The organism is Polaromonas sp. (genome assembly GCF_013817205.1).
Taxonomy (GTDB): Bacteria; Pseudomonadota; Gammaproteobacteria; order Burkholderiales; family Burkholderiaceae_C; genus Polaromonas.
On the sequence record NZ_JACDDD010000009.1, the window covers coordinates 1 to 54,939 of the forward strand.

The 54,939-nt window shown below is 63.6% G+C and carries 56 protein-coding genes and 1 tRNA gene (1 of these 57 only partly in view); 25 read left to right on the top strand and 32 right to left on the bottom strand.

Features of this window, described 5'->3' with window-relative positions; genetic code table 11:
- Nucleotides 1–176 precede the first annotated feature (176 nt).
- Nucleotides 177–252: transfer RNA gene (locus H0W47_RS03560), tRNA-Asn, on the bottom strand.
- Nucleotides 253–415: 163 nt separating this feature from the next.
- On the opposite strand from H0W47_RS03560, the gene thiD reads away from it, so the two are divergent.
- The gene (gene thiD, locus H0W47_RS03565; RefSeq protein WP_296920833.1) at nt 416–1,261 is read left to right on the top strand and encodes a bifunctional hydroxymethylpyrimidine kinase/phosphomethylpyrimidine kinase; all 846 of its coding nucleotides are present in this window, start codon (nt 416–418) and stop codon (nt 1,259–1,261) included.
- An 11-nt stretch (nt 1,262–1,272) separates the two neighbouring features.
- Here the strand turns inward: thiD and H0W47_RS03570 are convergent, their stop codons facing one another.
- The 8 genes from H0W47_RS03570 to H0W47_RS03605 form a co-directional block, all read right to left on the bottom strand.
- Nucleotides 1,273–2,322, bottom strand: a complete 1,050-nt coding sequence (locus H0W47_RS03570; protein ID WP_296920836.1) for an NAD(P)/FAD-dependent oxidoreductase — start codon at nt 2,320–2,322, stop codon at nt 1,273–1,275.
- Between the two features lie 106 nt (nt 2,323–2,428).
- Nucleotides 2,429–2,758, bottom strand: coding sequence for a ferredoxin FdxA (fdxA, locus tag H0W47_RS03575; protein ID WP_296920839.1), 330 nt, complete (start codon nt 2,756–2,758; stop codon nt 2,429–2,431).
- Between the two features lie 90 nt (nt 2,759–2,848).
- Nucleotides 2,849–4,162: a GTP-binding protein gene (locus H0W47_RS03580; protein ID WP_296920842.1), complete on the bottom strand. Its 1,314-nt coding sequence runs from the start codon at nt 4,160–4,162 to the stop codon at nt 2,849–2,851.
- Nucleotides 4,162–5,118 (bottom strand): sulfate adenylyltransferase subunit CysD, encoded by a 957-nt coding sequence (cysD, locus tag H0W47_RS03585; RefSeq protein WP_296920844.1) that lies wholly within the window; start codon nt 5,116–5,118, stop codon nt 4,162–4,164. Before cysD ends, H0W47_RS03580 begins: the two co-directional genes overlap by 1 nt.
- 3 nt (nt 5,119–5,121) lie before the next feature.
- Nucleotides 5,122–5,742, bottom strand: a complete 621-nt coding sequence (locus tag H0W47_RS03590) for a phosphoadenosine phosphosulfate reductase family protein (RefSeq protein WP_296920847.1) — start codon at nt 5,740–5,742, stop codon at nt 5,122–5,124.
- A gap of 5 nt (nt 5,743–5,747) precedes the next feature.
- Nucleotides 5,748–6,143, bottom strand: coding sequence for a DUF934 domain-containing protein (locus tag H0W47_RS03595; RefSeq protein ID WP_296920850.1), 396 nt, complete (start codon nt 6,141–6,143; stop codon nt 5,748–5,750).
- Nucleotides 6,144–6,152: 9 nt separating this feature from the next.
- Nucleotides 6,153–7,964, bottom strand: coding sequence for a nitrite/sulfite reductase (locus tag H0W47_RS03600; RefSeq protein WP_296920852.1), 1,812 nt, complete (start codon nt 7,962–7,964; stop codon nt 6,153–6,155).
- 37 nt (nt 7,965–8,001) lie between these two features.
- Nucleotides 8,002–8,793, bottom strand: coding sequence for a sulfite exporter TauE/SafE family protein (locus H0W47_RS03605; RefSeq protein ID WP_296920855.1), 792 nt, complete (start codon nt 8,791–8,793; stop codon nt 8,002–8,004).
- Nucleotides 8,794–8,967: 174 nt separating this feature from the next.
- On the opposite strand from H0W47_RS03605, the gene H0W47_RS03610 reads away from it, so the two are divergent.
- Entirely contained in the window at nt 8,968–9,753 is a 786-nt protein-coding gene (locus H0W47_RS03610; protein WP_296920858.1) for a response regulator, read from the top strand.
- A gap of 43 nt (nt 9,754–9,796) precedes the next feature.
- Here H0W47_RS03610 and mnmC read toward each other — a convergent pair whose 3' ends face one another.
- The 3 genes from mnmC to H0W47_RS03625 form a co-directional block, all read right to left on the bottom strand.
- Nucleotides 9,797–11,668, bottom strand: a complete 1,872-nt coding sequence (gene mnmC, locus H0W47_RS03615) for an FAD-dependent 5-carboxymethylaminomethyl-2-thiouridine(34) oxidoreductase MnmC (protein WP_296920862.1) — start codon at nt 11,666–11,668, stop codon at nt 9,797–9,799.
- Nucleotides 11,669–11,676: 8 nt separating this feature from the next.
- Nucleotides 11,677–11,949, bottom strand: a complete 273-nt coding sequence (locus H0W47_RS03620; RefSeq protein ID WP_188708427.1) for an oxidative damage protection protein — start codon at nt 11,947–11,949, stop codon at nt 11,677–11,679.
- A 265-nt stretch (nt 11,950–12,214) separates the two neighbouring features.
- Complete coding sequence (locus H0W47_RS03625) at nt 12,215–13,357, bottom strand: YihY/virulence factor BrkB family protein (RefSeq protein WP_296920867.1); 1,143 nt, start codon at nt 13,355–13,357, stop codon at nt 12,215–12,217.
- 316 nt (nt 13,358–13,673) lie between these two features.
- On the opposite strand from H0W47_RS03625, the gene H0W47_RS03630 reads away from it, so the two are divergent.
- The 5 genes from H0W47_RS03630 (at nt 13,674) to alkB (ending at nt 16,344) form a co-directional block, all read left to right on the top strand.
- On the top strand, nt 13,674–14,027 hold the full coding sequence (locus H0W47_RS03630; protein WP_296920870.1) for a hypothetical protein: 354 nt from the start codon (nt 13,674–13,676) through the stop codon (nt 14,025–14,027).
- Nucleotides 14,014–14,247, top strand: coding sequence for a hypothetical protein (locus H0W47_RS03635; protein WP_096665230.1), 234 nt, complete (start codon nt 14,014–14,016; stop codon nt 14,245–14,247). Before H0W47_RS03630 ends, H0W47_RS03635 begins: the two co-directional genes overlap by 14 nt.
- A gap of 32 nt (nt 14,248–14,279) precedes the next feature.
- Nucleotides 14,280–14,717: a thioredoxin TrxC gene (gene trxC, locus H0W47_RS03640; protein WP_296920876.1), complete on the top strand. Its 438-nt coding sequence runs from the start codon at nt 14,280–14,282 to the stop codon at nt 14,715–14,717.
- Between the two features lie 239 nt (nt 14,718–14,956).
- Nucleotides 14,957–15,655: a 2OG-Fe(II) oxygenase gene (locus H0W47_RS03645; protein ID WP_296920879.1), complete on the top strand. Its 699-nt coding sequence runs from the start codon at nt 14,957–14,959 to the stop codon at nt 15,653–15,655.
- 26 nt (nt 15,656–15,681) lie between these two features.
- Nucleotides 15,682–16,344 carry a DNA oxidative demethylase AlkB gene (gene alkB, locus H0W47_RS03650; RefSeq protein ID WP_296920881.1) on the top strand — a complete coding sequence of 221 codons (663 nt, stop codon included), beginning with the start codon at nt 15,682–15,684 and terminating at the stop codon, nt 16,342–16,344.
- A 65-nt stretch (nt 16,345–16,409) separates the two neighbouring features.
- On the opposite strand, the gene H0W47_RS03655 is transcribed toward alkB, so the two are convergent.
- The 6 genes from H0W47_RS03655 to H0W47_RS03680 all read right to left on the bottom strand — a co-directional run bounded on the left by H0W47_RS03655 (nt 16,410) and on the right by H0W47_RS03680 (nt 19,452).
- Nucleotides 16,410–16,919, bottom strand: coding sequence for an extensin family protein (locus tag H0W47_RS03655; protein WP_296921014.1), 510 nt, complete (start codon nt 16,917–16,919; stop codon nt 16,410–16,412).
- 6 nt (nt 16,920–16,925) lie between these two features.
- Nucleotides 16,926–17,204, bottom strand: coding sequence for a hypothetical protein (locus H0W47_RS03660; RefSeq protein WP_296920884.1), 279 nt, complete (start codon nt 17,202–17,204; stop codon nt 16,926–16,928).
- Nucleotides 17,205–17,211: 7 nt separating this feature from the next.
- A complete protein-coding gene (locus tag H0W47_RS03665) occupies nt 17,212–17,865 on the bottom strand; it encodes a DUF1697 domain-containing protein (RefSeq protein WP_296920887.1) in 654 nt (217 codons plus the stop codon).
- Nucleotides 17,825–18,202 carry a PH domain-containing protein gene (locus H0W47_RS03670; RefSeq protein ID WP_296920890.1) on the bottom strand — a complete coding sequence of 126 codons (378 nt, stop codon included), beginning with the start codon at nt 18,200–18,202 and terminating at the stop codon, nt 17,825–17,827. Before H0W47_RS03670 ends, H0W47_RS03665 begins: the two co-directional genes overlap by 41 nt.
- 87 nt (nt 18,203–18,289) lie before the next feature.
- Entirely contained in the window at nt 18,290–18,907 is a 618-nt protein-coding gene (locus tag H0W47_RS03675) for an HAD-IA family hydrolase (RefSeq protein ID WP_296920893.1), read from the bottom strand.
- Entirely contained in the window at nt 18,904–19,452 is a 549-nt protein-coding gene (locus H0W47_RS03680) for a DUF1003 domain-containing protein (protein ID WP_296920896.1), read from the bottom strand. The genes H0W47_RS03675 and H0W47_RS03680 overlap by 4 nt, the downstream gene beginning before the upstream one ends.
- A gap of 237 nt (nt 19,453–19,689) precedes the next feature.
- Here H0W47_RS03680 and H0W47_RS03685 point away from each other — a divergent pair, with 237 nt between their 5' ends.
- Nucleotides 19,690–20,244: an NADPH-dependent FMN reductase gene (locus H0W47_RS03685; RefSeq protein WP_296920899.1), complete on the top strand. Its 555-nt coding sequence runs from the start codon at nt 19,690–19,692 to the stop codon at nt 20,242–20,244.
- A gap of 3 nt (nt 20,245–20,247) precedes the next feature.
- Entirely contained in the window at nt 20,248–21,648 is a 1,401-nt protein-coding gene (locus tag H0W47_RS03690) for an APC family permease (protein WP_296920901.1), read from the top strand.
- Here the strand turns inward: H0W47_RS03690 and H0W47_RS03695 are convergent.
- Nucleotides 21,645–22,295, bottom strand: coding sequence for an NAD(P)H-dependent oxidoreductase (locus H0W47_RS03695; protein ID WP_296920904.1), 651 nt, complete (start codon nt 22,293–22,295; stop codon nt 21,645–21,647). The genes H0W47_RS03690 and H0W47_RS03695 overlap by 4 nt on opposite strands.
- Nucleotides 22,296–22,438: 143 nt before the next feature.
- On the opposite strand from H0W47_RS03695, the gene H0W47_RS03700 reads away from it, so the two are divergent.
- The 6 genes from H0W47_RS03700 to H0W47_RS03725 all read left to right on the top strand — a co-directional run bounded on the left by H0W47_RS03700 (nt 22,439) and on the right by H0W47_RS03725 (nt 30,441).
- On the top strand, nt 22,439–23,344 hold the full coding sequence (locus tag H0W47_RS03700) for a LysR substrate-binding domain-containing protein (protein WP_296920907.1): 906 nt from the start codon (nt 22,439–22,441) through the stop codon (nt 23,342–23,344).
- A gap of 298 nt (nt 23,345–23,642) precedes the next feature.
- Nucleotides 23,643–23,915: a hypothetical protein gene (locus H0W47_RS03705; RefSeq protein ID WP_296920912.1), complete on the top strand. Its 273-nt coding sequence runs from the start codon at nt 23,643–23,645 to the stop codon at nt 23,913–23,915.
- A 176-nt stretch (nt 23,916–24,091) separates the two neighbouring features.
- On the top strand, nt 24,092–24,613 hold the full coding sequence (locus tag H0W47_RS03710) for a disulfide bond formation protein B (protein WP_296920915.1): 522 nt from the start codon (nt 24,092–24,094) through the stop codon (nt 24,611–24,613).
- Between the two features lie 158 nt (nt 24,614–24,771).
- A complete protein-coding gene (imuA, locus tag H0W47_RS03715) occupies nt 24,772–25,557 on the top strand; it encodes a translesion DNA synthesis-associated protein ImuA (protein WP_296920918.1) in 786 nt (261 codons plus the stop codon).
- Entirely contained in the window at nt 25,517–27,127 is a 1,611-nt protein-coding gene (locus tag H0W47_RS03720) for a DNA polymerase Y family protein (protein ID WP_296920920.1), read from the top strand. Before imuA ends, H0W47_RS03720 begins: the two co-directional genes overlap by 41 nt.
- Nucleotides 27,128–27,135: 8 nt before the next feature.
- Complete coding sequence (locus H0W47_RS03725; protein WP_296920923.1) at nt 27,136–30,441, top strand: error-prone DNA polymerase; 3,306 nt, start codon at nt 27,136–27,138, stop codon at nt 30,439–30,441.
- A gap of 80 nt (nt 30,442–30,521) precedes the next feature.
- Here the strand turns inward: H0W47_RS03725 and H0W47_RS03730 are convergent, their stop codons facing one another.
- Nucleotides 30,522–32,678, bottom strand: a complete 2,157-nt coding sequence (locus H0W47_RS03730; RefSeq protein ID WP_296920925.1) for a protein kinase — start codon at nt 32,676–32,678, stop codon at nt 30,522–30,524.
- Nucleotides 32,679–32,691: 13 nt separating this feature from the next.
- Nucleotides 32,692–33,573: a DUF3365 domain-containing protein gene (locus H0W47_RS03735; protein ID WP_296920927.1), complete on the bottom strand. Its 882-nt coding sequence runs from the start codon at nt 33,571–33,573 to the stop codon at nt 32,692–32,694.
- 108 nt (nt 33,574–33,681) lie between these two features.
- On the opposite strand from H0W47_RS03735, the gene rlmB reads away from it, so the two are divergent.
- Nucleotides 33,682–34,434, top strand: a complete 753-nt coding sequence (rlmB, locus tag H0W47_RS03740; RefSeq protein WP_296920929.1) for a 23S rRNA (guanosine(2251)-2'-O)-methyltransferase RlmB — start codon at nt 33,682–33,684, stop codon at nt 34,432–34,434.
- 94 nt (nt 34,435–34,528) lie between these two features.
- Here the strand turns inward: rlmB and H0W47_RS03745 are convergent, their stop codons facing one another.
- The 6 genes from H0W47_RS03745 to H0W47_RS03770 form a co-directional block, all read right to left on the bottom strand.
- Nucleotides 34,529–34,996, bottom strand: a complete 468-nt coding sequence (locus tag H0W47_RS03745; protein ID WP_296920931.1) for a DUF3237 domain-containing protein — start codon at nt 34,994–34,996, stop codon at nt 34,529–34,531.
- Between the two features lie 5 nt (nt 34,997–35,001).
- The gene (locus H0W47_RS03750) at nt 35,002–37,146 is read right to left on the bottom strand and encodes a hypothetical protein (RefSeq protein ID WP_296920933.1); all 2,145 of its coding nucleotides are present in this window, start codon (nt 37,144–37,146) and stop codon (nt 35,002–35,004) included.
- Between the two features lie 121 nt (nt 37,147–37,267).
- Nucleotides 37,268–37,840 (bottom strand): chromate transporter, encoded by a 573-nt coding sequence (locus tag H0W47_RS03755; protein ID WP_296920935.1) that lies wholly within the window; start codon nt 37,838–37,840, stop codon nt 37,268–37,270.
- Between the two features lie 11 nt (nt 37,841–37,851).
- Nucleotides 37,852–38,436 carry a chromate transporter gene (locus H0W47_RS03760; RefSeq protein WP_296920938.1) on the bottom strand — a complete coding sequence of 195 codons (585 nt, stop codon included), beginning with the start codon at nt 38,434–38,436 and terminating at the stop codon, nt 37,852–37,854.
- Between the two features lie 148 nt (nt 38,437–38,584).
- Entirely contained in the window at nt 38,585–39,535 is a 951-nt protein-coding gene (locus H0W47_RS03765; protein WP_296921017.1) for a bifunctional helix-turn-helix transcriptional regulator/GNAT family N-acetyltransferase, read from the bottom strand.
- Between the two features lie 23 nt (nt 39,536–39,558).
- Nucleotides 39,559–40,047, bottom strand: coding sequence for a MarR family winged helix-turn-helix transcriptional regulator (locus tag H0W47_RS03770; RefSeq protein ID WP_296920941.1), 489 nt, complete (start codon nt 40,045–40,047; stop codon nt 39,559–39,561).
- Nucleotides 40,048–40,110: 63 nt separating this feature from the next.
- On the opposite strand from H0W47_RS03770, the gene H0W47_RS03775 reads away from it, so the two are divergent.
- From H0W47_RS03775 to H0W47_RS03795, 5 genes are read left to right on the top strand one after another with little or no spacing between them, the layout of a single operon-like run.
- Entirely contained in the window at nt 40,111–40,629 is a 519-nt protein-coding gene (locus tag H0W47_RS03775) for a flavin reductase family protein (RefSeq protein ID WP_296920945.1), read from the top strand.
- 11 nt (nt 40,630–40,640) lie between these two features.
- Complete coding sequence (locus H0W47_RS03780; protein ID WP_296920948.1) at nt 40,641–41,687, top strand: peptidase M29; 1,047 nt, start codon at nt 40,641–40,643, stop codon at nt 41,685–41,687.
- Nucleotides 41,688–41,690: 3 nt separating this feature from the next.
- The gene (locus H0W47_RS03785) at nt 41,691–42,473 is read left to right on the top strand and encodes an alpha/beta fold hydrolase (protein ID WP_296920951.1); all 783 of its coding nucleotides are present in this window, start codon (nt 41,691–41,693) and stop codon (nt 42,471–42,473) included.
- Nucleotides 42,474–42,488: 15 nt separating this feature from the next.
- Nucleotides 42,489–43,775, top strand: a complete 1,287-nt coding sequence (locus tag H0W47_RS03790; protein ID WP_296920954.1) for an acyl-CoA dehydrogenase family protein — start codon at nt 42,489–42,491, stop codon at nt 43,773–43,775.
- Nucleotides 43,776–43,787: 12 nt separating this feature from the next.
- Nucleotides 43,788–45,266 carry a class I adenylate-forming enzyme family protein gene (locus tag H0W47_RS03795; RefSeq protein WP_296920957.1) on the top strand — a complete coding sequence of 493 codons (1,479 nt, stop codon included), beginning with the start codon at nt 43,788–43,790 and terminating at the stop codon, nt 45,264–45,266.
- On the opposite strand, the gene H0W47_RS03800 is transcribed toward H0W47_RS03795, so the two are convergent.
- Nucleotides 45,260–47,419, bottom strand: a complete 2,160-nt coding sequence (locus tag H0W47_RS03800; protein ID WP_296920960.1) for a 3-hydroxyacyl-CoA dehydrogenase NAD-binding domain-containing protein — start codon at nt 47,417–47,419, stop codon at nt 45,260–45,262. The two genes, H0W47_RS03795 and H0W47_RS03800, sit on opposite strands and share 7 nt — an antisense overlap.
- Nucleotides 47,419–48,624: an acetyl-CoA C-acetyltransferase gene (locus tag H0W47_RS03805; protein ID WP_296920962.1), complete on the bottom strand. Its 1,206-nt coding sequence runs from the start codon at nt 48,622–48,624 to the stop codon at nt 47,419–47,421. The genes H0W47_RS03800 and H0W47_RS03805 overlap by 1 nt, the downstream gene beginning before the upstream one ends.
- A gap of 105 nt (nt 48,625–48,729) precedes the next feature.
- On the opposite strand from H0W47_RS03805, the gene H0W47_RS03810 reads away from it, so the two are divergent.
- On the top strand, nt 48,730–49,893 hold the full coding sequence (locus H0W47_RS03810; RefSeq protein WP_296920964.1) for an acyl-CoA dehydrogenase family protein: 1,164 nt from the start codon (nt 48,730–48,732) through the stop codon (nt 49,891–49,893).
- Between the two features lie 90 nt (nt 49,894–49,983).
- Here H0W47_RS03810 and H0W47_RS03815 read toward each other — a convergent pair whose 3' ends face one another.
- Nucleotides 49,984–50,190 carry a hypothetical protein gene (locus H0W47_RS03815; protein ID WP_296921020.1) on the bottom strand — a complete coding sequence of 69 codons (207 nt, stop codon included), beginning with the start codon at nt 50,188–50,190 and terminating at the stop codon, nt 49,984–49,986.
- A gap of 323 nt (nt 50,191–50,513) precedes the next feature.
- Between H0W47_RS03815 and H0W47_RS03820 the strand changes: the two genes are divergently transcribed.
- From H0W47_RS03820 to H0W47_RS03830, 3 genes are all read left to right on the top strand, one after another.
- Nucleotides 50,514–50,849 (top strand): hypothetical protein, encoded by a 336-nt coding sequence (locus H0W47_RS03820; protein ID WP_296920967.1) that lies wholly within the window; start codon nt 50,514–50,516, stop codon nt 50,847–50,849.
- Between the two features lie 144 nt (nt 50,850–50,993).
- Nucleotides 50,994–52,169, top strand: a complete 1,176-nt coding sequence (locus H0W47_RS03825; RefSeq protein ID WP_296920970.1) for a class I SAM-dependent methyltransferase — start codon at nt 50,994–50,996, stop codon at nt 52,167–52,169.
- A 332-nt stretch (nt 52,170–52,501) separates the two neighbouring features.
- Entirely contained in the window at nt 52,502–53,461 is a 960-nt protein-coding gene (locus tag H0W47_RS03830) for a PA2169 family four-helix-bundle protein (RefSeq protein ID WP_296920973.1), read from the top strand.
- Nucleotides 53,462–53,599: 138 nt separating this feature from the next.
- Here the strand turns inward: H0W47_RS03830 and H0W47_RS03835 are convergent, their stop codons facing one another.
- Together H0W47_RS03835 and ligD are read right to left on the bottom strand one after the other, a co-directional pair.
- A complete protein-coding gene (locus H0W47_RS03835; protein WP_296920976.1) occupies nt 53,600–53,929 on the bottom strand; it encodes a hypothetical protein in 330 nt (109 codons plus the stop codon).
- A gap of 290 nt (nt 53,930–54,219) precedes the next feature.
- Nucleotides 54,220–54,939 carry the 3' end of a DNA ligase D gene (gene ligD / locus H0W47_RS03840; RefSeq protein WP_296920978.1) on the bottom strand. 1,914 nt of this gene lie beyond the right edge of the window, so only the last 720 of its 2,634 coding nucleotides appear in the window; its start codon lies off the right edge, out of view — the gene reads right to left on this strand; its stop codon occupies nt 54,220–54,222.

Consider the following 54,939-nt stretch of genomic DNA (forward strand, 5'->3'; position numbering starts at 1 on the left):
ATCCACAGGTGGAAACGCCTCGTCGGCAGCGAGCCAGGGAGGGGAGTGGGGAGGCTTATGCATGCAGTGAGTAGGGCGGTGGGCTCTCGCCCTGAGCGCGGGACCACGGCCTGCGTAAATGGTAACGCGTCCAACGAAAAAAGCCCGGACGCAACACGCGACCGGGCTTTGAAATTTGGCTCCTCAACCTGGGCTCGAACCAGGGACCTACGGATTAACAGTCCGGCGCTCTACCAACTGAGCTATTGAGGAATACAGCCAAAGATTATAGCCTGAATTTTCTGCGGGTCTGCTGCTGAGGCGGCCCCCGTGGCGGGCATTCGGGTGCAGATTGCCGGCTCGCGAGGCGCGCGTTGCTTCCCCGATAATCTGGCATCGCCTCCCGCAGGCTGCGGCCCCTCTGGTATTTTTCTTCATGAACAACATCTCTCTTGAATTCGAGTACCCGCGCGTGTTGTCGATTGCCGGGTCCGACAGCGGCGGCGGCGCGGGCATTCAGGCCGACCTGAAGACGATTGCCGCGCTGGGTTGTTACGGCATGACGGCCATCACCGCCCTGACCGCGCAGAACACGCTCGGTGTTCGCGCCATTCACGGGGTGCCACCGGAGATGCTGAGCCATCAGATTGACGCGGTGGTCGAGGACATCGGCGTTCATGCCGTAAAGATAGGCATGCTGCATGCGCCAGAGATCGTGATGGCGGTGGCGGGGGCGATAGACCGCCATGCGCTGCGCAATGTGGTGCTTGATCCGGTCATGGTGGCCACCAGCGGTGCTGTGTTGATTGCCAACCCCGCGATTGAGGTGCTGGTGCGCGAGTTGTTCCCGCGCGCTGCGCTGGTCACGCCGAATCTTGACGAGGCAGCTCTGCTGGTGGGGCGACCTTTGCACAATGCACAGGACATGGAGCTCGCAGCGGCCGAATTGCTGGAGCGGGGCGCGCATGCGGTGTTGCTCAAAGGGGGGCACTTGCCGGGCGATACCGTGATCGACCTGCTGCTGACCTCAGGTGGCGCCAAACACTGGATGCAGGCTCCCCGGATCCCGAGTGCCAACACGCATGGCACCGGTTGCACCTTGTCATCGGCGATTGCCGCCGGTCTGGCGTTGGGAATGCCTCTGCTGGATGCGGTTGAAATGGCGCGGGCCTATGTGCGTGCGGCCATGGTCGCCGGGGCAGCGGTCAAGACCGGCGCCGGCGGCGGCCCGCTCAATCATGGCCATGCGCCTGTGCCGATGCGGCTCAAAGCGCTGGTGTAGAAGCTCTGGGGTCAGTCCGCCCGCGGCAATTCCACGCCCAGCAGTTTGTGCAGCTTTGGGCTGGTGGTGGTGTATTGAAACGGAATCTTCTGACCGGGGAAGATGATTTCGGCCGCAGCATAAGCCGCCAGCGTGCATTCATGAAAGCCGCAGAGGATCAGCTTTTTCTTGCCGGGGTAGGTGTTGATGTCGCCGACTGCAAAGATGCCGGGGATGCTGGTGGAAAATTTTTCGGTATCCACCTGAAGCTGCTTGCGCTCCATCGCCAGGCCCCATTGGCTCAGCGGTCCCAGCCGGGGTGACAAGCCGAGCAGGACCAGCATGCAATCCACCGGCAATGCAGTGGTGTTGCCGTCCACGTCGGTGATGCGCGCCGCTGTCAGTTTGCCATCTTCAGTGGTGATATCAGTGACCTGGCCGACCTGGAAAGAGGCGGCGCCACTTTCGCGCAAGGCTCCGAAATGTGCCAGGACTTCCGCAGAGGCTTGCAGCACATCACGCCGGTGCAGCAAGGTCACACTTTTTGACTGCTGCGGCCCGGGCCCGGCCAGACGGATCGCCGAGTCCACCGCCGCTTCATCGCCACCCACCACCAGAACGTTTTTACCAGCGAACCGTGCGGATTCGTCGGCATGGTGAAAGAGCTGGGATCCTTCAAAGCTGTCCAGCCCGGCGATCTTCAGGCGTTTGGGCTGGAAGGATCCCACGCCCGCGGCGATAAAAATGGTTTTGGCCAGAAAGGACGTGCGCGATGTTTCGACCAGAAAACGTCCGTCGTCTTGCTGCGCCAGCGTGCTGACTTCCTGACAAAGATGAAAGCTTGCGCCGAAAGGCTTGATTTGCTGGAGAAGGCTGGCGACCAGCTCGCGGCCGGTGGTGCGGGGCGTGCCGGGGATGTCGTAAATTGGCTTGTCGGCATACAACTCGGCGCACTGGCCGCCGGGATGCGGCAGCGAATCGACCACATGAGCCTTGATGTCGAGCAAGCCAAGCTGAAACACCTGAAACAAGCCGACCGGCCCGGCACCGATCACGAGCGCGTCGGTCTGAATCACTGGCACACCCCTGCCGGACGCTCACTTCGTGTAGCACCACCTCCCCTTGCAGGGGACGACGCGTGCGGTCTGGCAAAGCCAGTTCCGCGGCGTCCGTTTGCTGAATACATGATCAGCGGATCAGCTCTGTCAATTTGCCGGTTTTGTCTTTCCAATCTTCGGCATCGGGCAGCGCTTCCTTGCGCTTGGTGATGCTTTTCCAGCCTGGGGCATTGCTCAGTTCGACATTGAGCTTGATGAAGGCGATCTGGTCGGCGGGTACGTCTTCCTCGGCATAAATCGCATTCACCGGGCACTCGGGGATGCAGACCGCGCAATCGATACATTCGTCCGGATCGATCACCAGCATGTTCGGGCCTTCGCGGAAGCAGTCGACCGGGCAGACATCCACGCAGTCGGTGTACTTGCAGCGGATGCAGGATTCGGAAACGATGTGAGTCATGTTGTTCTGGCGGGGATCGGTGGAAACCCTAGATTTTAAGAGGATTCCGCAAACAGGGTGAATGCAGGCGGCGGCGGGGCTGATGCCCCGTCAAAGAATCAGTGCGGCACCCGAGGTCTTGTTGGAGGCGGTGTCCACCAGCACCAGCGAGCCGAGCACGCGCGAGCGCGCGTAAGGCAGGGTGGCCAGCGCTTCCTGCAGGCTCAATTCGATATGGCCGATGGCGTTGGGCGGCAGCTCGCTGGCATCTTCCTCGGCAAGCGTGTTGACATCAAGCCTGTGCACGATGCGTTTGACCCTGGCCTTGACCCAGCGATGGCCGTGCAGCGCCCAGTAAACACGCCCGGCGACCAGCGGCTCGTCGTCCATCCAGGCGATGGTGACTGACAGTTCGCGCGTCGGCTCGAAGGTGTCCGTTGCCAGCAGCCAGTCGCCGCGCGACACGTCGACTTCGCGGTCCAGCACGATGCCGGCACTGTGGCCGGCTAGCACGGCGGCCGGCTGGCGCGTGTGGTCCAGCACCTGGGCCACCACGGCGCTTTGCCCGCCCGGCAGTACCGTGACAGTCTGGCCGGGCTGTATGCCGCCGGTGGCTACGCGGCCCCAGAAGACGCGGCGGCCTTGTGAGGTGTCCGAGGAAGAGGAGAATTTTTCGACCCACTGCACCGGGAAGGCAAACGCTTCGCTTGCTTCCGCCGGTGTCGCCGGCAATTGTTCGAGCAACTGCAGCAGCGACAGGCCTTCATAGCCGCACCAGCCGGGACTGGCGTCCACCACGTTGTGTCCCTTCAGCGCCGACACCGGCACGATGGCCTGGACCGAAATCCGCGCTGCCGCCGCGAAGGCCTTGAGCGCACTCTGGATATTGGCGAAGGCCAGCGTGGCATCTTCGACGGCGTCGAGCTTGTTGACCGCAAACACGATGGACGGCACGCGCAGCAGGTTGACCAGCAGCGAGTGGCGGCGGGTCTGCAGCAGCAGTTCCATAGACGGGTTTTTCCAGTCCAGCTTGGTCGCATCAACCAGCACTACGGCGGCGTCGGCGCTCGATGCGGCAGTGACCATGTTGCGGGTGTACTGCTCGTGGCCAGGCGCGTCACCGATGATGAATTTGCGGTTTTCGGTGTTGAAGTAGCGGTAGGCCACGTCGATGGTGATGCCCTGTTCGCGTTCGGCCGACAGCCCGTCGGTCAGCAGGGCTAGATCGGTCTCGCCGCCACGCTGCACGCCGGCCAGATGGTCTTGCAGCACGGCCTTGCTGTCCACCAGCAGGCGGCCGATCAGCGTGCTTTTGCCATCATCGACCGAGCCGCAGGTGATGAACTTCAGCGCGGACTTCAGGTCATTTTGGCCTGTAGCCCCCGCCGGTATTTCGTCATCAGCTATCAAATCAGTAGTGCTCATCAGAAATACCCGTCTTTCTTGCGCTTTTCCATGGAAGCGTCAGATGTCTTGTCGTCCATGCGTGTGGCGCCGCGCTCGCTGACATCGGCGGCCAGGGTTTCGATCACGATCTCGGCGGCGGTGGCAGCCGCGCTGTCCACCGGGCAGGTGCAGGTGATGTCGCCCACGGTGCGGAAACGCACGGTTTTTTCGACCACTTGCTCGCCGTCGCGCGCGGGGGTGAGGTCCGTCACCGGCACCAGCAGGCCTTTGCGTTCGACCACCTTGCGCTGGTGCGCGTAGTACAGCGAAGGCAGGGCGATGTTTTCGCGCTCAATGTACTGCCAGACGTCCAGCTCGGTCCAGTTGGAGATCGGGAACACGCGGAAATGTTCGCCGGGCTGCAGCCGGGTATTGAACAGCGTCCACAGTTCCGGCCGCTGGGCCTTGGGCTGCCACTGGCCGAAGCTGTCGCGGTGCGAGAAGATGCGCTCCTTGGCTCTTGCCTTTTCCTCGTCGCGGCGCGCGCCGCCGATGAGGGCGTCGAAGCGGAACTCGTCAATCGCTTCGAGCAGCGTCACCGACTGATGCACATTGCGCGACTCGCCCGGATACGCCAAGCGCACGGTGCCGCGTTTCATCGAGTCTTCCACATTGCGCACGATCAGCTCGGCGCCCAGTTCCCTGGCGCGCAGGTCGCGGAAGTCGGTGACTTCATGGAAGTTGTGGCCGGTGTCAATCATCAGCAGCGGGTAGGGAATGCGGCCCACGCCGAAGGCCTTTTCAGCGCACTTGAGCATGACCAGCGAGTCCTTGCCGCCCGAAAACAGCAGGGCCGGGCGCTCAAAGGCGGCCGCGACTTCGCGCAGGATGAAAATCGTTTCCTCCTCGAGCGCGTCGAGGTGGGCGTTGGACAGGCGCGCGACGGAGATCACCGGGTCGGCTGTCAGCAGGCTGGGGGGTGTTCTGGCGTTCATAGGTCAGTGTGCGAGGTGCAGGCCGCATTCGCGGTTGTCCTCGCCCTTTGTAGGGTCCACGTAGTCAAAGTTATTGGGCAGGCCATGGGTCTCACAGTACTGGTAAAGGTCTTTGGACGACCAGTGCAGCAGAGGCGCAACCTTGACCAGGCCGTCGGGGTTGACACTGACCGGGTCCATTTGCGCACGCACGGCGGTGTCGGTGGCGCGCAAGGCGGTGAACCAGACCTGGGGCGCCGTCTCGCGCAGGGCGCGGGCAAAGGGCTCCAGCTTGACCTCTTCGGTGAAGGCCGCATGGCGGGGATCGTCCAGCGGCGGGGTCGATCCCTCTACGGCCTCGCGGTGCGCACGCGAGCGGCGCGGCAGGTAAATGTGCAGGTTCAGCTTGAGCAGCTTTGTCACTTCGTCGGCAAACCGGTAGGTGGCCGCTGTGTTGTAGCCGTTGTCCATCCAGATCACCGGAACTTTCGGGTTGGCGCGCGACACCATATGCAGGATGACGGCCTCGAAGGGTCGGAAATTGGTGGTGACGATGCTGGGCTTGCCCAGTCCCACGGCCCAGTCCACCATGCCCTGCGCGTTGTGGCTCAGTTCTGCGTTGATTTTTTCGAGGTCGTAGCTCATGGTGGTCAGGCGGTAGCCGCTTCCTTGTAGTGGGGTTGCGGGTCCACGGCGTCGCCCTGGTATTTGCCCACGCCATAACCGGGGTAAGACGCCAGCACGCGCTGGGCGGTGGGCATGTCCTGGTCGGCGCGCAGCACCGCGACGTCAAAGCCGCTGCGCTCCATCTGTGCCAGCTGGTCGGCAAGCACATCACCAGTGGCGCGTATCTCGCCCTTGAACTCTCGGCGGCGGCGCAGCAAAAACGCCTGGCTGAAGGCGCGGCCGTCGGTGAACTTCGGGAAGTACAGATCGATACGTGTCACGCCGGCCAGAGAGGGCAACAGCGGATCGGCGTCGTTGGGAAGCACCAGGGTGCTGCTGTCTTCGGCGGCGGCGTGATCGGTAAAGGGCAAAAGTTTCATGACGGATCCTCAGGCGGCCACAGCGGCGGCGGCAAAACGTGCGCCATTGGCGGCGGTTTTGAACGGGTCAATGCCGACGCGGCGCAGGGTGGAGACAAAGGTTTCACCGGCCTCGCGCTCCCGGCGGTAGGTGTCGAGCACGGCTTCGATCACTTCAGGCACTTCAGCGGCAGAGAAAGACGGGCCGACCACCTTGCCGGGCACAGGCGCGCCGCTCAGGGTCGAGCCGTCGGAACCGCCCAGCGTCACCTGGTACCACTCCTTGCCGTCCTTGTCGACGCCGAGGATGCCGATGTGGCCGCTGTGGTGGTGGCCGCAGGAGTTGATGCAACCGCTGATGTGCAGGTCGATCTCACCCAGGTCATGCAACTCGTCCATGTCCTGGTAGCGCTCGGTGATGGCTTCGGCAATCGGGATCGAGCGCGCATTGGCCAGTGAGCAGAAATCGCCGCCGGGGCAGGCAATCATGTCGGTCAACAGGCGGATGTTGGGGCGCGCAAAACCGGCCTTGCGCGCGGCGCGCCACAGCTCGGGCAACTCGTCGCAGCGCACCCACGGCAGAAGCAGGTTCTGGTCGTGCGTGACACGCACCTCGCCAGCGCTGAACTGGTCGGCAAGGTCGGCAGCCACATCGAGCTGGTCGGCGGTCGCGTCGCCGGGCGCCTGGCCCAGGCGCTTGAAAGACAGCGTCACCGCGCGCAAGTCGGGGTTGTTGTGCGGCGCCACGTTTTGCTTGAGCCAGCGGCCGAACTCGATGTCGTCCTCGGCAGCCGCGCGCAGGATGCCGGCGATTTTGGCGTCGGCGCTTTTGCGGTCGCACTTGAGCGTGGGGGGCACAAAAGACGCCGTCACGCGGTCCAGCTCGGCCTGGGTGATGGTATGCGGGCCGCCGTCGTGTTCCATGATCTGCTGGTACTCGGCTTCAACGTCGTCGATGTACTTCTGGCCCTCAGCCTTGACCAGGATCTTGATACGCGCCTTGTACATGTTGTCGCGGCGGCCGTAGCGGTTGTACACGCGCACGATGGCCTCAATGAAGTTCATGATCTGGTGCCAGGGCAAAAACTCGCGGATCACGGTGCCAATAATGGGCGTGCGGCCCATGCCCCCGCCCACCAGCACCTTGAAACCCAGCTCGCCTTCGGCATTGCGGATCAGGTGCAGGCCGACGTCATGCCAGGCGGTAGCGGCGCGGTCTTCCTTTGCGCCGCTGATGGCGATCTTGAACTTGCGCGGCAAAAAGGCGAATTCGGGGTGCAGCGTGCTCCACTGGCGCAGGATCTCGCCAAAAGGCCGCGGGTCGGCGATTTCGTCGACCGCGATGCCGGCACGTTCGTCGCTGGTGATGTTGCGTATGCAGTTGCCGCTGGTCTGGATACCGTGCATGTTGACACTGGCCAGCAGGTCCATCACGTCGGCCGACTTGTCCAGCGGGATCCAGTTGTACTGGATGTTCTGGCGCGTCGTGAAGTGGGCGTAGCCGGCGGTCAGCCTGGAGGCCACCGACAGTCCGTTTTTCAGATTGACCGGGCCGAGCTTGTCCTGGGCCGCCTGGGCGTCGGCGAACATCGCGGCGTTGGGCTGGTCGTACTCGCGGGCAATTTTCGCCAGCACACGCACCTGGGCGCTCGACAGCTCGCCATAAGGCACGGCCACACGCAGCATGGGCGCGTAACGCTGCACATACCAGCCGTTTTGCAGGCGCAGCGGGCGGAATTCGTCTTCCGGCAACTGGCCAGCCTGCCAGCGGCCCAGTTGGTCACGGTACTGGTCGGCGCGGGCTTTCACGAACTGGCGGTCAAAGTCTGTGTATTGGTACATAACTGTCAGGAGTAGCTGTCAGGGATCAAAAAAAGATTCAGATGGCGATGAGCTTGACGCCGGCATAGGCCAGCAGCACGGAAAGCAGGGAACGTATCCAGCGGTCAGGGGTGCGTGTCACCAGGCGCGCGCCCAGCCAAATACCGGGCAACGAGCCGGCCAGCAACTTGGCCAGCAGCACCCAGTCCACCGAGCCGATGGACGCGTGGCCCAGGCCGGCCACCAGCGTCAGCGGCACGGCATGGGCAATGTCGGCGGCGACGATGCGCGGCAAGGGCAGGGTGGGGTAAAGCAGCATCAGCACGATCACGCCAATGGCTCCAGCGCCGACCGAGGTGATGGTGACCATGGCGCCTATCACCGCGCCAAACAGGATGGGCAGGGCCCAATGCCGGGCCTGCGTCGCGGCGTGCAGTGCCGACGCTTCGATATGGCGCGGAGCGGCCTTGCCATAAACCGCCTTGTACAGCATGGCGATGGCCGTCAGCAGCAAGGCGACGCCCAGCGTGGTGGTCATCACCGCATGGGCGGCCGGGCTGGCCGGTCCGAGCAGGTGCAAGGCATACAAGGTGGCCAGCGAAGCCGGGATGCTGCCCGCTGCGGTCTGGCCGACAATTTTCCAGTCGACGATGCGCGCGCGCGCGAGGCTGACCGTGCCCCCCATCTTGGTGAAGGCCGCAAACAGCAGGTCGGTGCCAATCGCCAAGTGCGGTTTGACGCCGAAAAAGAAGATCAACAGGGGCGTCATCAGCGAGCCGCCACCGACCCCGGTCAGGCCAACCACCAGACCCACCGCAAAACCAGCGAAGACGAATACGAAATCATGCATAAGCCGGGTACTTTAGGGGGGCGGCTTATGAAAACAAACGACATATTTGTAGTTCACTTATGCGCATAAGCTTATTCACCTGCTTTTATGCGGCCTGCGGGTTGTCGGCAACGCCGCTGGGGAGCGTCTGAAACCCGCATAATCCAGAGCAAACAATGACGGAGCGGCGGGACTGTGAAGCAGATTTTTGTCAAGTACTTCGGCTTTAGCGAGCCCGAGCGCCACGCGCTGGACACGGTGTTCCGCCTGTCCGAATCTGGCGCAATGGCCTATTCGCCGTGGACGCCGACATCACGCGAACCCCCTGTGGTGATGCTGGTGGATGGCGACAGCTGGGAAGCCGTGCTGGAACTGGCCAACCCGGCGAATGATGGCATCCGGCTGGTCTGGGTGGGACACGGCGCCCCGGCCGACGCTTGGCGGGTGTTCGCAGCGCCGGTCAGGTGGTCGGCGGTAATTGAGGCGCTGGACGCGGAATTTGCGCCGGTGCGCACCAAGGCTCTTTCGCTGGACCTCGAACTGGAGCACACTCAAGACATGGACGTGCAACTCGACGCCGAAGAAGACACTGCGCCCATGGCGCTTGAAGGTGCGCCAGCCAGCACCCGGCGGGTATTGGTGGTGGACGCCGGGCGCGATGCGCGCCTGTACCTGCGCGCCAAACTGGCCAGCGCCAGCCTGCATGATGTTGATGAGGCTGCCAGTGGCGCTGATGCGCTGGCCTTGCTGCAAAGCCATACCTACCACCTGGTGATTGTGGATCTGGGCCTGACCGACATGAACAGCTGGCAAGTGGTCAAGGCCGTGGACAGGACCCGGCCGGTGATTCCCCACATGTTTGTCACCGACGCTGAATCGGCCTGGTGGCGCGGGGTGCAAGCCCGGTATTCCGGCGCGCAGGTCTATCTGCCCAAGCCGCTGGATCCTGAAAAACTCAAAACTCTGCTACAAACTTTGTAGCTGCTCACGCCCGCTCGACAAGGGTCAGAGCCTTGAATGCTTGTTAAGCAGGGGCCCGGCGCAAGAAGCGGCTGGCCGACAGCGCCTGCGCCAGGCGTTGCTCCACCGGCAGCGGCTCGCCATGCAGGCGTGCTGCCAGCAGTTCACCGCACAGGATCGCAAAACTGAGCCCGCGTGAGCCCATGGCCGTGCTGAGCCAGAGGCCGGGTTGCTGCGCCTCATCAACCGCGCCCACCAGCGGCAGCCGGTCGGGCGAGGCGCAGCGCGCACCGGCCCAGGCGCGCACCGACCCGCTTTTAAAATCGGGCGCCAGCGTCAGCGCCGTGGCCGGCAGCAGGGTTTGCAGGCGCTGCAGATTGGCAGCCTGATCGCCGGATCGCGTTTCGGTGCTTTCCTCATCGCGCTGGAAGCTGGCACCCGCAAGCCAGGCCATGCCGCCATCGGTGGGCACGGCCGGGATGAAACTGCCGCTGCCATTGACCACAAAAGGTGGAAAAGCCGCTGCGCCCGCCGTATCGGCGTGTAGGGCCCAGGACATCTGGCCGCGAATCGCCTGCAGCGGCAAGTCGCCCCCGACCAGCAGGCGGCTGGCATGGCCTGCGGCCAGCACCACCATGGCGGCCTGCGCCAGCCCCTTGCCCTGCGCATCAAGCACCTGCCAGTGTCCGGTTTCCGGATTCCGCTGCAATCGGCTGGCCGCGATGCCACCGCGCCAGCGAAGGCCAGACTGCGCCAGCAGGGCCTGCACCAGCCGGGCCGGCTTGATCCAGCCGCCACGCGTGTGCCAGCAAGCCGGGCCGTCGGTCGCGACCAGTCCCGCCAGGGCCAGTTTCGATGGGTCGGCGATGTCACTCCAGTCGCGCCCGGCCTCCGGCCAGTCAGCCGCCAGACCCGCACTACCATCCAGCCGCCGCTCCAGCACACCGCAGGCCTGCCAGTCCTCGCCGGCTTGCAGCAGGGCTTCGGCCTGCTGCAAGGTGGCGCGCACGCCGCAGCGCGTCAGGCGCGACAGCAGGCTGTCGTCGGGCGAGACATGCGGCACCAGCACCCCGGCCGGCAGCCCCGAAGCGCCGCCGGCGGGCGCTGCGTGGCTGTCCAGCACCTCGACCTGCCAGCCACGCCGAGCCAGGCTGGCCGCCGCCGCCGCGCCAGCCAGACCGCCGCCTATCACCACGCAACTCGTCGGGTTCACGGTGGTGAAGGTTTGGGCCTTGCGCGGCTCCCAGCGCGGGCCGAACACGCCCTGCAGGTTGTCGCGCTTGGGCGGCAGGCCGGGTGTTTTGTGCACCACAAAACCGCATTGGGTGAGGTTGTCGAGTACCGCCCGCGCAATTGTCCAGCTCGCGATCCGGGTGCCGCGGCGGCAGCAGCGCGCCACCGCCTTGAGGGTGTGCAGGGCCCACATGTCCGGGTTTTTTGCGGGGCTGAAGCCGTCGAGATAAACCGCATCGGCTTGGAAGTGTTGTTCGCGCAGCATCGCTTTGGTGTCACCGATGCACAGGCTCAGCAGGACCCGGCCTTCTTCAAACACCAGCCGATGCACGCCCGGCAACAGCCCCCAGAACTGCGCCTGCAGTTGCTGCGCCAGGGGTATCAGTTCCGGATGCGCGGCGGCGGCACGCAGGATGTCATCGGCGCTGGCTGGAAAGGCCTCGGTCGAAACCAAATGCAGCAGGCGCGGCCGCGCGGGATCGGCCTTCCAGGCCTGCCAGGTCACCAGAAAGTTCAGGCCCAGGCCGAAACCGGTTTCCAGAATGCGCCACTGCGGCTGGTGCGCCCAGGCTCCGGGCAACCCGCAACCCCGCAGAAACACCTCACGCGATTGCGCCAGCCCGCCAAGTTCGCTGCGGTAACGGTCGCCAAAGCGCGGGCTATAAGGTGTGCCGTCGGCCAGCCACTCAATCCGCTCGGCCATGCGCCGAATCAGGCAGTGGGTGGAATGTAGCCTTGGACTTTATCGGCGCCGGTGCCGAAAAAGTGGTTTTCCATTTGCCGGGCCAGGTACTGGCGGGCGCGGGCATCGGCCAGGTTCAGGCGGTTTTCATTGACCAGCATGGTCTGCTGCTTCATCCACTCGGCCCAGGCTTCCTTGCTGACTTCTTCCCACAGGCGCTTGCCCAGCGGGCCGGGGTAGGGCGGGAAATCCAGGCCTTCTGCTTCGCGGCCCAGTTTGATGCAGTTGACGGTGCGTGCCATGGGGATGTCTTTCGTGAGAGGTCGTTATGGGTGTGCTTGAGAGCCGGCGCTTTATTTTCACTCGCACCGTGCCGGGTCGGGGCTTGCGGAATCCAGTTGGCTGCTCAAGCCATCCCAATTGAACTGAAATCCGAAAGCAGACCCGTGACCCCGCGCGGCCATTTTATGAATGTTTCCACCCTTCTCGCAGTAGCCGTTGGGCTGGCAGGGTCAGGCGTGCGCCGCGCTCGCGCAATCCTTCGCGACTAACTGCCCTCGACCCAGCTCAGCGCGGTCTGCGACCCGCTGACCCGAATTTTTTTTGCAGCACCAGAGCCAGCAGCGCCAGGCCTGCGGAGGACACGCCGTAAACCAGGGCACGCTGCCTCAGCGTGCTTGTCGCAGGGCGCAGCGCACTTGCCACAGGGCGATGAGCCGGGGCGGGCAGTGCGTCCTGGGGGACGGCAGGAATTTCTTTGCCCCCCGCGTCGCTGCGGTGCGGAGCCGCGACCGCAGGCGCAAGCACGCTGCCCCCGTCGGCATCGGATCCCGCAACCGGCGTCTCCTTGTGGCCGACCTGGCCCTTGAGCGAGCCGTGTTCATGCGCAAACACCCAGGTGAATTCTGCGCCCAGCAAGAAAATCTGCGCCGAGTAGTAGACCCACAGCAGCAGCACCACCAGCGAGCCGGCCGCCGCAAACGAGGAGGTCACGCTGCTTTTTCCGATGTACAGGCCGATCAGCGTTTTGCCGATCTCGAACAGCACGGCGGTGACGGCGGCGCCGACCCAGACATCGCGCCAGCTCACGCTCGCCTGCGGCATCAGCTTGAAAATCATGGCAAACAGCAGGCTGGAGACCCCGAGCGAAATCGCTGTGTTCACCACCTGCAGCAATACCTCCCACCCCGGGAACAAGCCGTTGGCCCAGCCGCCGAAAGCTGCCACGCCAGCGCTGAAAACCAGCGATACCGACAGCAAAAAGCCAAGTCCCAGGATAAAGCCCAGCGACAGCAGGCGCGCGCGCAGGGTGGCCCAGATGCCGGACGCCTTTTGTGAGGGTGGCACGTCCCAGACCCGGTCCAGCGCGCTTTGCAGTTCGGCAAATACTGTGGTGGCACCCACCACCAGCACAGCCACGCTGATCAGGGTGGCGAAGACGCCTTTGGCTGGTTTGTTGGCACTTTCGATCAGGGCTTGCACGCCAATAGCGCCGTCCTTGCCGATCAGGCCGGTGAGTTGGGCCACTATTTCACCCTGTACGGCGTCGCGCCCCCAGAGCATGCCGGCGACGGCGATCACAATGATCAGCAGCGGCGCGATCGAAAACACGGTGTAGTAGGAAATCGCCGCCCCCATGCTGGGCGCGTAGTCGTCGATCCAGGCGGTGACAGATTGCCTGGCAAGGCGGTAGAAAAGCTGGAAATGCACGGTGGGGTCCTGGCAAAACACCGGCGACGGCCGGCAACGGTACAAAGTGTTTCAGATGGAGGCCGCGGGCGCCGTCGGTCCGGGCTGTAAGCTCGTGTAGGCGGGCTGCCATGGCTACATCCACCCGGTCCGACTGCCTCACCTCACGTAACCGGCACGGTATGAAAAATATCCCCGGGCCCACGACTGGCAAGCGTCGTGCGCTACAAAAATAATAGTGAACCGGCCGGGTACCGGGGCAAACCCGCAGCATGACTGCTGGTAAAATGGCCGTTCTGGCGCTTGTTTTCGGGCCCGGGACCCCCAGCTCTGAAGCATGACCACCACCCCCACCTCTTCTCCCAGCGCCAGCCTGACCGTGACCCACGTTCTCGCAGAGTTGCTTGAGCGTCTGGAGCACAGCCAGGAGCCGGTCGGGCCGGAGCAATACCTGTCGGTCGTGAACCACTTGGCCGAGGCCTTCGGCAGCGCGCCGCAGGGCACGGAACTGGGGGCATTGCTCGATACCCACCCGGCTGCGGCCGAGTTGTACGAAAATATGCACTACCAGTACGCGGGCTTGTGCCGTTCTCCGCTGGAAACATCCCTCAGCGCCGAGCAGCAAGCCAGGCAAGTCATCGGGCGCGCCATGCGCTCATCCAACAAAGGAACCCCCTATGGCCAGAGCTGATGCCAAAACCACTGTCCTCGCCGACGGGCTGCGCTACAAATCCAAGGTGTCGGGTTCGCCCTTTGTCGCGTCCGCCTCTTTCGGCGCGGCCACCATGTCCTGCTTCATGTGCGGCAAACACCGCCCACGCTCGCAAATGGGCACCCGCAAAGTGCTGGGCAAGTCGCACGCGGTCTGCGCGCCTTCCTGCAAGGCGTTGGACGAAGCCAACAACAGCTGACACCTTGCTGAAAAGCCCACCGGGCACGCGCGATGGCTGATCCCCTGCACATTGTCTGCCCGCATTGCCACACCACCAACCGGGTGCGGCAGGACGACCTGGCCAAGGCGCCCGACTGCGGCAGTTGCCACAAGATGCTGTTCACCCAGCGTCCGGTGGCGCTGGATGAGGCGGCGTTTGACCGCCACGTCGGGCGCAACCAGATTCCGGTGCTGGTCGATTTCTGGGCGCCCTGGTGCGGCCCCTGCCTGCAGATGGCGCCGGCCTACGAACAGGCCGCCGCCGAGCTTGAGCCTGCTTTCCGCCTCGCCAAGGTCGATACCGAAGCTTCACCCACCCTGGGCGCGCGCTTCAACATTCGCAGCATCCCGACCCTCGCCCTGTTTGTGGGCGGCCGCGAGGTCGCGCGCCAACCCGGCGCCATGGGCCTGGCCGACATCGTGCGCTGGGCGAAGTTCCACGCACTCTGAGCTTGTTTCAGGCCTTTGCACGGGCTCTTGCTTCTGCACCAACGCACTGACAACCTGTTCCGGCTTGAGATCGTGCGAAAAACCTTCTATGTGCTATATATTTCATAGCTACTCACACCCACCAGACAAGGGCTAAGGCCTGATTTGATGCCTCAAACTGGCACATGTCCGGTTGCGGCCAGCGCGGGCGGGTGAGGGCGCTTACGCTTGCGCTCGTGCCACTTGATGCGATGTTAGCCATGCCAACTTTTACCGAAACGCCATCTCAAGGCCTTGCGGATACGCTGCAGACCCACGGCCACGCCGTGTTGCCGCAACTGCTCAGTGAGGCCGAATGTGCCGCCGTCACTGCCCTCTATCCGCAGACGGACAGCTTCCGCAGCCGCGTCGTGATGGCGCGTCACGGTTTTGGTCGGGGTGAATACCAGTATTTCAGCTACCCCTTGCCGGATCTGGTGCAAAGTCTGCGGGGTCGGCTTTATCCGCAGCTGGTAGAAGTGGCGAACCGATGGAACGAAGCCATGGGCATCGCCGTGCGTTACCCGGCAAGCCATTCGGAATTTTTGGCGCGCTGCCATGCGGCCGCACAAACGCGGCCAACGCCTTTGCTGCTGCAATATGCCGCAGGCGATTACAACTGCCTGCATCAGGACCTCTACGGTGACCATGTGTTTCCGCTGCAGGTGGCCATCCTGCTGTCGCGGCCCGGCGGGGACTTCACGGGCGGCGAGTTTGTGTTGACCGAGCAGCGCCCGCGCATGCAGTCGCGCGCCACCGTGGTGCCGCTGCAGCAGGGTGATGCGGTGGTGTTTGCCGTGCACCATCGGCCGGTGCAGGGCAGCCGGGGCTTTTACCGGGTCAACATGCGGCACGGCGTGAGCGAGGTCCGCTCAGGCCGGCGCCACACGCTGGGGATTATTTTTCATGACGCGCAGTAAACACGCGGGGCAGGGAAAATGACCGCGTGACTGCCGATCTGTTTGATGACCTGGAGGCGCCCTCGCCGGCGCAGGAGCTACTGGCGCCCGGCGCCGTGCTGCTGCGCGGGTTTGCGCGGGACGTGGATGCCGCGCTGTTGCAAGCTTTGGACGATGTGCTGGCCGCCGCGCCGCTGCGCCATCTGGTCACGCCCGGCGGGCACACCATGTCGGTGGGCATGAGCAATTGCGGCCCGCTGGGCTGGGTGTCTGACCGGCGCGGCTACCGCTACGACGCGCGGGACCCGCTGACCGGCCAGCCCTGGCCCGCGATGCCCGGGCTGCTGCGCGCCTTCGCCGTGCGTGCAGCCCGGGCAGCGGGCTACCCGGACTTCATGCCCGACGCCTGCCTGATCAACCAGTACCTGCCGGGCAGCAAACTGTCGCTGCACCAGGACAGGGACGAGCAGGATTTTTCAGCGCCCATCGTGTCGGTTTCGCTGGGCCTGCCTGCGGTGTTTTTGTTCGGCAGCGAGCGCCGCGCCGACCGGCCACAGCGTTACCGCCTGCAGCACGGCGACGTGGTGGTATGGGGCGGCGCAGCGCGGCTGGCTTTTCATGGCGTGGCGCCGCTGGCCGACGGTGAACACGCGTTGCTGGGGCGACGTCGCATCAACCTGACATTCCGGCGTGCCGGTCTGGATCTGTAGATCAAATCGGCCTCTAGCCCCCGTCTAACGGGCGCTAACAGCTATCAAAACAAGAGCAAAAATGCTCAGCGACACATGCTGAAGCCGCCGGTCTCCAGGTGGAAGTGGTCCTTGTGCGCCGCGTTGTAGTCCGGCCCCAGCACGCCCTTGAAATAGCGGCAGGCGCCGCTGTGCGCCGCCTTCAGGAACAGTGCTTCGGGTCCGGCCCCGGTCGCGTCGTCGTCCTGCCACTGCCGCAGCACCGAGATGGATTTGCCGTTGGCCAGCGTGAAACCGGCGATGTCCAGCGCATCGGCGGTGGCATGGCGGCTGCGGTTGCCCGAGGGCGCATTGGGCGCGGCACCTTCACCTGTATTGACGTTGCGGCAAGCGTAGCTGCCAAGGTGGGTGATGGCGGTGACGCGCTGGCCCGCGTGCAACTCTGCCGCCGGTTGCAAGGCATGCCTTTCCCACATCGCAAACGACAAGGCCATGGGGCAACTCAGCGACACCGGCGCACCCAGCTTCACGCCGGATTCCCGCAGCAGTACCGCGTTCTCGAAGCCGCAGCCCGGCCCGGTGACGCGGTCTGGCAGCGGGCTCTACCGCATGCCGGTCTGTGCCAGCGCAGCCAGGCAGCGCTGCGGATCCGCGCGCGCCCGCGCGAGTTTCATCGGCGTCAGGACGTTGGGCGGTGCCGCCACATCCAGCGGCGCCCAGGGGTTGAAGCGCTCGGGGATCGTGACTGCGCCGCTGTACACCGCATAGCCGCCGGCAACCAGCGCAGCCCCCAGCAGCGCAAAGACCCAGCGACCCCAGCGGGGGCGGTTGGCAGGGGCAGGCGTATCAGAGGTGGCGTGCGGGCGCGGGGAAGGAGCCATGATTTGTTTACAGGCTTGCCGCGGCGCGGTGTTTGCCGACCAGACGCACGACGGTGTTCCAGTTTCTCGTGGTCACCGGGGCGCCGAGGAGCTTTTCCAGAAACGCATTGGGACTGCCCGGAGATTTGCCGATCAGGTGGCTGAGGCTCAGAACCTCGGTCGGGCTCACACGCAGGATGTTCACATCGCCACGGTTCGAGGCTTGCGGCCAGTCGGCCGGTGCGGCATATTTTTCGGGCAGAAAGGATATGCAGCGGGCGTAGACGCTGCCGGTTGCGACTGAGCGAAACGGCTGGCCGGCAACCAGGTCGGCCAGATCTTTCATCTCACGCAGATAAGCCGGTTCCCTGAGCCCGGATTCGTCCTGCAATATGCGGCAGGCTTGGGCCAGCACTTTGCGCGCTCCCGCCTTGCTGCCGGACGAAAAAACAAGCGTGCCATTGGTGAGGAACGACGCGGCGCTTCCAGCTGCGCCCCGGTCGGGCAGTTTGCGCGGCCCATGTTCAGGTTGCGGAAGAAGACGGCGTGTTTCATGGCCTGAAGGCGGCTGTTCTGTACGCAAGGGCCGAATACGGATGACCTGGCGAGTAGGGAAGGCTGGATCGGCGTGTGCCTGCGCCTTATCGCAGCACGTAACCGGCCAGAACACTTTGCACTTCATAAATGCTGAGCTTCTTGTTGAAGCGTTTCTGCACCGGCAGCGCCGTGCCGGAAATCCATATCTTCAGCTCGGCGTCGAGGTCGAGGTGGCCACCGGTCTCGACGCTGAAGTGTGTGATGCTTTTGTAGGGAATCGAGTGGTATTCGACCTTGCTGCCGGTCATGCCCTGTTTGTCCACCAGCACCAGTCGTTTGTTGGTGAACACAAAGTAGTCGCGCAGCAACTGGTAGGCATGTTCAACCTGCTCGCCCGTGGCCAGCACTTGGGCAAACTCCTGTTGAATCTTCGCCGCATCCACTTTGGACGCGTTGCCCATCATTCCGTCCAGCAAACCCATGATTATTCCTTTATAAAAGCTGAGGGCCATTGTGATGCCGGTGGCGGCGCAAGCTCGCAGCCGAGCGCCACCAGTGCCGTGCGCACATCAGCCGGGCTGCACACACACCGCCTGCAGTCCCGCAGCGCGCGCGCCGGCCACGTTGTCGGCCAGATCGTCAAAAAACAGGATGGATTGCACCGGCACGCCGATCGCATCGGCGATGTGCTCGAACGCGCGCCGCTCGGGCTTGCGCAGCCCGATGTCGGATGAGACAAAAATCCGGTCAACGGCTTGCACCACCGCCGGGTACATGCGGGACCAGGCCGCCTGGTGCACGCTGTTCGAGTTGCTGAAGGCGTAACAGGGCAGCTGGGCGCGGGCAGCCCGCACCAGCGCCAGTGTTTCACCGATCTCGCCGGTGAAGATGGCATTCCAGCCCTGGGCAACCGCCTCGTGGTCATCCTTCAACTGAAGTTGCTGGACGAGGTGCGCGAAGTAGTCCGAGGCACTGATCTCGCCGCGTTCGTGCTGTTCATAGGCCGCGTCAAAGCTGAACTTGTCCCGGATGCTTTCCAGCGACAGGGTGGAGAGCGTCTGCCAATGTTCGAAGGCGCGTTTGAAATCGATGTCGATCAGTACGCCGCCGAGGTCAAACAGCAGTGCCGGGACAGGGCTTGCCCGGGCGGGAAGGGCCTGTCTGCGCGTGTTGGGGTCTGACCTCATGGCGTCCGGGGCGATTTGTCCAGCAATTGCGTCATGAGCTGGATCTGCTCCTGCTGTATGCGCAGCAGTTCGCCCCATTGGCCCTCGCGCAGCAGGTCGACTTTTTCATGCAGCAGCATGATTTCGAGCTCGGCCTTGAGGTTGACCTCGTAATCGTGTGTGGCGACGAGCCGGTCTTTTTGGGCCTGGCGGTTTTGAGACATCAGGATGATGGGCGCCTGGATGGATGCCAGCATCGACAAAAACAGGTTGAGCAGGATGTAGGGGTAGGGGTCGAAGCTGCGGTCATAACGTGCCAGGATCACCGAATTGAGCACAACCCAGGCGACCAGCGTGGCACCGAACAGCATGATGAAGGTCCAGGACCCGCCGAAGCGCGCCACCGCATCAGCCGCGCACTGTCCGGCCGTGTTGGCGTCGTCGTCTGCCGTGTTGCGGGAGATATGCTGGCGCGCCGCGACATGGCGCGCCACCTTGCGGGCCGCCTCGTCCAGGGTGTCATACGGCATGCCCAGATGGCTGGCGATTTCTTCGGCTTGTTTCATGGGTCGTCCTCATGCGTGCGCGTGCAGGAAGGCACGCCCTGCAACGAGTTTATGCCCGCGGTGTTCCCTTACCCCGGGCTTTCGTCGAGCCCCGCCGCCAACGCGCTGCGTAACAAGGCGTTTCCGGGGTGGCGGATGACATGCGATGAAACCTGGTATTTGCATAATGGTCCAGCCCGCCCCGCTACAGTGCCTTGCCGGCGCTGGAGGCTCTTTCCCTTGTTTCAGGAGATTCCCATGGCCCAGTACAACATCGCCGTCGTCGTCGGCAGCATCCGCAAAGACTCCTTCAACCGCAAACTCGCCCGCGCGCTGGAAAAGCTGTTCCCGGCAGAGTTCAGCTTCACGCATGTGCGCATCGACGACCTGCCGCTGTACAACCAGGACGATGACGCCAGCCCGTGCGCCCCAGTCTCGCGCCTGAAGGGCGAGATCACGGCCGCGCAGGGCGTGCTGTTCCTCACGCCGGAATACAACCGCTCCATTCCAGGCGTTCTGAAAAACGCCATCGACCACGCGTCCCGCCCCTATGGCAAAAGCGTCTGGAACGGCAAGCCCGCCGGCGTCATCGGCGCCTCGGTCGGCCCGATTGGCACGGCGCTGGCGCAGCAGCACCTGCGCAACATTCTGGCCTACCTGAACACGCCGACGCTGGGCCAGCCCGAGGCCTTCATCCACAACAAGGAAGGCCTGTACGACGCGGACGGCAACATCGGTGAGGCCAGCAGAAAATTCCTGCAGTCCTGGGTCGACGCGTATGTGGCCTTTGTCAAAAACACTGTGAACGCCTAAGCCGTGGCTGCCGCGCCCGACCCGGCCAAGCCCGCAGCCGGCGGCGCTACGGACCAGCCGTCGCTGCACCGCGTGATGGGGCCGTGGCTGCTGCTGCTCTTCATCGTCGGCGACATCCTGGGCACGGGCATCTACGCCTTGACGGGCCAGGTCGCCAAACAGGTGGGCGGTGTGGTCTGGCTGCCGTTTCTGGTGGCCTTCGCGGTGGCCCTGATCACGGCTTTCAGTTATCTGGAGCTGGTCACCAAGTACCCGCGTGCGGCCGGCGCGGCCCTGTATGTGCACAAGGCTTTCGGCGTGCACTTCATCACTTTCATCGTCGCCTTTGCGGTGATGTGTTCTGGCATCACCTCGGCCTCTACCGCGTCGCGGGCGTTTGCGGCCAATCTGGCGGGCACCTTCGACCTGGACCTGGGCAGCGGCTTTGGCATCACGGCGGTGGGCCTGGGCTTCATGGCAGTGGTTGCGGCGGTGAACCTGCGCGGCATCGGTGAAAGTGTCAAAGCCAACGTGCTGCTGACCTGTGTGGAGCTGACCGGCCTCTTGATCATCATCTGCATCGGCTTCTGGGCCATAGGCACAGGGCAGGGCGACGTGGGGCGGGTGATGGAGTTCAAGGCCACGACGGACGGCGGCAGCGCCTTCTGGTCGGTGATTGCCGGCACCTCGCTGGCTTTTTTTGCGATGGTGGGTTTCGAGGACTCGGTCAACATGGCCGAGGAGAGCAAGGATCCGTCACGCATCTTCCCCAAGGTGCTGCTGGCCGGCCTGTTCATCACAGGGCTGGTGTATGTGCTGGTGTCCATTGCGGCGATCACGCTGGTGCCACCCGAAAAACTGGCCGAAGGCGAAACCCCGCTGCTGCAGGTGGTGCAGGCCGGCGCGCCCGGCTTTCCGGTTGAGCTGTTTGGCTTCATTACCATGTTTGCGGTGGCCAACAGCGCGCTGATCAACATGCTGATGGCCAGTCGGCTGGTCTACGGCATGAGCCGCGAAGGCGTGTTGCCGCCGCTGCTGGGCAGGGTGCATGCGGCGCGGCGCACACCTTATGTGGCGATTGCTTTCACCACCCTGCTGGCCTTCGGCCTCATCACCTTTGTAGGCGAAGTGCCGGCGCTGGGCGGGACCACGGCGCTGCTGCTGCTGCTGGTCTTCACCATCGTCAATATTGCCGTTCTGGTGCTGCGCAAGGACAAGGTCAGCCACAAGCACTTTCACGCGCCGCTGGTGTTGCCGGTGCTTGGCGCGCTGACTTGCGCTTTTCTGGTCGGGCCGTGGACCGGCCGGGACCCAGTGCAGTACACCATTGCCGCCGTGTTGCTGGGCTTAGGTGTGCTTCTGTGGGGTCTGACGCAGCTCTTTCCGCGCATCATGCGGCGCCGCACCGCAAGCACAGCCGACTAGGCTGCCAGTGCTGCAGTCGGCTGGTTGGCGGCCTGCGTGGCCAGCGCCTTGATCTCCAGATCAGCAGCGGCCAGGGCCGCAGCCTTGGCCGCTTCACCCATGGCCAGGCCCTCGGCGCGCACAAAACGCACGTCGGTGATGCCGAAGAAACCAAACACCACCTTGAGGTAGCTTTCCTGGTGCTCCATCGCATTGCCGGCTTCACTGGTGGAATACATGCCGCCACGGGTGGAAGCCACGATCACCGCCTTGCCACCGGCCAGGCCCACCGGGCCCTTGTCGGTGTACGAGAAGGTGCGCCCAACCTGCGCCACCCGGTCAATCCAGGCCTTGAGCTGGCTCGGGATGCTGAAGTTGTACATCGGCGCGCCGACCACGATCACGTCAGCCGCCAGGAATTGCGCCACCAGCGCTTCGGACACGGCGTTTTCACGCTGCTGCATCTCGCTCAGCGCGCTGCCGGCGGGCAGGCGAAAACCCAGCGATTCGGCCGAAAGATGGCTGGGCGCGTCGGCAGCCAGGTCCAGGTAGCTGATTTCGGTGCCAGGGTGGCTGGCGCGCCAGGAGGCGACGATCTGGGCGGTCAGCTGGCGCGAGACCGAGTTGCCGCCGAGGATGCTGGAGTCGATGTGAAGAAGCTTGCTCATGAGGGATTCCTTGAAGTTTTGTCGGTTGTTGGCCGGTTCACCTGAATCTCAGCCACGGATAGATTGTGTGGATGAGTCGATTGATTCATAAGTCGGCAAAATCGCGATACATTGTTCTATCAACAGGACAATAAAAGCTAACCATGCAGGATTTGAACGACATGCTGTATTTCGCCGAGGTGGTGGAGCGGGGCGGATTTGCCGCCGCCGGGCGCGCGCTGGGCTTGCCCAGATCGCGGCTGTCGCGGCGCGTGGCCGAGCTGGAGGCCAGACTTGGCGCCCGCCTGCTTCAGCGCACCACCCGCAAGCTGTCTCTGACCGAAGTCGGTGAGATTTATCTGCGGCACTGCAGCGCCATGCGCGACGAGGCGCTGGCGGCCGGCGAAGCGGTGGCGCAGCTGCAGGTCGAGCCGCGCGGCACCTTGCGCATCAGTTGCCCTGTGACGCTGGCGCAAAGCACCGTGGGTTATCTGGTGCCGCGCTTCATGGCGCTGTACCCGCTGGTCAAAATCGACATGCGCGTCACCAACCGGGTGGTAGACCTGGTGGAAGAAGGTGTAGACATTGCGCTGCGTGTGCGGACCACGCTGGACGACAGCGGCAGCCTGGTGGTTAAAAACCTGGGCGCCAGCACCGGCCAGCTACTGGCCAGCCCGGAGCTGCTGCGCCGGCAGGGCATGCCGGCAACACCCGAGGAGCTGAACAAACTCGACACCGTCGCCATGTCCTGGATCGACGGGCGCGCCGCCTGGACCTTGCTGGGCCCGGATGGCCGGGAGTTTGTGCTGCAGCATCAGCCGCGTTACGTGGCCGACGACCTGCTGACCCTGAAACTGGCCATGCTGGCCGGCACCGGCATGAGCTTTTTGCCCGACTCGCTGAGCGCGGCAGAGCGGCAGGCGCAATTGCTGGTGCCGGTGTTGCCAGGCTGGACCCTGCGCGCTGGCGTGGCCCATGCCGTCTTCCCTTCACGCCGCGGCCAAGTCCCGGCGGTGCGCAGCTTTCTGGACTTTCTCGGCGAGCACATGCGCGGGGAGATGCTGGTCTGAAGCCAGAAACGCTCCGTTTTTGATAGCTGCTTGAGCTTGCTGGACGAGGGCTGCAGGTTAATTGGCATATAAACCGAGGGGCGCCCAACGCTGGCCTCCGGCAGCCGCAGGGAGTGGATTTAGGGCAAATAAAAACAAACTTTGCCCACAGGGACTTAGGCCTCAGCCTACAAACTCGGATGCCGATTGACCGAGAAAATTTATTCAAAGTTTCTGCTTCAACTGATTACTTTTCTGGTGAAGCAAACTTTTTTAACTTTTTCTTTTTTTGTTCAACAATTTTTACCGGGAGTCCTTCATGTTTAAAACCACCCTTGCTGTAGCACTTGTTTCCGTAGGTGCATTGGGCCTGAGCGCCTGCGACGTCAAAAAAACCCAGGAAGGCAACATCACTGTGCCTAAAGTGGAGGTCACCAAGACCAAGGAAGGTGACATCACGCTGCCAAAATACGACGTCAAGACACCGGACGTTAGCGTGGGTACCACCGAGAAAACGGTGACGGTTCCAACCGTCAAGGTAGAAGAGAAAAAAATCGAAGTGCCTACCGTGACGGTGACACCCGCCAAGTAAATCCCGTCCTGGGTGATTCAAGCTGCCGCGCGGATTTTCCGTGGCGGCACTTTTTGTTTCAGCACGTCCGGCAAGCTGCCTGGCCTGACGCCAGGAGTTCATGCGCCCATTGGGAACTTATCAGCGCCTAAACTCACGAACATCGGACAATTACCGTTGAGATTCAAAGGACGCTGATGTTGTTGACGTATTTCGAAGCCGCGCCGCGCCGTGTGCTGGCCCTGGTATCCGTGGCCTGTGTTGCCATGCTGGCTTTTGGCCTCTACCTGCAGCATGTCGTCGGGCTGGAGCCTTGCCCCATGTGCATCGTGCAGCGTTATGCGCTGGCAGTGGTTGCCATTGTGGCCGGCGTGACGGCCTTCTTCAGCACCAAGTGGCTGGTTATGGCCGGCGCGGCCAAGACCATGCTTTTTGCCGGCTTTGGCGCATTTGTGGCGGCCCGCCAGAGCTGGCTGCAGTGGTACCCGCCCGAAGAGGCGTCCTGTGGGCGTGACTTTTACGGAATGATCGAGACCTTTCCGCTGCAGCGCGTGATCCCGATGATCTTCAAGGGCAGCGGCGACTGCACCAAGATCGACTGGGCTTTTCTGGGCCTGTCGATTGCCAACTGGTCGTTTCTTTGTTTTTCTGGCATTGCGCTGCTGATGCTGGTTTTGCTGGTGGTCCAGGCGCGCGGGGCGGGGCGCAGCAAGGCCTGAAAACTCGGGGGAACGGGCCGACAGCCCTGCGGCCCTCCGGTAGACGCCTTTTTTGTGAGGTGATGCCAAAAGCCTTGGGAGCCCGGCCCTTCCCTGAGCCGTGGAAAAGTGTGATACTGGATGAATACACAGTATTGTGACGCTTTTCAATCCTCGCCATGCCTGCTTTTTCTTCTGTATCCCCAGCTACTGCCTTGCCTGCAGGCGTCTGGTGCGCGGGCGAGCTGGGCAGCACGCGTGCACAGACTGTGGGCACAGGTTACCCGCCGCTTGACCGGGCACTGCCCGGCGGCGGCTGGCCGCAGGGGGCGCTGGTTGAAGTGCTGCAGCCGCAGGCCGGGCTGCATGAGTGGGGCTTGGTGGCACCGGCGCTGGCCGCCGTGCAGGCCGCAGCGCCCGGCAAACTGCTGGTGCTGGTGGGCGCCCCCTGCTTGCCTTTTGGTCCGGCGCTGGGTGCTCGCCAGCTCAAGCTGCAGCGCATGGTCTGTGTGCACAGCCAGGGGCCGGCGCTGCTGTGGGCCACGCGTGAAGCCCTGCAGTGCGCCGATGTCGCCGCCGTGCTGGCCTGGCTTCCCGATGCCCGCAGCGCGCACCTGCGCCGCCTGCAGATTGCCGCGCATGACCATGGCAAGTTGCTGTTTGTCTTCAGGCCGCCGCATGCGCAGCAGGAGTCTTCGCCGGCGCCGCTGCGCCTGCTGGTCGAGGGCGCGGCCGCTGAAGCCGGCCAGCTGCGCGTGCAGGTGCTCAAGCGGCGCGGCCCGCCGCTGGCGGCACCCCTGCTGCTCGACAGCCTGCCGCCCCGGCTGGCGGCGCTGCTAGCGGCCAGCCGTGAGCGCCTGCGCCGCCGCCGCGAGGAACTGGCGCCTTTGCCGCTGCCTCTCAACTCACCGGACAACCCCGTTCATGCGCTGCTGGATCGCATTGCACACCTCGATCACCACTGAGCCCGGTGCTGCTCTGGTGGACCAAGCCGACGCGCAACGCGCGGTGGCCAGCATGGCGCTGGGTTTCACGCCGCGCGTGACGCTGCTCGATGAAGCCGTTCTGATGGACGTGACCGGTAGCCTGCGCCTGTTCGGTGGCCTGGCGCGGCTGATGCAGCAACTGGAACAGCGCCTGCTTGCATTTTTTGAATCGAATCAGCCAGGAGCCTGTCAGGCTTGGAACGTCGAAAGCGAAAATCGGCCCCAGCGAGGACAGTTTTTGCCGGATTTGCAGGCCCATAGCCCAGCTATGGGACAAAAAGACGGTGAAAAATGGACCGCTGCGGTCGGTTTGCAGCCGACGCTTTCCAGGCTTGATAGGCTCCCTGCCCTTGTCCGGCGGGCGCAGGGCGCTACATCTTTAATAGCACTGGGGCGACTGCGGATGAAGCTGGAGCAAGGCGAAGGATTGCGGCAGCGGGTGGCCGAGTTGCCCATGCACAGCCTGAGCGCAGCGCGCCCGCATCTGGGCGTGCTGGAGCGCACCGGTTGCCGCAACTGGGGCGACCTGCTGCGCCTGCCGCGCGATGGCGTGGCCCGGCGCTTCGGCGCGGATCTGCTGCAGGCGCTGGACCGCGCCCGTGGCACGCTGGCCGACGAGTACGAATGGCTGGTGCTGCCCGAACACTTTGAAGAAAAAATCGAGCTCGATGCCCTGGTGATCCATGCGCCGGCGCTGATGGCCGGCGCCGAACGCCTGCTGGTCCGGCTGCAGGCCTGGCTGCTGGGCCGGCAAAGCGGCCTGAGTGCGCTGCGCCTGACCTGGCACCTGGACAAACGCAGGGACGTGCCGCCCACCGGCGAGATCGAGGTGCGCACGGCCCAGCCCGCGCAGGACTTGCGCCATGTGGCGCGCCTGCTGGGCGAACAGCTGGCGCAGCACAAGCTGCCGGCGCCGGTGCATTCGCTGAGCCTGCGCTCGCTGGTGACCGAGCCACTGGCCGATGCGGCCGCCGCCACCGCCAGCCTCTTGATGTCGGAACGCAAACAGGGCGACAGCGCGGTCGAGCTGATCGAGCGCCTGAGCGCGCGCCTGGGCCCGGCGCAGGTGTTGGCCTGGCAGCCCCAGGCCGACCACCGGCCCGAGCAGATGCAACGCTGGGTGCCGGCCCACTCCGCTATCAAATTGATAGCTAGTAGCGCAGATTCGACAAGGGCCAGAGGCCAAAAAGGCTTGAAAAATCCGGCATCTCCCGTGATTCGCAGCGAAGCGCTCTACCCGAGCTGGCTGCTGCCCGAACCACTGAAACTGGCCGTGTCTGGCAACAGCCCGGTCTACCAGGGCCGTCTGCAGCGCCTGGCCGGCCCGCAGCGGCTGGAGGCCAGCGGCTGGCTCGCGCCCAGCGAAGGCGCCTACCACGCGCACGCCGAACGCCAGGTGCCGCCGACCATGCGCGACTACTACATCTACCGCAGCGCTCAGGGCAGCCTGTTGTGGATTTACAGCGTGCGCCTGGCCTTGCCCGCCGCGCCCGCCAAGCCGGCGCTGCAACTGCGGCACGACTGGTATCTGCACGGTTTTTTTGCCTGAAGCGCCGCATGTTCTCCGACGCCCCGATTGAGTTCCTGCAGTTGCCCAACTATGCGGAGCTGCATGTACTGTCCAACTTCAGCTTCCAGCGCGGCGCCTCGCACGCACACGAGCTGGTGGAGCGCGCAGCAGAGCTGGGCTACCGTGCCATTGCCATCACCGACGAATGTTCCGTGGCCGGGGTGGTGAAGGCGCATGAAGCCGCACGGGTGCTGGGCATCCAGCTGCTGCCGGGCGCGGAGTTCCTGGTCAAGGCCGATGACGGCAAGCAGGCCTTCCGCCTGGTGGTGCTGCCGCACAATGCGGCCGGCTGGGGCAACCTGTGCGAGTTCATCACCACCGCGCGGCAGCTCGGTGACGGGACTGAAAAAGGCAGCTACCGCGTGGTCCTGGGTGAAACCGAATTTTCAGTGCTCACCGATTGCGAAGTCATGCTGTCACCCCTGCCCGATGCTATCGATACCGAAGCACTCTGCGCTTATGCCACCTGGGCTAACAACAATTTTGGTGCACATGCCTGGCTGGCGGTCGAACTGCTGCAGGGTCTGGACGACGCCTTGCGGCTGGCCCAGCTGCGCGAGGTGGCCCGGCGCAGTGGCATCGCGCTGGTGGCGGCCGGCCAGGTGCTGATGCATGTGCGTTCGCGCAAGCCGCTGCACGATGTGCTGACCGCAATCCGCCTGGGCTGCACGGTGCATGAATGCGGCTTTGAACTGCAGGCCAACGCCGAGGCGCATTTGCGCCAGCGCATGCGGCTGGCCGAGGTCTACCCGCGCGACCTGCTGCGCGCCACGGGGGTGGTCGCTGGCCGCTGCCACTTCAATCTTGATGAAATCCGCACGCTCTACCGTTACCCGGCAGACGACATCGTGCCGCGCGCCGAAACCCCTGCGCACTGCCTGCGGCGGCTGGCCTGGCAAGGCGCGCACAGGCGTTATCCGCAGGGCATTCCGCCCAGGATACGGCGGCAGGTGGGCAAGGAGCTGGCCCTGATTGAGGAGCTGGGCTACGAGATGTACTTCATCACGGTGCATGACATCGTGCGTTTTGCGCGCAGCCAGGCGATTCTTTGCCAGGGGCGCGGTTCCGCCGCCAATTCGGCGGTTTGTTATTGCCTGGAGGTCACCGCCATCGACCCCTCGCAAAGCAATCTGCTGTTCGAGCGTTTCATCAGCCGCGAACGCAGCGAACCGCCGGACATTGATGTGGACTTCGAGCATCAGCGGCGCGAGGAGGTGATCCAGTACATCTACGGCAAATACGGCCACGACCGCGCCGCGATTGCCGCCACCGTTATCAGCTACCGTTCACGCAGCGCGGTACGCGATGTGGGCAAGGCCTTGGGTATTGATCCCGACATTGTGGAGCTGTACGCCAAAGAACATTTCTGGTTCGACGGCAGCCGCGTGCTGGAAGAAAAAATCCGGGAGGCCGAGGCGCAGGACAACATCGGCCCAGTGCTGCAGTGGCTGGAACTCGCACGCCTGCTGATGGCGGTGTACCCCCAAGCCGAAGACGAGGTCGCCGACGCCGACGACGGCCAAAAGCGCAAAAAGCGCGAGAAGGCGCGCCCGGCCTTCCCGCGCCACCTGAGCCAGCATGTCGGCGGCTTTGTGCTGACCCAGGGAAAACTCACGCGGCTGGTGCCGGTGCAGCCGGCTTCGATGGTGGACCGCCGCATCATCCAGTGGGACAAGGACGACCTCGAAGCCATGGGCCTGATGAAGGTCGATGTGCTGGCGCTGGGCATGCTCTCGGCCATCCGGCGCTGCCTGGACCTGGTGAACCGTAGCCGTGGCAGCGACCTGGAAATGCACAAGCTGCCGCTGGAGGATGAGGAGACCTACGACATGATCTGCGCGGCCGACACCGTGGGTGTGTTCCAGATCGAGAGCCGCGCCCAGATGTCCATGCTGCCTCGCCTGCAGCCGCGCTGTTATTACGACCTGGTGGTCGAAGTCGCCATCGTGCGGCCCGGTCCCATCCAGGGCGGCATGGTGCACCCCTACCTGAAGGCGCGCGAGATCGAACGCGGCGGCGGCAAGGTGGTGGCCGACTACCCGGCGCTCAACCCCGCGCTGGAGCGCACCCTGGGCATTCCTATTTTTCAGGAACAGGTGATGCAGGTCGCCATGATCGCGGCCGACTTTACGCCCGGCGAGGCCGATGAATTGCGCCGCGCCATGGCCGCCTGGAAGCGCAAGGGCGGGGTGGACCGTTTCCGTGGCCGCCTGATCAACGCCATGGTGAAAAACGGCTACACGCCCGAGTTTGCCGAGCGCATTTTCAGCCAGATCCTGGGCTTTGGCGACTACGGCTTTCCTGAAAGCCATGCCGCCAGTTTTGCCAAGCTGGTCTATGTGAGTTGCTGGCTCAAGTGCCATGAGCCCGCCTGTTTCCTGGCGGCTTTGCTCAACTCGCAGCCCATGGGTTTTTATGCACCCTCACAACTGGTGCAGGACGCGCGCCGGCACGGCGTCGAGGTGCGGGCTGTCGACGTGATGCACAGCGAATGGGACTGCACGCTGGAGCCTTCTGAAAATCTTCCCCCGCCGGCTTATCCTGCCATCGCGGCAAACCAGCCCGCCGTTCGCCTGGGTCTGTGCCTGGTGGCGGGCTTGTCTGAAGCCGCTGCCGGGCGCATTGAAGAAGCTCGCGCGCAAGCACTGTTCACTTCCACCGAAGACCTGGTGTCGCGCGCGAAACTTGGCACCTTGGAGATCAACGCGCTGGCCGCTGCCGATGCCTTGCTGCCGCTGGCCGGCCACCGGCGCCAGCAGGTCTGGGAGGCGGCAGCGATCAAGTCCGCGCCCGGCCTGCTTAAGGCCGTGCCCATCCACGAGGCACCCTTGCTGCTGGCCGACACCCCCGAAGGCGAAAACATCCTGTTTGACTACAAGGCCACGGGTCTCACCCTGCGGCGCCACCCGCTGGCCCTGCTGCGGCAGGGGCTGGCCAGGCGCGGCCTGCTCAGTGCCAGTGAACTCAACGCCTTGCCCAATGGCCGCCAGGTGGCTGGCTGCGGCATTGTCACCGTGCGCCAGCAGCCGCAAACCGCCAACGGCACGATTTTTGTGACGCTGGAAGACGAAACTGGACCGGTCAACGTCATCGTCTGGAAATCATTACGTGAAAGCCAGCGCGCCGAGCTGCTGCACGCGCGTCTGCTGGCGGTGTTTGGCGTCTGGCAGCGCAGCGAGGAAAGCGGAACCGAGCCGGGTTACGGCGCGGTGCGCAACCTGGTGGCGCAGCGGCTGGAGGATTTGACGCCGCTGCTCGGGCGGCTGGGCACGTCCAGCCGGGATTTCCATTGAGCCCTGCCAGCCGCGTTGGGGCATAAAAATAGCCGTCAGCCCATGTCTGACGGGCGCAAGCGGCTATCAAAAAAGGAGCATCAGGGCAATTTTTGGGTAGCGGCCAGAAATTTTTCGCGCTCGGCCGCATGGTCGATTTCGCCGGCCAGCGCCTCGCGCAACGCCGCCAGTGAGGTGTGCCGGGCGATGTGCTTTTTGAGCAGCATTTTTGCCAGCGGGCCGATCACCTGGCTTAGCGCGCGTTCCAGATGCGTCAGTTGCGCTGCGCTAAACCAGGGCGAAGACAGGGGCGCGGAGCGCCCGCTGATGCTACCGCTGATGGTTCCACTGTGCGATGGGCTGACGGGGTGACTCAGGTCCGGATGCGAGCGGTTTGATGCGTCAGGCCGCCCGCCGAATGCCGGCATGCCCACGGGCTGGGTTTTCTGGCCTTTCGGGTGGAGGAACGCCTCGCGCGCCTTCGGGTCCGGGATCGACACTGCCAGCAGCTTGCGCAGGCCCTGGGCACCGACGCTGCGTGGCAGCGCCTTTTTGACCAGCACCTTGGCCAGAGGCCCGATGCTGTGCGCCAGTTCCGACTCAATATCGACCAACACCTCCGGCGTCAGCGAGGAGAGCGTGGCATAAGAGGCGGTGTTGGCAAATTCACTGTTGTGGGCATTGGCCTGCGCCGGTCGCGCTTGCGGCTCCATGACGGCATAAATTTCGTGCGAGCGCAGGTGTTTGTCCAGATGTGGTCCCATGGGGCTGAACAAGCCGTTGGCGTTGTCGGTGATGCGCGAAATCACATCGTAATAGGCACGCGACACCACAATCTGGTTGGGCTGGGCAAAGTCCGTGATGCGCTGAGCCACATTGATGCCGTCGCCGAGCACATTGGCCTGCTGGTTGACGTCGAACACGAGGCGTATCGGTCCCAGATGCACACCGATACGCACCGACACCATTTGCCCGTATTTCTGCAACAAGAGGCTGCGCAGCAGCAGCGCCGACTGCAGCGCTTCCTCCGGGTCGCCCAGGAAGCAGGTGGCGGCCCCGTCACTGGTGTCGATCACGATGCGCGATGCCTGGGGCACCCCCATGAGTGCCTTGTCGAGGAGTTCGTTGAAGCGCTGCTTGAGCGTCGCCTGCTGGGCGACCGGGTGCCGTGAGTAAGCCACCAGGTTCAGGGACATCACGGTGCCCAGCACATTCTTGCGCCCGTGCTCGGCGCTGCCTCCTGGCGTGGCCTGGGCGCTGGCGGCAAAGGCCAGCACGTCGCTGGCAGGACCGGGCCGGGTGTCGCCGGGCGGTGACACGCCAGCCGCCGACAGGCCGGTGGCTGCGCGCTCGGCCGCCAGCAGCGCGGCGCGCAACTCGGCCACACACTGAGGCCGGCGTTTTTCGTCGGGAGCCATGGCCCAGTCGATAGCGCGCAACAAGCCCGGGCCAAAGACGGCTGCATTGCCGATCGCCTGCGCCGCCAGCAGGCTGTCGTCCTGCACGCGCGCAGCCGACTCCAAGGGTTTTTCGCCGGTGACCATCCAGTACATCACCGCGCCCAGCGAGTAGATGTCGCTCCAGGGGCCCTGGTGGCCCTTGCTGTGGTACTGCTCGAAGGGTGCAAACCCCGGGCTCACGATGTTGGTTAGGTCGCGCCCACCGGTGGTGCGGCGTGCGGCGCCAAAGTCGAGCAGCACCGGCGTGCCGTCGGCGCGGATGTAGATGTTGTCGGGCTTGATGTCGCGGTGCAGAAAGTCCAGCTTGTGCACGGCTTCCAGTCCATCGAGCAGCGGGTAAATCACCTTGAGCAGCGCTGCCTGGTCCAGTGGCGGCTGGCGCGCCAGCCAGCGTTTGAGCGGGTCGCCCGACTCGTACTCCATGACGATATAGGCGGTGCCGTTGTCGCGGAAGTAGCGCAGCACGCGCGCAATGTTGGGGTGGCGAAACGAGGCCAGCGCGCGAGCCTCGTCGAGAAAACGCTCCAGCCCCCAATTGAACTGCTGCTCGGCGTCCGGCGCGCGCACATGCACGGTGTGGTCGGCCGCCCTGACCGTGAGCTCGCCGGGAAAGTATTCCTTGAGCGCGACCGGTAGTTCCAGATTGATGTCGCGCGCCAGGTAGGTGATGCCAAAGCCACCGCCACCGAGAGTTTTTTCAATGCGGTATTCGAACACCTTGTGCCCGGCGGGCAGGGCGGCCTCATCCACGCCGGGTGCGTTCGGAGGGCTGCGGGGGGCCACCGGCCCGGGTGTCATGGTTCTGCCACCATCAGTTCCCGTCGCGCTCTATCATCTGCATGGCTTTTTCAAGGCTGCGGCGCATTCGGTTGAAGGAGCTGCCGAGCACCGAGACCTCATCACGGCCGGCATCGGAAAATTCGGGTACATCGAAGTCGCCGTTGCTGATCTTGTCAGCCGCCTGTGACATGTTACGGATAGGCCGCACGATCAGCCAGCTCAGCATCAGGTTCAGTACGATGAAGACGACGCCGAACACACCGGCCAGCGAGGCCATGAAGGTTTTGAGGGCGCGGTCGGCATTCTGGATGGGAATGTCCATGGGCACGGTCACCACCTGGGCGCCGACGATCTCATTGTGCTTCCAGCCAAAGCCGTTGGCCGCGCCGTAGATTTTGATCATGCTGGCGGGTGCTGCGGCCGGCACGCTGTGGCATTGCAGGCATGCGGCATTGGTGATCTGGATCGGCTTGGCGATGTAGAGGATGCGGCCAGTGCCGCCGCTGCGCTCGGACACCAGTTCCTTGGATTCACTGTTTTGCCTGAACTGGTGGACGATGTCGGCTTCCCAGTCGGTGGCGCGGTGGCGGGGGTTGGTCGGGTTGAGCGTGGCTTCCCTGTAGCCGAAGTCGCGATATTTTTTCTGGATGTGGTTCAGGGTTTCGGTGGCGGCGTAGGCCGGCACGGTTTGCGGCAGGAAAACTGCCTCGAGCTGTTTGTCCAGGTGTGGCTTGACCTGTTCCACGGTGTAGCTGCGAACAGCCAGCGCTGTGTCCATCATCAAGCGGGCATTGCGCAGCACCTCTTCACGTGCGTTGTCCTGAAGCAGTTGTCGCGAGATCAAGCCCGTGGCCGCAAAGCCGGCCAGGAACACCGTGATCAGCACCAGATTGAATTTGAGCCGCAGTCCCATGCGAGCACCCTTGTAAGCCTTTTGTTACCATTCTAGACTTCCGTCTGTGCCGTCTGTCCCGAGCCTGCCTCCTGCTGTCAGGTCGGGGGCAGCAATGATAATCCTTCCATGTCCTCCTCTCCCAAAGTTCTGTTTGGCTTTCATGCCGTTGGGGTGCGCCTCAAAACCGCGCCCCAATCCGTTTTTGAGGTGTTTTTCGACGCCTCGCGCCGTGACGCACGCATGCGCCAGTTCATGGACCGCGCCCGGGAGGCGGGCGTGCGCCTGATTGAGTCCGACGGGCTGCGCCTGGCCAAGATGTGCGGCAGCCACGGCCACCAGGGCGTGGTCGCGCGGGTTGACCCGCTGGCGCAGGTGAAATCGCTGGACGAACTGCTCGAGCAGCTGGAAGCGGCGTCGGACCAGCCGCCCCTACTGCTGGTGCTCGACGGCGTGACCGATCCGCACAACCTGGGCGCCTGCCTGCGTGTGGCTGATGGCGCCGGGGCCCATGCGGTGATTGCACCCAAGGACCATGCGGCAGGTATCAACGCCACGGTTGCCAAGGTGGCCAGCGGCGCTGCCGAAACCATGCCTTACTTCATGGTGACGAATCTGGCGCGAACCCTGGGCGAGCTCAAGGAGCGCAACATCTGGTGCATTGGCACCAGTGACGATGCGCCCCGAACGATTTACGACGTCAAGTTGACCGGGCCGGTGGCCTTGGTGCTGGGTGCCGAAGGCGAGGGCATGCGCCAGCTCACGCGCAAGACCTGTGATGAACTGGTCAGCATTCCCATGCGCGGCGCGGTCGAGAGCCTGAACGTCTCGGTGGCCAGCGGCGTGTGTCTGTACGAGGCCTTGCGCCAGCGGACAGTCTGAAGGCCTGCGCGGCACTCAGTCACGGTAGCGCAAGGTCTGCGCGGACCAACTGGGTCCTGGGCGCGATGCCGACCGGGCGGCCATGCGGTTGGGCTCAGGCGAGCTCGTAAAACTGCATCACCACGCGGTCGGGGTGGCGGACGCCGCTGCCGGCAAACATGCGTTCGGTGATCCAGGCCAGGGCCGGCGACGCCGTTTCAAAACTGGGCGAGCAGCGAAAGTAGATTTGCGCCGGATCGACCGGCTCGCCGCGTACCAGCTTGGCCATCAGCGCCGCCGGGCCGGAACGGACAGCGCGATTGCGCACGTAAATCATGTCGCCACCGTCGGTCTCCATCAGGTAGCGCGCATCGAGCTCGGCGAGCCGGTCGCTCACCAGCAGCTGGAAGTCGGCGCCACCCGCCAGCACGCGCGCGGTCCAGCCATGGCCGGTGGCTTCGCCGCCAAGGATGGGAATCAGCCGGCGCCGGCCTCGCATGGTCTGGCCGACTTCCTGCGCCTGGCCGACCTGCACGGAAACGTCGGCGAAATGGACGAGCTGAGGTGGGGTGGGCGCGTTCATGTTGCTTAGAACAGGTAGCCGCCCACCCGCTGAAGCAGTGATTCGGCTTCAGCATAACGTCCAAGCCCCTGTAACACGCGGGCCATGGCCAGGTCGCTGCGCACGATCAGGTCCGTCGCGATGGCGGTGCTTTCCGCGGGGCTCAGGCCGGACGTGGCCTGCGCCATTTTCCGGTAACGCTCGGCACGGGCCGGCAGGCCGCCGTTGGCGTACAGCAGGGCGAGTTGGGTCAGTGCCTGCGCTTTTTCGAGCCCCGACTTGCTTTCGAGCTGCGACTGCAGGCTGGTCGTCATGGCATCCATTTGCTCCTGGGCTGCGGCGTCGCCGAGTTGTGCAATGCTGCGCAGCCAGGTCGCCCGTTCCGCCAGATTGCCGTTCTTGCCGGCTTGCGTCAGCGCGGCGTCAAGACGTTGCAGGGCCTTGTCGGCCTGTCCCAGCTGAAGCTGGACTTGGTGATCCACCGCGTAAAGGCGCAGTTGCGCCCAGGGATCTGCCGCTTGCTTGATCAGGTCTTCGATCTGCGCCGCGCTGGCCTGTGCTTTAGACCACATGCCCGCCCGTGCCCGCGCGGCGGTTTCATTGGAAAAAACTTCCGCCATGGAGACCGCCAGATCACCCAGCACTGCATTGGGCTGGCCGACGCCGGTTACCGACTTCAGAGATTCGGCCGCAAGCGACAGGAAGGCGCGCGGCACCTCCGGCGGCAACTGGCCGCCGCGGCTCAGGATAACGGCCGTTTGTCCCAACAATTGGGTGCGTTCGGCAGGGTCAGCCACCGCGAGTATTTTTGTTTTCAGGTCTTCGACAGCTTTGCCTGGCGCACCGGCTTCCCGGCGCTGGATCGCCCAGGCCATGGATCTTGTCTCGGCACTTCGCAGGGCGGCCGCTGCCGCAGGCTCGGCCACCGGATCGACCGAGGCCATGGCCGCCTTCAGCACGCCCCGGGCGCGTGCTGACTGTCCCAACTCGGCCAAGGTGCGGGCAAATTCGGCCGTCAGCACGAGTTTGGTCTGTTTGGACACCGTAGGGGTGGCGTCGGTCGAGGCGCCGCCTGTCGGGCCAGCGGCCGAACCCTGGGTGGCAGTGCCGGAAGCACCTGCTGCCGAATCGATTTTGCTGTCCATGCCGCCTGCGCCGCCTCCAGGCGCGCCGGCTGCCTTGCCGCCCGTGGCCCCGCCTGCAAGTGCCCGTTCAGCCGTGGTGTTGCCGACGGATTTGCCCAGCACATTGGCGGCAGCGACGGCCTGTTCGAGCGTTAATCCCTTGGCGCCAACGCGTTTGCCGCCTATGGCCTGCATCATGGGATCATCAACGTCGGGGTCCCCGGTTGCGTTCGCAGTGGCAGTTGCATCCGCGCCTGCGCCACCTCCGGCCCCGCCTGCGGCCTCACCGCCCTGTGTGGCTTTATCCAGGCTTTGAGCGGTCATGGCGGCCGGGGCTCCGTCCTTGGCTTTGGCGCTGGTGCCTATGAAGGGAAGCCCCTCTGTCGAGAAGCCCCGGCCACCCATGAATGCCAGCGCCACCAGGCCCAGCAGTCCGACGGCCTTGAACAGGCGCGCCGACCCCGGGAACAGGCCCGGTTTTTCCCGCTTGATGCCATATTCCTTTTCGAGCTCTTCGCGAACTTTTGCACGCACCGACGCTTCCATGAGTTCGCGTGCACGCTTGTCGCTTTCTTTCGCCGATTTGGCCTGGGCGAATTCGATCTTGCCGCGCTCCTGCTCCAGCAGCTTGCGCCTGAGCAGGAATTCGTCGGTGACCTTGTCCACAAAAATACCGCAAGCCGGGCACTGTCGGTTTTCGGGCAACACCACACGTGTATTGCAGGCAGGGCAGGCAAAGGTGCCGTCATAACTGCCTGCCAATGCCGTCTGAATTGTCAGCAGCGGGGTGACGGTCACCAGCAGCCCGGCCTTGGTGAACTGTTGCTTGGCCAGGTCGGCCTTTTCACGGGTGACGCCCGATCCAATTTTTGCCTGGGGCGACCCCTGAAGCACCTGCATCAGGCGCTCGATCCGGTCGGGCGCAATGCCCGCGACATCACGCGCCAGCCGCTCGATTTCAGCAAGCCGGGCGCCCGGCGGCACATTGATCATCACATCAAAAAGCGGGATGGTCGATTCGATGGCTTTTTCAGCAGGTTCAGACATTCCGGATTCTTGTGGGAGTGAGGCTAAAACCATTGTATCTATGTGTATCTGCATGTTCAGGATGGAGGCGTCATGTTTTACCCTGCTGTCAGTGCGATGCCGGACAGGCTAACTCGGCTGGTTAAACCAAGCCAAACCATCCGAGCAGTGCGCCCGCGCCCAGCAGCCACAGCAGGTGCAAGCGGGTGCGCCAGACGATGGCTGCCGTGACAGCCGCCAGCAGGGGCACGCGCCAGTCGCTGAGGCTGTGGACGCTGGCACCAGCCAGAATCCAGCCGGTGGCGATCAACAAGGCGATCACGATGGGTGCCATGCCTTGCTTGAATGCTCGCACCCAGCGCAGGTTGCGGTTGCGGTGGCCCCAACTGGCGGCCAGGTAGGTGAGGGTGGTGCTGGGCAGCATGATGCCCAGCATGGTGACCAGCACGCCGACCAGGCCCACCATCGGGCCGCCAGCGTTCAGGCCTACGTGCCAGCCCATCAGTGCCACAAACAACACATTGGGTCCTGGCGCGGCCTGCGCGATCGCGACCGAGGCGTTGAACTGAGAGGCGCTCAGCCAGTGGTGATCGTCCACGAGGTAACGGTGCATGTCTGGCGCGGTGGTGATGGCGCCGCCCACCGACAGCAGCGACAAAATCATGAAGTGACCGAACAGCGCCAGCCAGTCGCTCCATTGCAAAGTGATGTCCATCGGTCCGGCCTTTATCGGTCCAGTTTTTGGTAGGTCAGGGTGCAGGCGGCGACCCCAAGGCCCAGCAGCACGTAGAGGAGGGGCAGGCGCAGCAGCGCGATGCCGGTAAAGCACAACAAGGCCAGCGCAGTGCACAGCGGCAGGCCGAGCGGGTGGCTTTTCAGTGCCCCCATCAGCTTGAGCCCGGTAGCAGCAATCAGGCCGGCGGCCACCGCACCCATGCCGCGCAGCGCCCCCGCCACCCCCGGATGTCCGGCGAACTGCGCATATACCAGCGCCAGCATCAGCACCACCAGCAAGGGGACGGTCAGCATGCCAGCAAGCGCGGCCATGGCGCCGCGCAGGCCGAAATAGCGGTGACCAATCATCAGCGAAAGGTTGACCACATTGGGGCCGGGCATGATCTGCGCCACGGCCCATTCCTCGACAAACTCCTCGCGCGTCATCCAGCGTTTTTTCTCGACCAGCTCGCGCTGCACCACGGCCAGCACGCCGCCGAAGCCCTGCAGCGCCAGCAGGGTGAAGGAGACAAACAGGTCAGTCAGGGATTGGGGTTGCGGACGGGGTTCGTCTTCGTCGGTGGGCGCGGCGGTCATGGGTGGATTATCGCCGCGCCGGCGCTGTCTGGACGGCACGCCGGATACGCGGAAACGCTATAAAAATAGTAGCTGCTTGCGCCCGCCAATCAAGGGCTGGAAGGCTCAATGATTCCGCAACCAGAATAGGCAGAGCGTTGCTTGCCGTTCACAGCTTGAGCTCCCAGGTCTCGCCGATCAGGTCCTTGCCGAAGCCGGTATAGGGGTCGCTTTTGACAAGTTTGAAGCCGCGCCGTGCGTAGATGTCGCGGGCGCTGCCCAAGCAGCTGTTGGTCCAGAGCACCATCTTCTTGTAGCCCTTGCTGCGCGCAAAGGCGATGCACTCGTCGGTCAATAGTCCGCCCAGTCCCCGGCCGCGCGCCTGCGCCGTCAGGAGCAGCATGCGCAACTGGGCCACGGTCGGCGACTTGCGCACGACGAACACCGATCCCACGCGCTGCCCGTCCAGCTCCGCGATCCAGCAGCGTTCCCAGGCCGGCTGATGCTTGCGCAGGTAGCTGGCCACGATGTCTGCCACCAACGCTTCGAACTCGCTGTGCCAGCCGTACTCGCGCGCGTAAATTTCGCCGTGTTGTTGCACCACCCAGCTCATGTCGCCGGGTTGCGGATCGCGCAGCACCACGCCAGAGGTCGTTCGGGCTGGCGCCGGATTGAGCAGGCGCTGCACCGTGGCCAGCGCATCGGTCAGCGCCTGCTGCGCGGGCGCGCTCAGGGGCGCGAGCAGGGCTGCGGCCTCGTCGCGCGAGCGTTGCTGCAGCGGCGCAAACACATGGTAGCCGGCCTCAGTCAGGCGCAGCAGGCTTTGCCGGGCATCGGCAGGTGAGGCCGAGCGAACCATCCAACCCTTGTTTTCAAACCGGCGCAGGATGCGACTCAGATAGCCGGCGTCCAGCGCCAGATCGCGACCGAGTTCGCTGGCCGTCGGCTGGTCGCGGTGGGCCAGTTCGTAAAGCACGCGCACCTCGGTCAATGAAAACTCGCTGCCAAGGTAAGGGGCCAGCACGCCAATACGCTGCGTGTAGAAGCGGTTGAACCCGCGCACGGCCTTCACGTGGGCGGCGGGCACGGGAGGAAAGGTGGCGGCTTGCATCGCTGCCATCATCCTAAAATTGTTTGACTAAGTCAAGTAATTGATGGATGGCCTGCGCCCGCGACACCGCGGCTGATCAGGGTGCGCAGAATTTTTTTCAACGCCATGACGTCGCGCTGGCTGAAGCCCTGGAGCAGGGTGTTTTCGTGCACCTTGGCTTGTGCCAGCAGTGCAGCCACGGTATCGCGCCCCCGTTGCGTCTCAAAAACTAGGGTGCGCCGGGCGTCGGCCGGATCGGCGCCGCGCCGAACCCAGCCGGCTTTTTCCATGCGCTGGACAAGCTTGGTCAGGGTCGGTTGCTGGGCCAGGATCTCGCGCGCCAGCTCGCCAATGGTCAGGCCGTCACCGTCTGACAGTGTGGCCAGCAGGCGCCATTCGAGCGAACCCAGGCCGGTCGCCTGCACCTGGGCGTGAAATTCCCGGTACACGGTGTGGCTGGCGCGCGCCAGCAGGTAAGAGAGGTAGTCGTCAATGAACTTGCCGGGTGGAGCGGGGCAGTCCGGTGCGGGTTTTCGGCTCAAGGCAGGCCTTCGATGGAGTTGAGGTGCTTGTGATTTACATGAATATTCATATATTATCGGCAGATGAATGCTGCCTTGCAAGCCATCCCGCAGATTGCCCCGCCACTGGACAGCCGGGCGCTGCGTACGGCGCTGGGCCAGTTCGCCACCGGCATCACAGTGGTGACCACACGCGCTGCGGACGGCGCTTTGGTCGGCCTCACCGTCAATTCTTTTTCGGCCTTGTCCCTGGAGCCGCCAATGATCCTCTGGTCGCTGCGTTGCAGCTCGCCCAGCCTGCCGGTGTTTGAAGCTGCGGAACGGTTTGTCGTCAACGTGCTGGCCGAGGCGCAAGTCGAAGTCTCGCGCAGGTTTGCCCTGCCGGTGGCCGACAAGTTTGAAGGCGTGGCGCATGCTGAAAACGTCTGGGGCCAGCCTTTGTTGCACGGCGCCGCTGCCTGGTTTGAATGCCGCATCCTGTCGCGGCAGGTGGCGGGGGACCATTGCCTGTTTATTGCTGAGGTCGAGCGGTTCACTTCGTCGGAAGCGACGCCGCTGCTCTTTCATGCGGGCGGCTATTTCGCCCTCGGTTCACGCCTTTAACAAGGAATTGCATGCTGCAGGAACGCATCGAAGCCCGCTGGATAGACTGTTTTGCCGATACCTTTGCGCTTTGCGACGTGAAGCGCGGCGACACGGCCGCCATCCTGTCGGAGACGCAATCGCGGCCGGTCAATGTGCAACTCGCCGAATTGGCGCTAGCACGCCTGGGCGCGCGGGCCTTTCACTTGATGCTACCCACCCCCCGGCTGGCCGCTCCGGTGCCGGTGCGTTCCACCGGCGCATCGGACGCCATCGGGCAGCTCGCGCCGGTGGTTCAGGCGCTGGCTGCCTGCACGTTTGTAGCGGACCTGACGGTGGAGGGTCTGCTGCATGCGGCTGAACTGCCTGCCATCCTGCAGGGCGGTGCCCGGGTGTTGATGGTGTCCAACGAACATCCTGAAATCCTCGAGCGCTGCGTGCCCGATCCGACACTCGAGCCCAAGGTCAAGGCCGGCATCAAGCTGCTCAGGAATGCCAAGGCCATGCACGTGACTTCCAGCGCAGGCACAGACCTGCGCGTTTCGCTGGCCGGCGCGCAGGCCGGCGGCGGCTGGGGCTACACCGCCCGACCCGGCACGATTTCGCACTGGCCGGGTGGCCTGTGCCTGGCTTTTCCGGCCAGAGGCAGCGTTAACGGGACCCTGGTGCTGGCCCCAGGCGACGTCAACCTGACCTTCAAGCGTTACCTCGAGCAGCCGGTCGTGCTGACGATAAAAGACGATTTTGTGACCGACATCGCCGGGCAACACGTCGACGCCGAGTTGATGCGCAGCTACTGGGCGGCGTGGGGCGACCGCGAAGCCTACGCGGTGTCGCACGTGGGCTGGGGCATGAACCCGAAGGCGCGCTGGGATGCCATGACCATGTACGACAAGAAGGATTTCAACGGCACAGAGCTGCGTGCCTTTGCAGGCAACTTCCTGTATTCAACCGGCGCCAACGAAGTCGCCGGCCGCCACACATTGGGGCATTTCGACCTGCCGTTGCGAGGCTGCACCGTGACGCTCGATGGCCAGGTGGTGGTGGACGCAGGAAGTCTTGTCGGTGAGTTGGCCTGAGCCATGAGCTTGCCCGCATATTTTGAGCAAGGCGACGGTGATACCGCCATTTTTTTGCTGCACGGTGTGGGTGGTGGCAAAGCGGCCTGGGTGCACAACCAGCCGGTATTGGCGGCAGCGGATTACAAAACGGTCGCCTGGGATATGCCGGGTTATGGCGACTCCCGGGCGATTTTGCCGTGTACCAACGCGCTGCTGGCCGATGCGCTGAGAACATTGATGGCCCATATCGGCGCCAAACGCAATGTGCTGCTGGGCCACAGCATGGGCGGCATGATTGCGCAGGAACTGGCCGCGTTACATCCCTCACTGGTGCACGGACTGGTGCTCTACAGCACGTCACCGGCCTTCGGCAAGCCGGATGGCGCTTGGCAGCAGCAGTTCCTGCAAAGCCGCTTTTCCCCGCTGGATCAAGGCCTGGGCATGGACGGACTGGCCGAAAAAATCGTGCCGGCCATGTTTGCCCCCGGTGCGGGTCCGTCGCGACTCGCCGAGGCCACCAGCTTGATGAGCCGCGTGCCCGCAGACAGCTACCGGGCTGCGCTCTCGGCCATTGTTTCCTTCAACCGGCTGGCTGCGCTCGGCGACATTGCCGTGCCCACCCTGTGCCTGGCCGGTGAACTGGACCTCAATGCACCGCCGGCGGTCGTGGAAAAAATGGCCAACCGCATCCCCGGCGCGCAATACGCATGCCTTCCCGGCGTGGGCCATATCTCCAACATCGAGCGCCCCGTGCTGTTCAACAGCGCGGTGCTGGATTTCCTGAAGCACCACTTTCCGACCTGAACCGAGGACCCTGCCATGTCTGCCTTGCCTGTTTCTTCACCATCGGCCGGACGTTACACTCCGCCTTCGATCGCTGGCGACTACAGCGAACTCACGCCCCAACAAACCGAGCTGCTGGCGATTGCCTCCCGCCTGGGGCGCGAGAAATTCGCTCCGCGCGCGCAGCAGATCGACCGCGACGCGGTGTTCCCCTTTGACAACTATGCCGACCTGCGCGAGGCCGGATTGCTCGGCATTTGCGTTCCGCAAGCGCATGGCGGGTGGGGCGCTGACTTTGCGACCTACGTGATGACGGCGGCAGAAATCGGCCGCCATTGTGGCGCGACTGCCCTGACGCTGAACATGCACGTGAGCTCGACCATGTGGACCGGCTTCATCGCCGACGACCTCGACATGACGCCGGAGCAGCGCGCCAACCACGAGGCGCACCGCAAGATCCACTATCAGCGCGTGGTGGGTGAGGGCAAGGTGTATTCACAGCCTTTTTCCGAAGGCGGCGCGGCAGCTGCGGGCAAAGCTCCTTTCGGTACGCTCGCCAAAAAAGTGGAGGGCGGCTACCTCGTCAACGGGAAGAAGATTTTTGCCTCGCTGGCCGGCGCGGCCGACTACTACGGCATTCTGTGCACGCTGGACAAGCCGGGCGCTACCCAGCGTGATTCGCTTTACCTCGCAGTGGACAAAAACCTGGAAGGCGTCAGCGTCACCGGCGACTGGGACCCGCTAGGCATGCGCGGCACGGTCTCGCGCACGCTGATCTTCAAGGATGTGTTTGTGCCCGAGATCGAGCGCCTGATTCCCGAGGGGGTGTATGCCCAGGCTGCGTTGCGCTGGCCGCACATGTTTGCCACCTTGTCGCCGACCTATATGGGCATCGCCCAGGCCGCCTATGACTTCACCGTGCAGTACCTGCGCGGTGAGGTGCCGGGTACACCGCCGGTGAAGCGCCGCATGTACCCGACCAAACAGATCGCGGTGGCGGAAATGAAGGTGCGGCTCGAGCAGACGCGTGCGATCTTTTTGCAGAATGCCCGTGCGGCCCGGGTTGACCCCTCCAAGGAAATCCGTCTTGGGCTGTACGCGGCGCATTACACCATCATGGAAAACGCCAATGAAATCTGCCGACTCGCGGTGCGTACCTGCGGCGGCCAGTCCATGCTCAAGACGCTGCCGCTGGAACGCATGTACCGCGATTCCCGCTGCGGCTCGCTGATGTTGCCGTGGACCGCCGAACTTTGCATCGACCGGTTGGGCCGCGAATGCCTGTACGAGCCGGGTGAACAGGACGAACAGGCCGTGCTGTAGGCCGGGGTCGGAATGAACCTCGCGCAGATCATAAAGCGGCACGCGCAGTTCTCGCCGCGGCAGGTGGCGATTCATGCGGAAGGGCAAGACATCACTTATCCCGCCTTGTGGCGGCGCATTGAGAGCGCGACGAGGGTGTTGCTGGCGGTCGGTGTGCAGCCGGGCGACCGGGTGGCCTGGCTGGGCTTCAATGACCCGGTCATGCTGGTTCTGCTGTTTGCGCTTTCTCGCCTCGGTGCGATTTTGCTGCCGCTCAACCACAGGCTGGCCGCGCCCGAACACGCGGCGATTCTTGGCCATGCGGGGGTGCGTCTGGTGATCAGCGACAGCGCACACGATAGCGCGGCGGCCGCGCTGACCGTGGTCCCGGGCTATCGGCTGCTGCCTGCCGCCGGGCTGGCCGCGGACGGCGGCGGCACTGCCCACACCGGCGTTCTCGCGGGCGGGTACACCTCGCCGGTGCTGCTGGTGCATACCTCGGGCACCACCGGTCGGCCCAAAGGCGCCTTGCACACGCAATCGGGCCTGATCTGGAACTGCGTGATTTCCGCCCATGCGCATGAACTCGGGCAGGACGACCATGTGCTGAGCGTGTTGCCCCTGTTTCATGTTGGCGGCCTGTGCATCCAGACCCTGCCGGCCCTGCATGCCGGTGCCACCGTGACCCTCCGTGCCCGTTTTGACGCGGCGGCCTGGCTAGCCGATGTGGCCAGGCGGCGGCCCACGCTGTCGCTGATGGTGCCCGCCACCTTGCGCGCGGTGCTGGATCATATCGATTTTGCGTCGACCGATCTGTCTTCCCTGCGGTTTCTGGCTGCGGGCTCTTCCACGATTCCCTCGTCGATGATTGCGGCCATGCATGTGCGTGGTGTGCCGCTTGGCCAGGTTTATGGCGCGACCGAAACCGGCCCAGTCTCGATCTACCTGCGCCGTGCGGATGCGATGCAACACGTGGGTGCGACGGGCAAGGCTGGCTTGCATGTGGATGTGAAACTGGTCAACACGCTGGGCGAAACCGTGACCCCGGGTGAGGTCGGCGAAATATGGGTGCGTGGGCCCAATGTCATGGCTGCGTATTGGGCCGACGCGGACAACCCGGCATTTGCCGAAGGCTGGTTTCACACCGGCGACCTGGGGCGCTGTGATGCCGCCGGCTTTTACGAAGTGGTGGGGCGCTCGAAAGACATGATCATCTCCGGTGGGGAAAACGTCTACCCGGCCGAGATTGAAAACCTGCTGGCTGATTGCCCGGAGATCCTGGAGGCCGCTGTGGTCGGCCAGCCCGACGCACGCTGGGGCGAGGTGGTGGTGGCGGTTGTGGTGCGCAAGCCCGGGGCCGAACTTGACGCGGCCCAAGTGCTGCAATTGTTTGACGGCCGCCTGGGTCGTTTCAAACATCCCAAACGCATTGTGTTCTGCGAGGCCTTGCCCAAAACTGCTCTGGGCAAGGTGCAGAAAGCCGGCCTGCTCGCAAGCCTCGCTGCTCAGTAAACCGGCTGGTGCTTGCGAATGGCCGCCTTGACTTCGTCGGTCAATAGGAAGCCGGAGCCAAATTTCGCAGCCAGTTGCGCGGCCCGCTCCTCAAATGCCTCGATCCCCATGCCATAGATGAACTGCATCGCCCCGCCAGTCCAGGCGGGAAAGCCGATGCCAAAGATGGATCCGATGTTGGCGTCGTGCACGCTGGTCAACACGTTTTCACTGAGGCAGCGCGCGGTTTCCACCGCCTGCCGGTACAGCAGACGATCCTTGATGTCGTTGATATCCCAATTCAGGTTCGATTTTTCGAACAGGAGTTTGAGCTCGGGCCACAGCGATTTATTCGCGCCTTTTTCTTCGGGGTAATCGTAGAAGCCGGCACCGGCGACACGGCCGTTGCGGTTGAACTCCTTGACCATGCGCTCTACGATCAGTTCGCCCGGCGTGGCGATATAGGTTTTGTTATCGGCCACATAGTCAGCGCGGGTCTGGTCCAGCACGTGCACGCTCAACGACAGGGCGGTTTCGTCCAGCACGGCGAGCGGGCCGACAGGCATGCCGCACTGGACGCCGGCGTTTTCTATCACAGCAGCAGGTATGCCTTCGCCCAGCATGGCTGCACCTTCCATCACAAAAGTGCCGAAGGTGCGGCTGGTATAAAAGCCACGCGAGTCGTTGACCACAATGGGGATCTTGCCAAGCGCCTGGACATAGTCAAAGGCCCGCGTCACGGTTTCGTCCTTGGTCTGCTTGCCTCGGATGATCTCCACCAGTTTCATTTTGTCGACCGGGCTGAAGAAGTGGATGCCGATGAAATTGTCCGGGTGTGCACTTGCCGTGGCCAGCCCGCTGATCGGCAGGGTAGACGTGTTCGATGCAAAAAAGCCGCCAGGTGCGAGCAGGGGCTCGGCTTCCTGCGTGACTTTGGCTTTCAGGTCCCGGCGCTCGAACACGGCTTCGATGATCAGGTCGCAACCGGCCAAGTCTGCCACCTGGTCGGTGGCCTGGATACGGGCGAGCAGGGCGTCCTGCTCAGTTGGGCTCATGCGGCCCTTGTCCACGCGTGCCTGCGTCAGTTTGGCGCTGTAGGCCTTGCCGGTATCGGCCTTGTCCTGGCTCACGTCTCTGAGCACGGTGCTGATACCGCGGCTGGCCTGGGCGTAAGCAATGCCCGCACCCATCATGCCGGCGCCTAACAGGCCGACTTTCTGCGGCTTGTAACGCGGGACATCTTTCGGACGCGAGCGGCCCGACTTGATCGCGTTCATGTTGAAGAAGAAGGTGTTAATCATGTTCTTGGCCACGGAGCTCACGATCAGCCGGGCCAGGTAACGCGACTCGATGCGCAGCGCCGTGTCGAAGTCGACCTGCGCACCTTCGACCATGGCGGCCAGCGCGTATTCGGGGGCGGGGTAGAGGCCGCGCGTTTTCTGCTTGAGAACCGCCGGCGCTACGGCGAGCATGCCGGCGATTTGCGGGTTGGCAGGCGTGCCACCAGGCATCTTGTAGTTTTTGTCGTCCCAAGGGTGATGCGCGGGTGCGGCGGCCCCATCATGCGTCGCTATCCAGGCCAGCGCTGCAGGGCGCAGCGCGCCGGCGTTCGGCACCAGTTCTTGCACCAGTCCCAGCTCCAGCGCCTCACGCGGATTGAACAGCTTGCTCTCCAGAATGAAGGGCTGCGCGCCCATCAGGCCCAGCAGGCGCGTCATCTTGGTGATGCCGCTGGCGCCCGGAATCAGACCCAGCGTGATTTCGGGCAGGCCGAACTGGATTTTGTTGTCATCGACGGCAATACGGTAGTGGCCAACCAGCGCCACCTCCCACCCGCCACCCAGCGCAGTGCCGTTGAGACAGCTGACCACTGGCCTGCCCAGGGTTTCGAGGGTGCGGAAGTTCTTCTTGGTCTGCTCGATTTCGCGGAAAACCCCCGCAGCGTCGGACGCCTTCAGGCGCATCGTTGCCTTCAAATCGGCTCCTGCAAAGAATGTGCTTTTGCTCGAGGTCAGGATGATGCCGCGAATGGATTCCCGATCTTTGACCACCTGCGCGGTGACTTCGGTCAGGTCGGTTTGCCACTGCGCGCACATGGTGTTGACCGGCGAGCCTTCCTCATCGAAGGTCAGGGTGGCGATGCCATCGCTCAGTTCGTACTTGATGGTTTTCATCACACTCTTTCCACAATCGTTGCAATGCCCATTCCGCCGCCGACACAGAGCGTGGCTAGGCCGTAACGCAGCTTGCGCCGGTGAAGCTCGTCGATCAGGGTGCCGAGAATCATGGCGCCGGTCGCACCCAGCGGATGGCCCATGGCGATGGCGCCGCCGTTGACATTGACCCTGTCATGCGGCACCTTCATCTCCTTCATGAAACGCATGACGACAGCCGCAAAAGCCTCGTTGACCTCGAACAGGTCGATCTGGTCGATCGTGAGGCCGGCCTTGGCCAGTGCCTTGCGCGCTGCCGGCATGGGGCCGGTCAGCATGATGGTCGGGTCGGCACCACTTAATGCCACCGCGACGATGCGGGCTCGCGGCGTCAGGCCGTGGTTTTTACCCGCAGCCTCCGAACCGACCAGAACAGCTGCTGCGCCATCGACGATGCCCGAGGAGTTGCCAGCGTGGTGTACGTGGTGAATACGTTCGACGTGTGGGTAACGGGTCAGGGCGACCTGATCAAACCCCATGCCTCCCATTTGTTCAAAAGCCGGCCGGAGCGAGGCCAGTCCCTCCAGCGTGGTGTGCGGCTTGATGAATTCGTCCTGAGCCAGAATGATCTGGTCGAGAAAGTCCTTTACCGGTACCACCGAGTCGTCGAAATAACCCGCTTCACGCGCCTTGGCCGCGCGTTTCTGGCTTTCCATGGCGAATGCGTCCACATCTGCGCGGCTGAAGCCCTCGATGGTGGCGATCAGGTCGGCGCCTATGCCCTGCGGCACAAAGGCAGTGGCGCTGTTGGTTTCCGGGTCCTGCGCCCACGCGCCGCCGTCTGAGCCGATGGGCACGCGGCTCATGCTTTCAACGCCGCCCGCCACCACCAGGTCCTCCCAACCCGAACGCACCTTTTGCGCGGCCATGTTGACGGCCTCCAGGCCGGAGGCGCAAAACCGGTTGACCTGCACGCCTGAAGCGCGAAAGTCCCAACCCGCCTTGAGCGCGGCAACTTTGGCAATCACCGAACCCTGCTCGCCGATGGGCGACACCACGCCCATTACCACGTCATCGACCTGTGCTGTGTCGAAGCCGTTGCGCCGCTGCAGTTCGGTCAGCACGCCGGCCAGCAGGTTGACAGGCTTGACCTCGTGCAGGCTGCCGTCTTTTTTTCCCTTGCCGCGCGGCGTGCGGATGGCGTCGTAAATGAATGCTTCGGTCATGGAAGGCTCCTGCTGTAAAAGAGAGTGCAGGAACGAGTATATTCATTTCACCAAGCAACTGCTTTTCATAAATATGGCTCCGGCCTCCAACGTGACAGGTGACCCATGATCGACCGCACCCTTTTTTCCAGCGACCACGAGGCCTTCCGTGACGCCTTTCGCAAGTTTTGCGACAAGGAGGTCGCGCCGTTTCATGAACAGTGGGAGGAACAGGGCTACGTGGACCGAGCAGTCTGGAACAAGGCCGGTGAAAACGGCTTCTTGTGCATGACCATGCCGCAAGCCTATGGTGGAGCGGGCGCCGACAAGCTGTACTCTGTGGTGCAGATGGAGGAGTTGGCGCGGGGCGGCTACAGCGGCATTGGCTACGGCCTGCACAGCGAAATTGTTGCGCCCTACATCCTGCACTACGGCACCGAAGCACAAAAGCTCAAGTACCTGCCCAAACTCGCCAGCGGTGAAATGGTCGGCGCGATTGCGATGAGCGAACCCGCTGCCGGTTCGGATTTGCAGGGGGTGAAGGCCACGGCGATCAAACAGGCCGACGGCAGTTACCTGCTCAACGGCAGCAAGACCTTCATCACCAATGGCTGGCATGCCGACCTGGTGGTGGTGGTGGCCAAAACCAATCCGGCGGCGGGCGCCAAGGGCACCAGCTTGCTGCTGGTCGAGCGCGGCATGCCTGGCTTCTCGGTGGGCAAGCGCCTGAAAAAACTCGGTCTCAAAGCGCAGGACACGTCGGAACTCTTTTTCTCCGACGTCAGCGTTCCGGCGGCCAACCTGCTGGGCGGCGAAGCGCATGAAAACCGTGGCTTCATCTGCCTGATGGAGCAACTGCCCTGGGAGCGGCTACAGATCGCCATCACGGCGGTCGCCTCGGCGCAGGCGGCCATCGACTGGACGGTGGACTATGTGAAGGAGCGCAAGGTGTTTGGCCAGCCCGTGGCTAGCTACCAGAACACGCGTTACACCCTGGCTGAGCTGCAGACGCAGGTTCAGGTGGCGCGGGTTTTTGTTGACAAATGCACCAAGCTCATCGCAGCGGACAAACTCGACACAGCTACAGCCAGCATGGCCAAGTACTGGACCACCGACCTGCAGTGCAAAGTCATGGACGAATGTGTGCAGCTGTTTGGCGGTTACGGCTACATGTGGGAATACCCGATCACGCGAGCTTATGCCGATGCCCGGGTGCAACGGATTTACGGCGGCACCAACGAAATCATGAAGGAAGTGATTTCGCGCGCGATGGGGCTGGGTGTCAGGTAGTCCGATGCGGCATGAAAAAAGCCCCGCAGCCTGTAATGCCGGGGGCTTTGTTCTGAACTGAAACCTGCATTGCAGGCTCCATTTCACCCATCAGGAGGGATCTTTGCTGCGGGTTCGGCTCACGGCGCTGAAAATGCCTACGCCCAGAAAAATCAGCGCGCCAATGCCGATATACAGGTGCGGCACACCCGCTACGACGGCGGCCCAGATGACGCCGCCCAGAAAAATAACAAACCCGATCATGTAAAGCGCGAAAGACATGGCTTCCTCCAAAAGTTGTAGGGTAAGTATGGACATGACCCGGGTCCTTGGCTATCGGTTACCAGCTTTGACGACTGTGGGAGGCGGCCTACTGCTGCGCGGCAAGGCAGCTCCTTGCGAAAAGTTCCAAAGGTGTCCGTCTGATGTGCGTATGGGACTAACGCTGGTTGGGAGAGCAGAAATTCATCACATTGACGTTCAAATTGCGATGCATCAAAACGTGACAAACTGTAATGGAAGGAATACGATGACGTGCTGGTGACTCCGTGCGCACCGACCGCACTGACCGCACTGACATAACTCGAATGACGTTTTGTCAAGAGGTTGGAAGGCCTCACCCACACGTTTTGGATACTGCCATGTCATTCTTTCAAAACCTTTTTTCCTCCTCCTACGGTGGTGCTCGCGAAAGCGTTGCCGGTCCCGAAACCGGACCAGTCAAGATGAACCTTGACGAACGCATGGCATTCCGGCGGGAGATGCTGTTCGACTCGGTAAAAAGCACCATGGAGAGCCGCGGGATTCTCAGTGCCAGTTACCGCTTTAAGGTGGTACGCGCCACCACCCAGGAACTGGCAGCATTCGAGTGCGCCTGGCAAAAAAGCAGCGAGCTGTCGATTGGCAACCGGACCTATTCGTCTGACCTGGCGCCCCTGGGCGGTGGCAGCAAGGACGGCGTCGGGGACAGCCGCTGACAGTGAGCCGCGCTGGGCGCCAACCGGCGGCGCAGTCGCCCCCGATAATGGCGCTCTGTTCACCGACCCGGTTCCCCTCATGTTGTCTCCTGCTTTATGCCTGCCCCTGCCAGGCATCTCCGGTTCTGCCCTGAAAGTTGCCGCGTGAGTGGGCCCGCCACCATTGGCTGGACCGAAGCCAGCGAGGCGCGATCTGCGCGCTGGCGTTCTGAAAGCGGTGCCCCGCCGCCCAGGCGCGTGGTGCTTGTCGATGACACGCTCAGCGCCGATGCGGCCTTCCGCCTGGCCAGCGAAGGCACCGGCATGTTGTGGCGTGGCGACTTCCAGAATGCACGCCTGCTGCTGCAGGCGCTGGCCCGACGCATCGACAAGCCTCGCAAGACCAAGAGGGCGAGGGCCGATGCGCCGATGCCATCGCCGGTCGATGTCTTCAATCTCTATCGCCAGGCGCAGTCACAACGCGCACGTACCCTCGCGATGCTGCTGATCGAGTTTGACGGAGCGCACCACATCGGGCTGCGCCGTGCGCCCGATGTGGTGCAGGCCTGCAGCGCGGTTTTTGGCGCCGGCGATGCCAGTCAGGGCAACTACGTCGCGCCGCTGCGCGAGCTGCAGGGCCTGATAGGCGCACACGAATGGCGAAAGAAGGGTGTGGCCATCGCGTCCCTGGGCGGAGAACGGATCTACCCGCATTACGGCGTATTTGCGCCGGTACGCGGCGACTACATGGAGTTGCTGGCGCAGGCGCCTTTGCCGCCCGCGTTGTCTGCCGGCGGGGTGGCCTTCGACATCGGTACCGGCACCGGCGTGCTGGCCGCCTTGCTGGTGCGCCGTGGTGTGAGTCGCGTGGTGGCCACCGATACCGACCCGCGCGCGCTCGCCTGTGCGCGCGAAAACCTGGCAAGACTGGTGCCGGGCGGGCAGGTCGAGCTGGTGCAGGCCGATCTTTTTCCTGGAGGCATCGCGCCACTGGTGATCTGCAACCCGCCGTGGGTGCCGGCCCGACCGAGTTCGCCCATTGAACACGCGGTCTACGACCCCGACAGCCGCATGCTGCGCGGTTTTCTTGACGGTCTGAAGGCACACCTGGCGCCGGGCGGCGAAGGCTGGCTGATTCTGTCGGACCTGGCCGAGCACCTCGGCCTGAGGTCGCGCGCCGACCTGATGGGCTGGATCGATGCGGCCGGCCTCCAACCGCTGCACCGCCTGGACGTGAAGCCGATACACCCCAAGGCGGAAGACCCCGGCGACCCGCTTCATGCTGCACGCTCGGCCGAAATCACCTCGCTTTGGCGTTTGGTGGTCAAACCGACGCCCTGACGGATTGCTATAAAAGTGATAGCTACTATCGCTTGACCGGTAAGGGCCGGAAGTGTTTTTTGTATGAAGTATTGCACCCCACCCGCCCTCGCCAGAATGGCCCTTTCGCAGCACCCGAGGTGCGCGTGACTGGCCCCAGTCAGGCCGCTGGTTGAGCCATGAACTAGGTGCCGCGCATACGGCGCGTTCTCCTACAGGTGCCCATGCCCCTGCCTGACCGAGGGCAGCCGGATGCAGCTTGAGGATGAATTTCTGACCGCAAAAGCCGGTGTCAAAGACGCCGTAATCGACAGTCATTCATTCCCCCAACCCTCATCCCTAGGAGCATCTACATGGCACTCGACCACAAAGACAAGGATCTCAATCTCGACCCGATCACCGACGCACCCGGTGCACACCCGGTAGGTACCGGCCTGGGGGCTGCGGCTGGAGGCGCAGCTGCTGGTGCAGTTGCCGGCGCTTTCGCTGGACCGGTGGGCGCTGTTGCCGGCGCGATTGTGGGTGCCGTTGCCGGTGGCCTGGGAGGCAAGGCGGTGGCAGAAGCCATCAATCCGACGGCTGAAGAGGCGTACTGGCGCGACAACTATAGCCAAGAGCCCTATGTTCAGAGCGGCCGAAGCTATGAAGACTACGCCCCGGCATACCGCCTCGGCGTGTACGGCCGTACCAACCACACCGGTACGTTTGACGAAGCGCAAAGTGATCTGTCCGTGTATTGGGACAGCCGCAAGGAAAATTCACGGCTGTCGTGGCCTGAAGCCGAGGCGGCCAGCCGGGCAGCCTGGACGCGTGTAGACCACCAGCTCTCGGGCAGCAGCAGTGTGTCCGGTCAGTTGGCCGACAACGACGACGTGATCGATACGCTCAATGACTTGCTCGAATCCAGTCGCGACGGTGAGTACGGATTTACCGAGTGCGCCGAACATGTGAAGGCCCAGGACATCAAGACCCTGCTGCTTCGTCAGGCCGATGAGTGCCGCGGCGCAGCCGCCGAACTCGCCAGCCAGATCCGCCAGCTGGGCGGTGAACCCGATGAAGGTGGGACAGCCAGTGGCGCCATGCATCGCGGCTGGGTTTCGGTGCGCGGCGCACTCAGCGGTTACACCGACCTGGCCATGCTGGAAGAGTGCGAGCGTGGTGAAGACGCAGCATTGGCCCGCTACCGCAAGACGCTCAAAGAGGATGATCTACCTTCGGGCATTCGGGCACTGATCGAGCGTCAAGCCCAGGGTGCGCAACGCAACCATGACCAGATCAAAGCCATGCGTGATGCGCTGAGGGCCGCGTCCTGATCGCTGTCTGATCAAAAACAAAAAAAAGCTGGCCTCGGTCAGCTTTTTTCATTAGAACAATTTGATCCTCGGCGGTCCCGACAAGGCCCTGCGGCGAGCGATCCGGTGGCGCATTGCTGCAAGAACTTCTTCAGTGCTTTAGTTTTTCTGCTGGCTGCAGATTACCTGTGCACTCAGTGTCGCGCTTTGCTGGCTGAAGCTGCTGTCGGTTACCTTGCAGCCCGACGCTTTCTCAACGGCCTGGATCAAGCTGGCGGCCTTGGGCAAGAGGCCTGTCAAGACCGCCGCCGGTGTGGCAGTCCAGGTGCTGGCGGTGATCTGTTCAACCCGGTAGCTCCGTCCATCGACTTCGATCCTGTGCGCGGTATCGGTCTGCGGATTGATCAGCACGCTGCAAGCCGCCAGGCAGCAAGTCATGAGGGTCAGTGCCAGCTTTGTTGCGACCAGCCTGACCAGCTTGGCGCTCAAAAAAGGCCCGCCAAGCTCAACGCGGCTTTGGGCTGGGGCACCAGGGGAGGCGTGTCTGGCGTTCTCGACTGGGGACAACCGGTCAGGAAAACCACAGCAAGCAGGACGGGCAGAGCGGGGTAAATATATTTCATGACGGACTCCCGGAGGAATGATCAAAGTCGTTGATGGGCACCGGTCGCAAGACTGCACCGATGATCAAGGAACGATACGCTTCCGCGGGCCGCTTTTCAACCAGTGAGGGACTGCGCTGCTGTCGGCGGACAACGCATTGGCTTGTGATGGCTGGCCTACATGGAGCGCTTATGGGGGCGCGCCTTGGTACTGGCAGTGCCGCCAGGCACGAAACCCATGGCTTTCATGGCGGCGGGTAACGTGGCCCGCGATGACTCATACGCCTCCCATGGCGAGTTGCCTATTGGCAGGCGTTCGCCGATGTTGCGGGCATTCCAGTGGGCAGCGCTTGTCAGGCCATCGAGCTCTTCCCACGCGATGGGCACCGAGACGCCCATACCCGGGCGGGCACGCACCGACCAGGCGCAGACCGTGGTGGCGCCAAAGCCGTTGCGCAGGTAGTCCGGGAAGATCTTGCCGATCCGGTTGCGCGGCCCGCTCTTCGCGACAAAACGCTCGGGGATGACGCTGGACAGATGTTGCACAATCGCCTGGGAAAACGTCTTTACCGTGTCCCAGTCGTAAGAGGGCTTGAGCGGCACCACCACATGCAGGCCCTTGCCGCCGCTGGTTTTGACGAAACAGGGCAGGTTCAATTGCTTGAGGAAGGCCTGCACCAGCTGAGCCGACTCCTGCACTCGCGCCCATGACACCCCCTCGCCGGGGTCGAGGTCGAAGGTCATGCGGTCCGGCTTGCCGATAGCACGGGTGGTCGCGTTCCAGGTGTGGAACTCCATGACATTGAGCTGCGCCACCGCGAGCAGGCCTTCTGGGCTCGCAATTGCCAGCAGCGGGCCATGACCGGGGTCGAACTTGGGGTCAAGCTGCTTGATGCC

What these genes read in the sequence shown, in the direction of transcription:
- thiD (WP_296920833.1), top strand. Translation starts at nt 416, where the DNA reads ATGAACAACATCTCTCTTGAATTCGAGTACCCGCGCGTGTTGTCGATT.
- fdxA (WP_296920839.1), bottom strand. Translation starts at nt 2,758, where the DNA reads ATGACTCACATCGTTTCCGAATCCTGCATCCGCTGCAAGTACACCGAC.
- H0W47_RS03580 (WP_296920842.1), bottom strand. Translation starts at nt 4,162, where the DNA reads ATGAGCACTACTGATTTGATAGCTGATGACGAAATACCGGCGGGGGCT.
- cysD (WP_296920844.1), bottom strand. Translation starts at nt 5,118, where the DNA reads ATGAACGCCAGAACACCCCCCAGCCTGCTGACAGCCGACCCGGTGATC.
- H0W47_RS03590 (WP_296920847.1), bottom strand. Translation starts at nt 5,742, where the DNA reads ATGAGCTACGACCTCGAAAAAATCAACGCAGAACTGAGCCACAACGCG.
- H0W47_RS03595 (WP_296920850.1), bottom strand. Translation starts at nt 6,143, where the DNA reads ATGAAACTTTTGCCCTTTACCGATCACGCCGCCGCCGAAGACAGCAGC.
- H0W47_RS03600 (WP_296920852.1), bottom strand. Translation starts at nt 7,964, where the DNA reads ATGTACCAATACACAGACTTTGACCGCCAGTTCGTGAAAGCCCGCGCC.
- H0W47_RS03605 (WP_296920855.1), bottom strand. Translation starts at nt 8,793, where the DNA reads ATGCATGATTTCGTATTCGTCTTCGCTGGTTTTGCGGTGGGTCTGGTG.
- mnmC (WP_296920862.1), bottom strand. Translation starts at nt 11,668, where the DNA reads ATGGCCGAGCGGATTGAGTGGCTGGCCGACGGCACACCTTATAGCCCG.
- H0W47_RS03620 (WP_188708427.1), bottom strand. Translation starts at nt 11,949, where the DNA reads ATGGCACGCACCGTCAACTGCATCAAACTGGGCCGCGAAGCAGAAGGC.
- H0W47_RS03630 (WP_296920870.1), top strand. Translation starts at nt 13,674, where the DNA reads ATGACCACCACCCCCACCTCTTCTCCCAGCGCCAGCCTGACCGTGACC.
- H0W47_RS03635 (WP_096665230.1), top strand. Translation starts at nt 14,014, where the DNA reads ATGGCCAGAGCTGATGCCAAAACCACTGTCCTCGCCGACGGGCTGCGC.
- trxC (WP_296920876.1), top strand. Translation starts at nt 14,280, where the DNA reads ATGGCTGATCCCCTGCACATTGTCTGCCCGCATTGCCACACCACCAAC.
- H0W47_RS03645 (WP_296920879.1), top strand. Translation starts at nt 14,957, where the DNA reads ATGCCAACTTTTACCGAAACGCCATCTCAAGGCCTTGCGGATACGCTG.
- H0W47_RS03660 (WP_296920884.1), bottom strand. Translation starts at nt 17,204, where the DNA reads ATGGCTCCTTCCCCGCGCCCGCACGCCACCTCTGATACGCCTGCCCCT.
- H0W47_RS03665 (WP_296920887.1), bottom strand. Translation starts at nt 17,865, where the DNA reads ATGAAGTGCAAAGTGTTCTGGCCGGTTACGTGCTGCGATAAGGCGCAG.
- H0W47_RS03670 (WP_296920890.1), bottom strand. Translation starts at nt 18,202, where the DNA reads ATGGGTTTGCTGGACGGAATGATGGGCAACGCGTCCAAAGTGGATGCG.
- H0W47_RS03675 (WP_296920893.1), bottom strand. Translation starts at nt 18,907, where the DNA reads ATGAGGTCAGACCCCAACACGCGCAGACAGGCCCTTCCCGCCCGGGCA.
- H0W47_RS03680 (WP_296920896.1), bottom strand. Translation starts at nt 19,452, where the DNA reads ATGAAACAAGCCGAAGAAATCGCCAGCCATCTGGGCATGCCGTATGAC.
- H0W47_RS03685 (WP_296920899.1), top strand. Translation starts at nt 19,690, where the DNA reads ATGGCCCAGTACAACATCGCCGTCGTCGTCGGCAGCATCCGCAAAGAC.
- H0W47_RS03695 (WP_296920904.1), bottom strand. Translation starts at nt 22,295, where the DNA reads ATGAGCAAGCTTCTTCACATCGACTCCAGCATCCTCGGCGGCAACTCG.
- H0W47_RS03700 (WP_296920907.1), top strand. Translation starts at nt 22,439, where the DNA reads ATGCAGGATTTGAACGACATGCTGTATTTCGCCGAGGTGGTGGAGCGG.
- H0W47_RS03705 (WP_296920912.1), top strand. Translation starts at nt 23,643, where the DNA reads ATGTTTAAAACCACCCTTGCTGTAGCACTTGTTTCCGTAGGTGCATTG.
- H0W47_RS03710 (WP_296920915.1), top strand. Translation starts at nt 24,092, where the DNA reads ATGTTGTTGACGTATTTCGAAGCCGCGCCGCGCCGTGTGCTGGCCCTG.
- imuA (WP_296920918.1), top strand. Translation starts at nt 24,772, where the DNA reads ATGCCTGCTTTTTCTTCTGTATCCCCAGCTACTGCCTTGCCTGCAGGC.
- H0W47_RS03720 (WP_296920920.1), top strand. Translation starts at nt 25,517, where the DNA reads ATGCGCTGCTGGATCGCATTGCACACCTCGATCACCACTGAGCCCGGT.
- H0W47_RS03725 (WP_296920923.1), top strand. Translation starts at nt 27,136, where the DNA reads ATGTTCTCCGACGCCCCGATTGAGTTCCTGCAGTTGCCCAACTATGCG.
- H0W47_RS03730 (WP_296920925.1), bottom strand. Translation starts at nt 32,678, where the DNA reads ATGACACCCGGGCCGGTGGCCCCCCGCAGCCCTCCGAACGCACCCGGC.
- H0W47_RS03735 (WP_296920927.1), bottom strand. Translation starts at nt 33,573, where the DNA reads ATGGGACTGCGGCTCAAATTCAATCTGGTGCTGATCACGGTGTTCCTG.
- rlmB (WP_296920929.1), top strand. Translation starts at nt 33,682, where the DNA reads ATGTCCTCCTCTCCCAAAGTTCTGTTTGGCTTTCATGCCGTTGGGGTG.
- H0W47_RS03745 (WP_296920931.1), bottom strand. Translation starts at nt 34,996, where the DNA reads ATGAACGCGCCCACCCCACCTCAGCTCGTCCATTTCGCCGACGTTTCC.
- H0W47_RS03750 (WP_296920933.1), bottom strand. Translation starts at nt 37,146, where the DNA reads ATGTCTGAACCTGCTGAAAAAGCCATCGAATCGACCATCCCGCTTTTT.
- H0W47_RS03755 (WP_296920935.1), bottom strand. Translation starts at nt 37,840, where the DNA reads ATGGACATCACTTTGCAATGGAGCGACTGGCTGGCGCTGTTCGGTCAC.
- H0W47_RS03760 (WP_296920938.1), bottom strand. Translation starts at nt 38,436, where the DNA reads ATGACCGCCGCGCCCACCGACGAAGACGAACCCCGTCCGCAACCCCAA.
- H0W47_RS03765 (WP_296921017.1), bottom strand. Translation starts at nt 39,535, where the DNA reads ATGGCAGCGATGCAAGCCGCCACCTTTCCTCCCGTGCCCGCCGCCCAC.
- H0W47_RS03775 (WP_296920945.1), top strand. Translation starts at nt 40,111, where the DNA reads ATGAATGCTGCCTTGCAAGCCATCCCGCAGATTGCCCCGCCACTGGAC.
- H0W47_RS03780 (WP_296920948.1), top strand. Translation starts at nt 40,641, where the DNA reads ATGCTGCAGGAACGCATCGAAGCCCGCTGGATAGACTGTTTTGCCGAT.
- H0W47_RS03785 (WP_296920951.1), top strand. Translation starts at nt 41,691, where the DNA reads ATGAGCTTGCCCGCATATTTTGAGCAAGGCGACGGTGATACCGCCATT.
- H0W47_RS03790 (WP_296920954.1), top strand. Translation starts at nt 42,489, where the DNA reads ATGTCTGCCTTGCCTGTTTCTTCACCATCGGCCGGACGTTACACTCCG.
- H0W47_RS03795 (WP_296920957.1), top strand. Translation starts at nt 43,788, where the DNA reads ATGAACCTCGCGCAGATCATAAAGCGGCACGCGCAGTTCTCGCCGCGG.
- H0W47_RS03800 (WP_296920960.1), bottom strand. Translation starts at nt 47,419, where the DNA reads ATGAAAACCATCAAGTACGAACTGAGCGATGGCATCGCCACCCTGACC.
- H0W47_RS03805 (WP_296920962.1), bottom strand. Translation starts at nt 48,624, where the DNA reads ATGACCGAAGCATTCATTTACGACGCCATCCGCACGCCGCGCGGCAAG.
- H0W47_RS03810 (WP_296920964.1), top strand. Translation starts at nt 48,730, where the DNA reads ATGATCGACCGCACCCTTTTTTCCAGCGACCACGAGGCCTTCCGTGAC.
- H0W47_RS03815 (WP_296921020.1), bottom strand. Translation starts at nt 50,190, where the DNA reads ATGTCCATACTTACCCTACAACTTTTGGAGGAAGCCATGTCTTTCGCG.
- H0W47_RS03820 (WP_296920967.1), top strand. Translation starts at nt 50,514, where the DNA reads ATGTCATTCTTTCAAAACCTTTTTTCCTCCTCCTACGGTGGTGCTCGC.
- H0W47_RS03830 (WP_296920973.1), top strand. Translation starts at nt 52,502, where the DNA reads ATGGCACTCGACCACAAAGACAAGGATCTCAATCTCGACCCGATCACC.